This window comes from Stenotrophomonas maltophilia group sp. Smal13, assembly GCF_030236855.1.
Lineage (GTDB): Bacteria > Pseudomonadota > Gammaproteobacteria > Xanthomonadales > Xanthomonadaceae > Stenotrophomonas > Stenotrophomonas maltophilia_A.
In genome coordinates this window covers 1-45,634 of record NZ_JASJSQ010000035.1, presented here as the reverse complement: position 1 = coordinate 45,634, position 45,634 = coordinate 1, and the positions used below count along the sequence as shown (strand labels likewise).

The following is a 45,634-nucleotide window of genomic DNA, read 5'->3' as shown; positions in this document are numbered from 1 at the left end:
AAGGAAATCTTCCTGCGCGAGCTGGTCTCCAACGCCGCCGACGCCGCCGACAAGCTGCGTTTCGAGGCCCTGACCCAGCCGGCCCTGCTGGAAGGCGACAGCGAACTGCGCGTGCGCGTCAGCTTCGACCCCACCGCCCACACCATCACCATCGAAGACAACGGTATCGGCATGAGCCGCGCCGAAGCCATCGCCCACCTCGGCACGATCGCAAAGTCCGGCACCGGCGATTTCCTGCGCCAGCTGTCCGGCGACCAGAAGAAGGATTCGCAGCTGATCGGCCAGTTCGGCGTCGGCTTCTACAGTGCCTTCATCGTCGCCGACGAAGTGGAAGTGACCTCGCGCCGCGCTGGCATGGCTGCAGGCGAAGGCGTGCGCTGGACCTCGCGCGGCGAAGGCGATTTCGAAGTCGCCACGGTCGACAAGGCCGAGCGCGGCACCCGCATCGTGCTGCACCTGAAGGACGGCGAGCACGACTTCGCCGATGGCTGGCGCCTGCGCAGCATTCTCAAGAAGTATTCGGACCACATCGGCCTGCCGATCCAGATGCCCAAGGAGGGCGAAGACGGCGCTGCCGGCGAGTGGGAGACCGTCAACCGCGCCAGCGCGCTGTGGACCCGCCCGCGCACTGAGATCAGCGACGCCGAGTACACCGAGTTCTACAAGCACGTGGCACACGACCACAGCGATCCGCTGGCGTGGAGCCACAACAAGGTCGAGGGCAAGCTGGAGTACACCTCGCTGCTGTATGTGCCCGGCCGCGCACCGTTCGACCTGTATCACCGCGATGCACCCAAGGGCCTGAAGCTGTACGTGCAGCGCGTGTTCGTGATGGACCAGGCCGAGCAGTTCCTGCCGCTGTACCTGCGCTTCATCAAGGGCGTGGTCGATTCCAACGACCTGTCGCTGAACGTCTCGCGCGAGATCCTGCAGTCCGGTCCGGTCATCGATTCGATGAAGGCCGCGCTGACCAAGCGCTCGCTGGACATGCTGGAAAAGCTGGCCGCCGACAAGCCGGAGCAGTACGCCACGTTCTGGAAGGAATTCGGCCAGGTGCTGAAGGAAGGCCCGGCCGAGGACTACAACAACCGCGAGAAGGTGGCCGGCCTGCTGCGCTTCGCTTCCACCCGTGGCGACGGCGATGCGCAGAGCGTGTCGCTGGCCGACTACCTCGGCCGCATGACCGAAGGCCAGGACAAGATCTATTACCTGACCGGCGAGAGCTACAGCCAGGTGCGCAACAGCCCGCACCTGGAAGTGTTCCGCAAGAAGGGCGTGGAAGTGCTGCTGCTGACCGACCGCATCGACGAGTGGCTGATGGGCTACCTGACCGATTTCGACGGCAAGGGCTTCGTCGACATCGCCCGTGGTGACCTCGACCTGGGCGCGCTGGAAACCGAAGCGGACAAGCAGGAACAGGAAGCGGCGGCCAAGGACAAGCAGGGCCTGGTCGAGCGCCTGAAGACGGTGCTGGGTGATGACGTGGCCGAAGTGCGCGTCTCGCACCGCCTGACCGATTCGCCGGCGGTACTGGCCATCGGCGAACAGGACCTCGGCCTGCAGATGCGCCAGATCCTGGAGGCCAGCGGGCAGAAGGTACCGGACAGCAAGCCGGTGCTGGAGATCAACCCGGGCCACCCGCTGATCGCCAAGCTGGATGCGGAAGCCGATGGCGCGCGTTTCGACGACCTCGGCCGGGTGCTGTTCGACCAGGCTGCGTTGGCCGCCGGTGACAGCCTGAAGGATCCGGGTGCCTATGTGGCGCGCCTGAACAAGCTGCTGCTGGAGCTGTCGGTCTGATCGAGGCGGTGGTCGCCGGGCATGGCCCGGCGCTACCGGGTGCTGGTGGATGCCAACCTTGGTTGGCATTCCTGCTCTGGTAGGTGCCAACCTTGGTTGGCACTGTTGCCCTGGTAGAGGCCAACCTTGGTTGGCGCCCCAAAAGCGTGCCAACCAAGGTTGGCACCTACCAGGGCGGGTCGAGCGTGCCAACCAAGGTTGGCACCTACCAGGGCGGGTCGAGCGTGCCGACCAAGGTTGGCACCTACCAGGCTGGGTCGAAGCGTGCCGATCAAGGTTGGCACCCACCAGGGGCGGCGGTTGGCACCTGCCAAAACGGTGTTGCTCAGGCGTCCCGATCCAGCAGTGAGCCCAGCATCTGGTCCTGGCGACGGATCACCGTGGCATTGGCGGCAAAGGCCACGACCTCGGCTTTCGCGGCCAGCAGATCACCCAGCGGCGCGCCGGCATCGGCGCCGATGGACGCCACCGAAGCCTGCACCCCACCCTGCTCGGTGGTAATGCGCTGCAACTGCAGGTGCTGGGCATCCGGGGTCGCCAGGTTGGCCACGTTGTGCGCGGCCACCTGCACGCCCTGCTGGGCCGCACGCATCCCGCTGAGGGCGATTCCCATCACGTTGTCCATGGCGGTCTCCGGGCCGCACCGCGCAGCCCTCCGGACCGGTTAACGGCCGGTGGGCCGCAACCTTGAGTCCACATCGGCCCGACAGGCCCGAGTGGTAGCATATCCCTCTGATTTCAGCGCCTTTTGCCAATGCTCAGTTTTTTCCGCCGCAAGAAGCCCCAGGATGCCCCCGCAACGGAGGCGCCCAAGACCCAGCACTACTCGGCTGAAGAGCTGGCGGCGGCATTCCCGTCGGCCGCGCCCGCCGAGGACAAGGAACCTGCACCGGTAGCAGTACCGGCCGAGCCTGCACCGGTCGAGCCCCCCCCGGTTATTCCGGCCCCAGCCGCACCGGTTCCAGCAGCTCCTGCGCCGACGGCTCAGATCGACGTCGCCCCCATCGCGACCCCGGCCATCGAATCGGCACCCGCACCGGTGCCTGAGCCCACCCCGGCACCGGCACCGGTCACCGACGACCTGCCTGCGGCCGCCTCGATCGACGCCGTTCCGGCGCCGGCTGGCAAGCCCGGCTGGCGCGAGCGCCTGCGCAACAGCGTCATCGCGCGCAGCTTTGGTGGCCTGTTCTCGCGCAACCCCAAGCTTGACGACGACCTGCTGGACGAGCTGGAAACCGCACTGATCACCGCCGACGTCGGCGTGGGTGCCACCACCGACCTGGTCGAGGGCCTGCGCAAGCGCATGAAGTCGCGCGAGTTCGCCGACGCCAATGCGCTGCTGGCCGCGCTGCGCGCCGAGCTGATCGCGATCCTGCAGCCGGTGGCCAAGCCGCTGGTGATCGACCGCAACGCCAAGCCCTTCGTGGTGCTCACCGTCGGCGTCAACGGCGTCGGCAAGACCACCACCATCGGCAAGCTGGCCAAGCGCTTCAAGGACGATGGCCACAGCCTGATGCTGGCCGCCGGTGACACCTTCCGCGCCGCCGCCGTGGCCCAGCTGCAGGCCTGGGGCGAGCGCAACGGCGTGGCCGTGGTCGCGCAGGGTCAGAACGCCGATGCCGCTTCGGTGGCATTCGACGCGCTGCAGGCCGGCAAGGCCCGTGGCACCTCGGTGCTGATCGCCGACACCGCCGGCCGCCTGCATACCCAGTCCGGCCTGATGAACGAACTGGGCAAGATCCGCCGCGTGCTCGGCAAGATCGACCCCACCGCCCCGCACGAAGTGCTGATGGTGATCGACGGCACCACTGGCCAGAACGCGCTGTCGCAGCTGCGCCAGTTCAATGCCGCAGTGAACGTGACCGGCCTGGTGGTGACCAAGCTGGACGGCACCGCCAAGGGCGGCGTGGTGTTCGCGCTGGCCCGCGAGTTCGGCATTCCGATCCGTTTCGCCGGCATCGGCGAGCGCCCGGAAGACCTGCGCGTGTTCGACCCGGAAGCCTTCGTCGACGCCCTGCTGCCCGAAGCGCTGGGCGCCTGATACACCGTGCAGCCACGCATGGCGTGGCTCTACTGCAATCCAGTAGAGCCACCCCACGGGCGGCTCCTCTCTGGAACACCGATGCCCCGCCAGCCGCACGCCAGCGCCGGAACCACGCAGACCGATGGCTTCGTCGCCCACCTGCTGCATTGGTTCGACGACCACGGCCGCCACGACCTGCCCTGGCAGCACCCACGCAGTCCCTACCGGGTCTGGCTGTCGGAAATCATGCTGCAGCAGACCCAGGTGAGTACGGTCATCCCGTATTTCCAGCGGTTCCTGCAGCACTTCCCGACCCTGCCCGACCTTGCCGCAGCCAGCAACGACGCGGTGATGGCGCAGTGGGCCGGGCTCGGCTACTACGCCCGCGCACGCAACCTGCATGCCGCTGCGAAGCGCTGCGTGGAACTGCACGACGGCGACCTGCCGCGTGATTTCGATGCATTGCATGCCCTGCCCGGCATCGGCCGCAGCACCGCCGGTGCGATCCTCAGCCAGGCCTGGAACGACCCGTTCGCGATCCTCGATGGCAACGTCAAGCGGGTGCTCAGCCGTTACCACGGCATCGATGGCTTCCCCGGGCTGCCGGCCATCGAGAAGCAGCTGTGGGCGATCGCCGAGGCGCATGTGGCGCAGGTGCCGGCCGGGCGCATGGCCGACTACACGCAGGCGCAGATGGATCTGGGCGCGACGGTGTGCAGCCGCGCCAAACCGGCCTGCGTGATCTGCCCGCTGCAGGATGACTGCGTGGCAGGGCGCGAAGGCCGCACCGCTGAACTACCCACGCCCAAGCCCAGCAAGACCCTGCCCGAGCGCGAGGCCGTTGCGCTGCTGCTGCGCGACGCCCAGCAGCGTGTGCTGCTGCAGAAGCGGCCGGACACCGGCATCTGGGCGCAGCTGTGGACGCTGCCGCAGGCCGATGCCGGCAGCGTGCTGCAGGACTGGTTCGACGTGCACGTCGACGGCTCGCTGGAAGAGGCCGAAGAGCTGCCAGTGCTGCAGCACACCTTCAGCCACTACAAGCTGCATCTGCAGGTATTGTCGCGGCAGGTACACGGCCTGCGCGTGGAAGAACCCACGCTGCGCTGGGTCGCCAGCGACGAACTGCACGCGCTGGGCCTGCCGGCACCGATCCGCAAACTGCTCGACGGCGCAACGATCAAGACGCCGAAACGAAGTTCCAAGAAACCCCGCAACCACGAGTGAATGCCATGTCCCGAACCGTCTTCTGCCAGTACGAACAACGCGATGCCGAGGGCCTGGACTTCGTGCCCTACCCCGGCGAACTGGGCCAGCGCATCTTCAACAACATCGGCAAGCAGGCCTGGGCTGCGTGGCTGGCGCACCAGACCATGCTGATCAACGAAAACCGCCTGTCGCCGCGCACGCCGGAGCATCGCGCGTTCCTTGAAGGCGAACTGGTCAAGTTCCTGTTCCAGAAGGACGCGGAAAAGCCGGCCGGCTTCACCCCGGAAGCCTGACACACAGGTAGTGCCGGCCGCTGGCCGGCAACCTGGCATCTGCGCGATGCCGGCCAGCGGCCGGCACTACCACGCTATTTCGTGCTTTCCTCGCGCTCCTGCACCTGCGCCTGGCGCAGCTCCTGCTCGGAGGCGCGCAGCGCCTTCACGTCCAGCTTGCGGATGCTGTCGATGAAGCACGGCATGCGCGGGCCACCGGCAGGGTCGCGCACCAGCACCTTGTCGAATCGCGCCGAAACACGGTTCATCTGGCTGGTCAGACCGATGGCGGTGGCATACGGCAGGTCCTGGCAGGGACCCCTCAATTCCAGCAGATAGGCCTCGCTGGGACGCGTCCACACCGCCAACGCGCTGTCACCCAGTTCGGTCCAGCCGTTGAGGCTGCCGAAGAACTGCATGTCGTTCTGCGGCGCGCCGGCGTGGGCACGGTACAGGTCAAGTTTCTCGGCAGAGCTGAGCCGGCCGGTGGTCGCGCAGGCGGCCAGCGCCAGGCAGAGTCCGGCCATCAGGATCGGGGTCTTCATGGCGATCTCCTCGGGGAACTGTCGCCATCATGCGCCTGCGCAGACAACGCCGGCGCGAAAGCCAGCACCCCATTCAGCAGCCGGTCGGCGGTCGCCCCAAGCAGGCCCAAGGCTCCGGATTCCGGTAGTCGCCAACCTTGGTTGGCGCTTGCCCTGCAAGAGCAGCCGACCAAGGTCGGCTTCCACCAAAGCGGGCCCGGCGCCTCAGACGTCGGCGTGGGCCAGTGCGTGCAGGCGCCCTTCGCGCAGCTCCAGCACCCGGTCCAGGCGCCGTGCCAGGCTGCGGTCGTGGGTCACCAGCACCAGGCTGGTATGCCGCGCCCGGTTGAGCTCCAGCATCAGCTCGAACACCGTTGCAGCCGTGCGGTCATCCAGGTTGCCGGTCGGCTCGTCCCCGAGCACGCAGGCCGGATGATTGACCAGCGCACGCGCCACGGCCGCACGCTGGCGTTCGCCGCCGGACAGTTCGCCGGGCTTGTGGTCCAGGCGATGGCCAAGGCCGACCGCTTCCAGCAGCGTGGTGGCCCGGCTGCTCGCCTCGGCCACTGCAGTACCGGCCAGCAGCACCGGCATCATCACGTTTTCCAGCGCGGTGAACTCAGGCAGCAGGTGGTGGAACTGGTAGACGAAGCCCAGCGCCTGGTTGCGCAGCAGGCCGCGCGCGGTATCGGACAGCGCTGACATGCGCTGGCCGGTCACATAGACCTCGCCGGCGGTCGGAATGTCCAGGCCACCCAGCAGGTGCAGCAGCGTGCTCTTGCCGGCGCCGGAGGCACCGATGATCGCGACCGTTTCGCCGGCGGTCACGGTCAGGTCCAGGCCATCGAACACCGGGGTCTGCAAGCGCCCTTCGGCGTAGGTCTTGCCCAGTGCTTCGGCGCGGATCACTTCATCGCCGCGGTTGAAGACCTTATTCATAACGCAGGGCCTCCGCCGGCTGGGTGCGTGCTGCCCGCCAGGCGGGATACAGGGTGGCCAGGAAGCTCATCAGCAGCGCGACCACGGTGATCGCCACCACGTCGCCGGTCTGCATGTCGGTCGGCAGGCCGGTGATGTAGTACACATCCTCCGGCATCAGCTTGACGTTGAACACGCTCTCGATGGCACCGAGGATGCGCTCCAGGTTGAGTGTGAGGGTGATGCCACCGATCAGGCCGGCCAGCGTGCCGAAGATGCCGATCAGCGAACCCTGCACCATGAACACCTGCATCACCCCGCCCGGGGTCAGGCCGAGCGTGCGCAGGATGGCGATGTCGGCCTGCTTGTCGGTCACCAGCATCACCTGCGAGGACACCAGGTTGAAGGCGCCCATGGCGATGATCAGCGACAGCAGGATGCCCATCACCACCTTCTCCATGCGCAGCGAGTGGTAGAGGTTGGCGTTCTGCTGGGTCCAGTCACTCACGCGGTAAGCGCCGCCAAGGCTCTGCGCCAGATCCACGCCCACTTCCAGCGAACGGTCCATGTCGTGCAGTTTCAGCCGCACGCCGGTGGCGCCATCGGAACGCAGCACGCGCTCCAGGTCCTTCATGTTGGCGAAGCCGACGCCGCGGTCGACCTCGTTGTAGCCGGCCTCGAAGATGCCGCTCACGGTAAAGCGTTTCATCCGTGGCACCGCACCGGCAGGCGTGCCCTGCACTTCGGCGAACGTCACCAGCACCTGATCGCCAACGTCCACGCCCAGCCAGATCGCCAGCTCCTTGCCCAGCAGCAGGTTGAAGCTGCCCGGCGTGAGGCTGTCATAGCTGCCCTTGGTGACCTTCTTGTCGATCACCGATACCTTCGGCTCCAGCGCCGGGTCGATGCCCTGGATGATCGCGCCCTGCACGCGCGGGCCGCTGATCATCGACTGGATCTCGATGTACGGCGCAGCACCGGCCACGCGCGGGTCCTTGCGGGCCACGTCGACCACCCGCATCCAGTCCAGCATCGGCTCGCCGTCGCGGCTGATGGTGGTGTGCGCGGTCATCTGCAGCAGGCGGCTGCGGATTTCCTTCTGGAAACCGCTCATCACCGCCAAGGTGGTGATCAGCACCGTGACGCCGAGCGCGATGCCCAGGATCGATGCCATCGAGATGAAGGAGATGAAGCCGTTGCGGCGCTTGGCGCGCAGGTAGCGCAGGCCAATGGCCACGGGAATGGGTTTGAACATGCAGGCACGCCGGTCAATTCAGCTTATGGTGCCATCGACCGGGGCCTACGGGAAACGCCACGTGCGGCCACGGCCAGTCGCAGTTCACGTCGCTGCCCGGAATCGAGCACATCCGGCCAGAACAGCAGGCGCCGGCGGCGGCGATCCTCACGCCAGAGCAACAACAGCCATGGACCACGCACGACCAGCTGGGGTGTATCGGCGTCCTGCCCGGCCACCTGCAGCGGCTCGGGCGGTGCCGGCAGAAGCACCTGCACGCGCGGCCTGCGCTGTCGCCAGGCCAGTTCGGCCAACCCGATGACCCAGGCCAGCACCACCGCGGGCATCAGCAGCCGTGAAGGCAGATCCGATGCACGCAGCAGCCAGGGCGCAGCCAGCAGCACCGCCAACTGGGCGGCAGCCTGCAGCCGCGAGGGGCGCCACTCAAGGCTTGAGGGCGAGGATCTTCTGCATGAGGGGGATCGCGTGCGCATGCGGGCAGGCCTCATAGCCCATGAACCAGCGCCACAACTTATCGTCCTCGCAGTCGAGCAGGAACAGGAAAACCTCGCGCTCTTCGGTCGGCGCAGTGCTCCATTCGTGGTCCAGGTAGCGACCGAACAGCTGGTCCAGCTCACGCATGCCGCGGCGGCAACGCCAGCGCAGCTTCTTCAGCAGAACGTCTTCTTCCATCATGTTTCTCCAGATACAGCAAAGCCACGCATGGCGTGGCTCTACTGGGGTGGCACAGCCACGCGTGGCGTGGCTCTACCGGGTACAGCCAGGCCTGATCAGGCGCGGCGTTCCATCATCAGCTTCTTGATCTCGGCGATCGCCAGCGCCGGGTTCAGGCCCTTCGGGCAGGTCCGGGCGCAGTTCATGATGGTGTGGCAGCGGTACAGCTTGAACGGATCTTCCAGATCGTCCAGGCGCGCACCGGTGTCCTCATCGCGCGAGTCGATGATCCAGCGGTAGGCCTGCAGCAGGATCGCCGGGCCCAGGTAACGCTCGCCGTTCCACCAGTAGCTCGGGCAGCTGGTCGAGCAGCAGGCGCACAGGATGCACTCGTACAGGCCGTCCAGCTTCTTGCGGTCTTCCGGCGACTGCAGGCGCTCACGATCCGGCGGTGCCGGAGTCTGGGTGCGGATCCACGGCTTGATCGAGGCGTACTGCGCGTAGAAGTGGGTCAGGTCCGGAACCAGATCCTTGACCACGTTCATGTGCGGCAGCGGGTAGATCGGCACTTCCTTCTTGCCGCAGTCCGAGATGGCTCGGGTGCAGGCCAGGGTGTTGGTGCCGTCGATGTTCATCGCGCACGAACCACAGATACCTTCGCGGCAGGAGCGGCGGAAGGTCAGGGTCGGGTCGATCTCGTTCTTGATCTTGATCAGGGCGTCCAGGACCATCGGGCCACAGGCGTCCAGATCGACTTCATAGGTATCGGTGCGCGGGTTGCTGTCGTCGTCCGGACTCCAGCGGTAGATCTTGAAGGTGCGCACGTTCTTGCCGCCGTTCTTGACGGGGAAGTGCTTGCCCTTCGTGATCTTGGAATTCTTGGGGAGTGAAAACTCGGCCATGGCTGCTCTCGTTGGCTCAGGCGGCCCGCGCCCGTGGGCGCGGATTGCATGGTAGGCGGGGTCGGATCAGTACACGCGCGGCTTCGGCGGCACCACGGACACGTCGTCGGTCAACGTGTACATGTGCACCGGACGGTAGTCGAAGCTGCACTTGCCCTTCTCGTCGACGCTGACCAGGGTGTGCTTCTGCCAGTTGACGTCGTCGCGGTCCGGATAGTCCTCGTGCGCATGCGCGCCGCGGCTTTCCTTGCGCTGTTCGGCCGAGTTGATCGTCGCCACCGCGTTGAGCAGCAGGTTGTTCAGCTCGTAGGTCTCGATCAGGTCCGAGTTCCAGACCAGCGAACGGTCGGAGACCTTCACGTCCTGGAACGAGTCGAAGATCTTGTCCATCTTCTCGCAGCCTTCCTTCAGCGTCTGGCTGGTGCGGAAGACCGCCGCGTCGGCCTGCATGGTGCGCTGCATGCGATCGCGGATGACCGAGGTCGGGGTATCGCCGTTGGCGTGGCGCAGCTTGTCCAGCAGGCCCAGCGCCTTGTCGCAGGCATCGGCCGGCAGCGGCTTGTGCGACGCGCCCGGCTTGATGGTCTCGGCGCAGCGGTTGGCCACTGCACGACCGAACACCACCAAGTCCAGCAGCGAGTTCGAGCCGAGGCGGTTGGCACCGTGCACCGACACGCAGGCGGCTTCGCCGATCGCGTACAGGCCAGGGATCACCGCATCGGGGTTGTCGCCATCCTTGCGCACGACTTCGCCGTGGTAGTTGGTCGGGATGCCGCCCATGTTGTAGTGCACGGTCGGGATGACCGGGATCGGCTGCTTGTGCACGTCGACGCCGGCGAAGATGCGGGCGCTCTCGGCGATGCCCGGCAGCTTCTCGTCGATCACGCCCGGGCCAAGGTGGGTCAGGTCGAGCAGGATGTGGTCCTTGTGCTCGCCGACGCCGCGGCCTTCGCGGATCTCGATGGTCATCGAACGGCTGACCACGTCGCGCGAGGCCAGATCCTTGTAGTGCGGTGCGTAACGCTCCATGAAGCGCTCGCCGCTGCTGTTGCGCAGGATGCCGCCTTCACCGCGGACACCCTCGGTGATCAGGCAGCCGGCGCCGTAGATGCCGGTCGGGTGGAACTGCACGAACTCCATGTCCTGCATGGCGATGCCGGCACGCATGGCCAGGCCGCCACCGTCGCCGGTGCAGGTGTGCGCCGAGGTGGCGCTGAAGTAGGCACGGCCGTAGCCGCCGGTTGCCAGCACCACGCCCTGGGCGCGGAACAGGTGGAGGGTGCCGTCGGACATGTCCAACGCCAGCACGCCGCGGCAGGCACCTTCGTCATCGAAGATCAGGTCGAGTGCGAAGTACTCGATCATGAAGCGTGCGTCGTGCTTCAGCGACTGCTGGTACAGGGTGTGCAGCATCGCGTGGCCGGTACGGTCGGCCGCCGCGCAGGTACGCTGCGCCGCCGGGCCTTCGCCGTACTTGGTGGTCATGCCACCGAACGGACGCTGGTAGATCTTGCCTTCGGCAGTGCGCGAGAACGGCACGCCGTAGTGTTCGAGCTCGATGATGGCCGGAATGGCCTCACGGCACATGTACTCGATGGCGTCCTGGTCGCCCAGCCAGTCCGAGCCCTTGATGGTGTCGAAGAAGTGGTAACGCCAGTCGTCCTCGCCCATGTTGGCGAGTGCGGCCGAGATACCGCCCTGGGCGGCAACGGTGTGCGAACGGGTCGGGAAGACCTTGGTCAGGCACACGGTCTGCAGGCCCTTGGCGGCCAGGCCGAACGTGGCGCGCAGGCCGGCGCCGCCGGCGCCCACCACGACCATGTCGTACTTGTGTTCGGTGATCTTGTAAGCGGACATCTAATCTGGATTCCTGTGTAGGTGCCTGGGCTCAGGCAACGCCGAGGGCGATGCGGCCCACCGCAAACACACTGACGATCATGCCGAGCACGGCGACGAACTTCACCGCGGTCTGCAGCACCAGGGCCAGCAGCGATTCGTGGATGTAATCTTCCAGCACGACCTGCATGCCGAGCTGCGCGTGCCAGAACATGGCGATCAGCAGGCCGATCAGCGGCACGGCGTTCCACGGCTTGGCCACGGCGGCGGCGGCGGTCGCGTAGTCCGAGCCCAGCAGGCCCAGCACGAAGACCAGGAACCAGATGCCCAGGGCCACCAGGGCGGCGGCGGTCAGGCGCTGGTGCACGAAGTGCTCGGTGCCGGTCTTGGCCGAGCCAAGGCCGCGCACGCTCTTCAACGGGGTACGGAACTTGCTCACGCGGCACCTCCGAACATCACATAGGCCCACACCAGCAGGGTGATCACCAGGCTACCGATGACCGACAGCCAGCTGCTGCGGATGAAGGCGGGGATGCTGAAGCCGATGGCGAAGTCCTGCACCACATGGCGGATGCCATTGCACAGGTGATAGGCGAACGACCATGTCCACGCGAACAGGAACACGCGGCCATACCAGGCCCCGGCGTGGCCGGTGAAGCAGTTCCAGGACTCGGGCCCCATCATCAGGGCCAGCAGGCCGGCGGCGATGATGAGGGCACCAACAGACAGAAAGACGCCAGTGGCTCGATGCAGGATCGAGGTGGCCATCTGAATCTGCCAGCGATACACCTGAAGGTGCGGGGAAAGTGGGCGTTGTCTGGTCGCCATTCGCTGGGCTCGTTGTCTCGGCTGGGCGGCACACGGCCGCGTTGGCTCAATGCTGATCAGAAATCGATGCAGCGTCCGTTTTTCTCCCAATCGCCGTACCGCACCGGATCAAGTCCGCCGCGGCCGCCGAATTCCTCTGCTTTTTCCTGTTCCACGGGCACGGGTGCCGCGGGGACCAGCGGGGCTTCAGATTCGTCGTCGGGAGTGGGGGTTGTTTGGCCTATCATGTTCGGTCTCGCAACGCACAAATTTTAGACCTCGTTCACGTGCCTGACAACCTGCCCCCTGCTTTCGTCGGATATCCGCGCCTGCCCGGCCACCAGCTGCTGAGCCTGCAAGGCCCGGATGCGGCTGTCTTTGCCCACGCCCAGTTCAGCAGCGATGTCACTGCCCTGCCCCTGCTGCACTGGCAGTGGAGCGCCTGGCTGAGCGCCAAGGGCCGCACCCTGGTGGTGTTCCAGCTGCTTCGGCTGGCCGAAGACCATGTGATGCTGGTGCTGGCCGACGGTGATGCCGATGCGATTGCGTCGCAACTGCAGCGCTTCGTGTTCCGCCGCAAGGTGAAGGTGCAGGTGCGCAGCGATCTGGCCGTGGCCGGTGCGTTCACTGCGCCCGAAGCCGCCAGCGGCGCTGCGATTGCGCAGACCGCAGGTGACGGCTGGGAGCTGGACCTGGGCAGCGACGCCCTGCCGCGGACCCTGCGCATTGGCAGCGCCGATGCCTTCGCCGCCGGAAGTGAAGCCGATGAGGCCGCTTTCGCACTGGCCTGGCGCCAGGCCGACCTGCGCTACGGCCTGCCCCGGCTGCAAGAAAGCCAGCGCGAAGTGTGGACCCCGCAGCAGCTGGGGTTGGACCGCCTGAACGGTTACAGCGTGAAGAAGGGCTGCTATCCCGGCCAGGAAATCGTCGCCCGCACCCACTTCCTCGGCAAAGCCAAGCGCGCGGTGCAGCTGCTGCATACCGCGGCACCGGCGCAGGCCGGCGATGGCGTGCAGCAGGATGGCGCAGCGCTGGGCACGATTGCCTGCGTGGCCGGCGACCTGGCACTGGCGGTGCTGCCGCTGGAAGCCAGCGACGCTGATCTGCAGGTGGGTGATGCGATCGCGCAGCGCATGCCGTTGCTGGATGGCCTGGCGCGCTGAGCCCGGTGGATGAAGGAATGGTAGTGCCGGCCGCTGGCCGGCAACCATGCATGGTTGAAGTTGCCGGCCAGCGGCCGGCACTACCCGTTACAGCCGCTCGCCGGATTCCGGGTTGAAGAAGTGCAGGCCCTGCGGGTGGATCGCCACGCGGATCTGCTCGCCCACCGCCGGCAGCGACTGCGGCGCCACGCGCATGGTCAGCGCGTGCTGGCCACTGCTCAGGTTGACGAAGATCTCGTTGCCGACCGGTTCGATGCCTTCAATGCGTGCGGCAAATGCATGCGCATCATCAGCACTGGCCGGCTGCAGGTGTTCCGGACGCACGCCCACCGCGATCGGCTTCTGCAGCCATGCCGGATCGATCGTGGCCTGGCCCAGCGGTGCGCGCCATTCGCCGTCGACCACGGTCACGCCGCCGGCATCGCCCTGCAGCGTGCCACGCAGCACGTTCATCGCCGGGCTGCCGAGGAAACCGGCCACGAACAGGTTGGCCGGGCGGTCGTACAGCGCCATCGGCGTATCGATCTGCTGGATGATGCCGTCCTTCAACACCACGATGCGCTGGCCCAGGGTCATTGCTTCGACCTGGTCGTGCGTCACGTAGATCATGGTGGTGCCCAGCTTGCGGTGCAGCTGCGCGATCTCGGTGCGCACGCTGTGGCGCAGCTTGGCATCGAGGTTGGACAGCGGCTCGTCCAGCAGGAACACCGCCGGCTCGCGCACCAGTGCGCGACCCAGCGCAACACGCTGGCGCTGGCCACCGGACATCGCCTTGGGCAGCTTGTCCATCATCTCGGTCAGGCCCAGGGTCTGCGCTGCTTCGGCGATGCGCTTGTCGATGGTCGCCTTGTCATGCCCGCGCAGCTTCAGGCCGAAGGCCAGGTTCTCGGCCACGGTCATGTGCGGGTACAGCGCGTAGCTCTGGAACACCATGGCGATGTCGCGGTCCTTCGGCGCCACGTCGTTGACCACGCGATCACCGATGGTCAGCGTGCCGCCGCTGATCTCCTCCAGGCCAGCCACCATCCGCAGCAGGGTCGACTTGCCACAGCCGGACGGACCGACCAGCACCATCAGCTCGCCATCGGCGACCTCGAAGCTGGCGTCCTTCACCGCGACCTGGCCGTTGTCATAGACCTTGCGCACACCCTGCAACTGCACTTTTGCCATATCACCTATCCGGTCCGCCCGAAGCCGGGCTGTCTTTTGGGACTGCCTCGGCCCTCCCGATGGCAGTGATGATTGCGCGCCTGCCGCATGACGGCGAGCACTGCAATCGAATACAGTTGCCCATTCTGCCATGTAAACGTTTTCACGTGGCACTATCCGATGATCGGTGCGCACCGATCTGCGTCGGCGGTTGAACGAAGGTTCCGCCGAGGCAGTGGTTTCGAATGGAACGGTCTTCCGCTACCCCGGAGATCGCCCCTGACGAACCTCGGACAGGCAGTTGCGCGGATGTCCCCCGAACCCAGCCATGAAGCGATTGACAACGATGTCACCCGGATCTGAAACTCGAGCGATGCACGACACCCTCTTCCTGTTCGGTGCCACAGGTGATCTGGCCCAGCGCTACCTGTTCCCTTCGCTGCTTCGCCTGCTTGGCGACGGCCTGCTGCCGGAGGACTTCCGCATCCGTGCGCTGGCCCTGTCCGGGCATGACACCGAAGCCTTCCATGACATCCTGCGGCCGCGCCTGCAGCAGGCCATGCCGATGGCCACGCAGGACGACATCAGCGCCCTGCTGCGCCGCATCGACTATCGTTCGGTGGACCTGCGCGACGTCGACTCGGTTGCCGCCGCGGTCTCCGACCTGGTGCACCGCAAGTGCGTCAGCTACCTGGCCATTCCGCCGGGCCTGTACATCTCCACCTGCGAAGGCCTGGCCAAGGGTGGCGCCCTCGCCGCACCGGCACGCCTGATGCTGGAGAAGCCGATCGGCAGCGACAGCGAGAGCGCCGAGGAAATCATCAGCACCATCGGCCAGTGGATCGACGAGGACCGCGTGTTCCGCCTCGACCACTACCTGGGCAAGGCCGCAGTGCAGAACCTGATCGCGCTGCGCTTCGGCAACACGCTGCTGGAAGCGGTGTGGAACCGCAACTACATCGAATCGGTGCACATCCTTGTGGCCGAGAGCGAAGGCGTGGATGGCCGCGACGCCTACTACGCCCGCTCCGGCGCGCTGCGCGACATGGTGCAGAGCCACATCCTGCAGCTGCTGTGCATGGTGGCGATGGAGCCGCCGGCCTCGCTGGAAGCCGACCGCATCCGCGACGAGAAGGTCAAGGTGCTGCGCGCCCTGCGCCCGCTCGATGCCAAGCACGCCGCGCGTGACAGCATCCGTGGCCGCTACACCGCCGGTACCATCAACGGCCAGCCGGCCCAGGCCTACCAGCCGCCGGAAGGCAGCGACGTGGAGACCTTCGCCGGGGTCACCGCGCATATCGACAACTGGCGCTGGAGCGGCGTGCCGTTCCACCTGGTCACCGGCAAGCGCCTGCCCGAACGCACCACCCGCGTGGTGGTCACGCTGAAGCCGGTCACCCACTGGCTGTTCGAGCGCCCGCAGCGCGCGCAGGCCGCACCGAACCGCCTGGTGTTCCAGCTGCAGCCGCAGGAAAACATCGAACTGGGCCTGATGAGCAGCCTGGCCGGCCCGGAATGGGGCGCGCTGGAGCTGCATCCGCTGGAACTGGAACTGTCGGTGCCGACTGGCCTGCACCGCCGCATCGCCTACGAACGCCTGTTCCTGGATGCCTTCAACGGCAACCACACGCTGTTCGTGCGCGATGACGAAGTGCGCGCCGCCTGGGCGTGGATCGACAGCGTCGCCGACGCCTGGAAGGATGCCAAGCTGCCGCTGGAACCCTACCCCGCCGGCCAGTGGGGCCCGGCCAACGCGGGCGAGTTCCTGCCGCAGGGCGTGGACGCGCCGGACAGCGGAGCGTCGGCATGAGTGCCAGCTCGCAGCCGGTGCTGGTCGCCGACATCGGCGGTACCAACGCCCGCTTCGCCCTGGCCGACACCTCGCAGGACGCACCGCTGCAGAAGGACAGCATCCGCGAATACGCGGTGGCGGAGTTCCCGTCGCTGGGTGATGCCGCGCGCCACCATCTGGAACAGATCGGCGCCACGGCCAGCCGCGGCGTGTTCGCGGTGGCCGGTCGCGTCGACGGTGACGAAGCGCGCATCACCAACCACCCGTGGGTGATCTCGCGCAGCCGCACCGCCGCCATGCTCGGCTTCAACGAACTGCACCTGATCAACGACTTCGCCGCACAGGCGATGGCGATTTCGCTGCTGCAGCCCGATGACGTGGTCCAGGTCGGCGGTGCCGCCTGGGTGCCGGGCAAACCCGGCCAGCCGCGCAACTACGCGGTGATCGGGCCGGGTACGGGCCTGGGTGTCGGTGGCCTGATCCTGCGCCACGGCCGCTGCTACCCGCTGGAAACCGAAGGCGGCCATGTCAGCTTCCCGCCGGGAACGCCGGAGGAGATCCGCATCCTGGAGATCCTGTCCGAACAGTTCGGCCGCGTCTCCAACGAGCGCCTGATCTGCGGCCCTGGCCTGGTCAACATCCATCGCGCCGTATGCGAGATGGCCGGCATCGATCCGGGCCAACTGCAGCCGGTGGACGTGACCGCCCGCGCCCTGCATGGTGACCCGCAGGCGATGCGCACCGTCGATGTGTTCTGCGCCGTGTTCGGCGCCATCGCAGGCGACCTGGTGCTGACCCAGGGCGCGTGGGACGGCGTGTTCCTGACCGGCGGGCTGACCCCGAAGATGCTCGATTCGCTGCAGCACTCCGGGTTCCGCCAGCGCTTCGAACACAAGGGCCGCTTCTCCTCGATCATGGCGCGGGTGCCCTCGTTGGCCGTGATGCACCCCCACGCCGGACTACTGGGCGCCGCCGCCTATGCCGCCGACGCCGAACGTGACGCACCTGGAGTTGCCGCATGAGCCCCACCACCTTCCACGACGACCGCATCGAGTTCATCCAGCACGGCGATGCCGATGGCTGGATCGAGGCGGTGGCCGCCGAGATGGCGCAGACCCTCAACCACGACATCAACGAAGTGGGCCGCGCCCGCATCCTGTTGTCCGGCGGCACCACGCCGGCACCGGTGTACCAGGCGCTGGCCGAACTGGACGTGCACTGGGACCGCGTGGAAGTGAGCCTGGCCGATGAGCGCTGGCTGTCGCCGCAGGATCGCGACAGCAATGCCTGGCTGGTGCGCGAGAATCTGCTCAAGCGCGCCGAAGGTGCGCATTTCGATCCGCTGGTGCGCATCGGCAAGCCGCTTCCGGAATGCGTGTACACCGCCAACCTGCAGGCGCAGCACAGCCAACCGCCGAGCCTGGTGGCGCTGGGCATGGGCAACGACGGCCACACCGCCTCGCTGTTCCCGGGCTCGAAGGACCTGGCCCGCGCACTGGAAAGCACCCTGCCCTACGCGGCGCTGGATGCCACCGGCTGCCCGGGCGCGAACCAGTGGCCGCTGCGCATCACGCTGACCCCGCACGGCCTGCGCCAGTGCCGCCAGCGTCTGCTGCTGCTGCGCGGCAAGCAGAAGCTGCAGGTACTGCGCCAGGCGCTGGACAGCAATGACGTCCAGCAGTACCCCATCCTCAATGCGATCAACCTGGACGGCGCGCGCCTGCGCGTCCACTGGGCTGATTGATGTTGGCGGCGGCGCCGTGCCGCCGCTTGCCTCTCGCCACCACGAACGCCGGTAGCCAATGAGCCTCCATCCGCAACTGCAAGCCATCACTGAGCGTGTCATCCGCCGCAGCGCCGCCTCGCGCGCCGCCTACCTGGCCGCGATCGACGCCTCCCTGCGTGAAGGCCCGTTCCGCAGCCGCCTGAGCTGCGGCAACCTCGCCCACGGGTTCGCCGCCTGCGGCGGCACCGACAAGAGCCGCCTGCGCGGCGGCGTGACGCCGAACCTCGGCATCATCACCGCCTACAACGACATGCTGTCGGCGCACCAGCCGTTCGAGACCTATCCCGAGCAGATCCGCGAGATCGCCCGCGAGCTGGGCGCCACCGCACAGGTGGCCGGCGGCGTGCCGGCGATGTGCGACGGCGTCACCCAGGGCCGCGGCGGCATGGAACTGTCACTGTTCTCGCGCGATGTGATCGCGCAGGCCACCGCGATCGGGCTCAGCCACGATATGTTCGACACCACCGTCTACCTCGGTGTGTGCGACAAGATCGTGCCGGGCCTGCTGATCGGTGCGCTGGCCTTCGGCCATCTGCCGGCGGTGTTCGTGCCGGCCGGCCCGATGACCCCGGGCATCCCGAACAAGCAGAAGGCCGAAGTGCGCGAGCGCTATGCCGCTGGCGAAGCCACCCGCGAAGAACTGCTGGAAGCGGAATCGGCCTCTTACCACGGTGCGGGCACCTGCACCTTCTACGGCACCGCCAACTCCAACCAGGTGCTGCTGGAAGCGATGGGCGTGCAGCTGCCGGGCGCATCGTTCGTCAATCCAGGCACGCCGTTGCGCGACGCCCTCACCCGTGAAGCCACCGAGCGCGCGCTCGACATCACGGCACTCGGCGACGACTTCCGCCCGTTGGGCCGGATCATCGACGAACGCGCGATCATCAACGCGGTCATTGCGCTGATGGCGACCGGCGGTTCGACCAACCACACCATCCACTGGATCGCGGTGGCGCGTGCGGCCGGCATCGTGCTGACCTGGGACGACTTCGACGAGCTGTCACAGCTGATTCCGCTGCTGGCCCGCGTCTACCCGAACGGCGAAGCCGATGTAAACCGCTTCGCCGCAGCAGGCGGCCCGGCCTTCGTGTTCGGCGAACTGATCAAGGCCGGCCTGATGCACGGCGACCTGGTCAGCGTGGCGCGTGGCGGCATGACCGACTATGCGCGCGAGCCGCAGCTGCGCGACGGCAAGCTGGTCTACCTGCCGGGCCTGGAACGCAGCGCCGATGACGAAGTGGTGCGTGGCGTCGACAATCCGTTCGAGCACCAGGGTGGCCTGCGCCTGCTGCGTGGCAACCTGGGCAAATCGCTGATCAAGTTGTCGGCGGTGAAGCCGCAGTACCGCACGATCGAAGCACCGGCCGTAGTGGTGGATGCACCACAGGTGTTGAACAAGCTGCATGCCGGTGGCCTGCTGCCCGAGCATTTCGTGGCGGTGGTGCGTTACCAGGGCCCGCGAGCGAACGGCATGCCGGAACTGCATTCGCTGGCGCCGCTGCTGGGTCTGCTGCAGAACCAGGGCCGGCGCGTGGCGCTGGTCACCGACGGCCGCCTGTCCGGCGCCTCGGGCAAGATTCCGGCAGCGATCCACGTGACGCCGGAAGCGGCGCGGGGTGGTCCGCTGGCCAAGGTCCGCGAGGGCGACATGATCCGCCTGGATGGCGAGGCCGGCACGCTGGAAGTGCTGGTGGACGCAGCCGAATGGGCTGCACGTCCGCTGGCGCCGAACACCGCGCCTGCCGCGCATGATCTGGGCCGCAACCTGTTCGCGATCAACCGTCGCGTGGTGGGGCCGGCCGACCAGGGTGCGATTTCGATTTCGTGCGGGCCGGCGGCGGCTGATGGTGGGCCGTGGGACTACGACGCGGAGTATGAGCTGGGGCACGATGCCGCGGCGGCGGCGGCGCCGCATGAGGCGAAAGACGCCTGAAGCGAAAAGCCGCGGCAGGCTTCCCGGCTTGGGCAGTAGAGCGCCCTGGCCGGGACACGCCGTAAACCCATCCATGGGGGCTCGATCGCGGCATCCATGCCGCTCACGGTCCCGGCCAGGGCGCTCTACTGCCCTTGGACAATTCCCGGCGCGTCATTTGCGCTGCGGCCACTGAATCAAGAAGAGCAAAGGCAAGGGCAAAAGCATGGGTATCGAACAACATCAGGTGAAGGCGGCGGAGCTGTTGCGTGCGGCGGGCATCCTGCCGGTGGTGACGATTCATACGCTGGACCAGGCGCGTGCGGTCAGCGCGGCGCTGCTGGAAGGTGGTTTGCCGGCGATCGAGCTGACGCTGCGCACGCCGGTGGCGATGGAAGCGCTGGCGATGCTCAAGCGCGAGCTGCCGGACGTGGTGGTGGGTGCCGGTACGGTGCTGACCGTGGAGCAGATGCAGCAGTCCATCGATGCGGGTGCGGATTTCCTGGTGACCCCGGGTACGCCGCCGGCGCTGGCTGATGCACTGGCCGCTGCGCCGCTGCCGGTGGTGCCGGGTGCGGCAACCCCGACCGAGCTGCTGTCGCTGTACGCGCGCGACTTCCGCGTGTGCAAGCTGTTCCCGGCCACGGCCGTGGGCGGGCTGGCGATGATCAAGGGCCTGGCCGGCCCGGTTGCCGACCTCAAGCTGTGCCCGACCGGCGGCATCACCGAAAACACCGCCGCCGAGTACCTCGAGCAGAAGAACGTGGTCTGCATCGGCGGTTCGTGGATGGTGCCGGGCAACTGGATCGCCAACGGCGAATGGGACAAGGTGCGCGCCAGCGCCGCCGACGCCGCGAAGATCATCAAGCGCGTGCGCGGCCACTGAGCCCGACAAAGGTGTAGAGCCGCGCCCACGCTCGGCTCCGGCATCATCAAGGGTCAGAGCCCTTTCCCACCGGGAAAGGGATCCGACCCCGGGCGACGAGCGCGCACAGCGCGCGACCCGCTCCTGCTCTTCCTTCTTCATTCCGCGGTGGACGCGCACGGAACCTGTCCGTGGCCCTGCGGAGGGGTTGCGCAGGGGCGTAAGCGCCATGGATGGCGCGCCCGAGCCTCCAGGGATGGATTCACGGCGTCCCCTGCGCAATCCCTCCGCAGGGCCAACCCCACGAATCCTGCCGCACACCGCGAGGGGCTCAGCCGTTGGCCGAAACCCTTACAGCGGCCGTGCCGGATCCACCAGCCCGTACTGGCTGGCCATCCGCGCCAACGCGATGTTGTCGTGGATCCCCATCTTCTCGAACAACCGCGCCTTGTGCGTGTTCACCGTCTTCGCACTCAGGCTCAACCGCCGTGCGATGTCTTCCTGGCGCAGGCCCTGAGTCAGCAGCAACGCCACTTCCAGCTCGCGCGGGGACAGGCTGTCGAACGGCGAACCGTTGCCTTCCACCGTCGACAGCGCCAGATTCTGCGCGATGCTGGTGCCCAGGTAACGGCGGCCACCGGCCACGTCACGCACCGCGCGCAACAGCTCCTGCGCATCGCAGCCCTTGCCGATGTAACCGGCGGCGCCAGCCTCGAGCAGCCGCTTCGGCAGCGGGCCATCTTCCAGCACCGACACGATCACCACGCGGGTATTGCGGTGGCTGCGCACGATGCGCTCGGTCACTTCCATGCCGCTCACACCCGGCAGGTGCAGGTCACACAGCACCACATCGGGCAGCAGCTGGCGGACTTCACGCAGCGCGTCTTCGCCGGTCTCGGCTTCGCCCACCACCTCGATGTCGGTTTCCCCCGACAGAATCATCTTCATCCCGGTGCGGACCAGCGCGTGGTCATCCACCAGGTAGACTCGAATCGTCATTCACGTACCTCTTCGAATGCGGCCATTGCAGGTCAAGCTAGGCAGGGTGCCGATACCCCTGCAAGCGCGTTCGGAATGCGACCCCGGCAATCTGCCTTGCGCATCACACTACCGCGCGTTGTGCTTGCCCCCTGTCTTGCAGAACCTGCTGCAACGAAACAACTGATCTATCACGTAGACGTCCCTCAAGGGCCATCCACGTCAATCCCCCTGTGATGATGCTTCGCTGGCCTTCGCTGGCGGCGAGCCGTGACGTCGCCATGGGTGCCGGCGACTGAACATGACCAGATAGCACCCTACCACCCAAACCAGCGCGGCACACCATCCGGCCAGGATATCGGAGGGGTAATGCACCCCCAGGTAGACCCGGGACACGCTGACCAGCAGGCTGAATGCCGGTGCCAGCAGCAGCACCGGCCAGCGCCAGCGGGTGTTCCAGGCCAGCAGTACCAGGGTCACTGCCAGGGTCATCGAGCCCATCGCATGGCCGCTGGGGAAGCTGAACGTCGATTCCGGCGCGATCGATTCCCACAGGCTGGGGCGCTGGCGCTGGAAGAAGTGCTTGCTGCCCATATTCAGCAGCGCCGAGCCGACGAAGCTGACCGCCACGAAGGTCGCCTCGCGCCAACGCCGGTAGCCCAGCAGCACGCCGATGATCAGCACGTCGGCCGGGATCAGGAACCATTCGTAGCCCAGTCTGGAAATGAGCACGAAGAAGCGGTCCAGCAGCGGCGAATGCAGGCCATGCATCTGCCACAGCAGCGGCGCATCGAAATGGAACGATTCAAACTCGTGCACCTCGTCAGCCAGGGCGACGAAGCCGGCCAGCGGCAGCAGCACGCCACCGAACAGCAGGACCAGGCGCCAGGCATTGCGCGCCATCCAGTGGCGGAAGCCGGAGGCGGACTCCGGTGCAGCGAGGATCGCAGGCTTATCCGGCGCTTCGGACATACTTGTGTTCGACGTAATCGTCGATCAGGGCGACGAATTCCTGGGCGATGTTCTCACCACGCAGGGTCACCTTCTTTTCGCCATCGACGAACACCGGCGCTGCAGGCGTTTCACCCGTGCCGGGCAGCGAGATGCCGATATTGGCATGGCGCGACTCACCCGGTCCGTTGACGATGCAGCCCATCACCGCCAGGGTCATGTTCTCCGCACCCGGGTGGTGGATCTTCCACAGCGGCATCTTCTCGCGCACGTGGTTTTGTACCACCTTGGCCAGCTCCTGGAAGAACTCGGAGGTGGTGCGGCCGCAGCCCGGGCAGGCCGTGACCAGCGGCGTGAAGGCGCGCTGGCCGGTGGTCTGCAACAGTTCCTGGGCGACGATCACTTCCTGCGTACGCGACTGGCCCGGTTCCGGGGTCAGCGAGATGCGGATGGTGTCACCGATGCCCTCCTGCAGCAGCACGCTCAGCGCCGCGGACGAGGCGACGATGCCCTTGCTGCCAATTCCGGCCTCGGTCAGGCCCAGGTGCAGGGCGAAATCCGAGCGCTGGGCCAGGTCGCGGTACACCGCGATCAGCTCCTGCACGCCACTGACCTTGGCCGACAGCACGATGCGGTCGCGCGGCAGGCCGAGCTCCACCGCCTGCTCTGCCGAATCCAGCGCCGAGCGGATCAGCGCCTCGCGCAGCACGCGGCCGGCGTCCCAGGGCTGCTCACGCAGGTTGTTCTCGTCCATCAGCTTTGCCGCCAGGGCTTGGTCCAGCGAGCCCCAGTTGGCACCGATGCGCACCGGCTTGTTGTAGCGGATCGCAAACTCGATCAGCTGGGCGAACTGCAGGTCCTTCTTCTTGCCGAAGCCGACATTGCCCGGGTTGATGCGGTACTTGGCCAGCGCTTCGGCACAGGCCGGTTCGGCGGTCAGCAGCTGATGGCCGTTGTAATGGAAGTCACCGATCAGCGGCACGTCGATGCCCATCATCGCCAGCTTGTCGACAATGCGCGGGATCGCCGCAGCCGCTTCCACGGTATTGACGGTCAGCCGCACCATTTCCGAACCCGCACGCCACAACTCGGCCACCTGCTTCACGCTGGAGGCCACGTCGGAGGTATCGGTGTTGGTCATCGACTGCACCACGACCGGCTTGCCTCCGCCTACGGTGACCCCGCCGATCTGGACGGCATGGGTCTGGCGGCGGGGCCAGGCAGTGGCATCGGAAGGGGGCGTCGGGCGGGTAACGGCGTCGTGCATGGGCGCATTCTACCGCCCGCCTCCGCATTCCGGGTGACTCGCATTCAGCCGGCGGCACGGCTGCGGCCGATTGTCGCAGGCACGGTCACGCGTGAACGCATACGATGAGCGTGAATGACCGGTCCCGACGCCCCGTTTCTCCGAACCCTGTGCAGCCTGCGCTGGCTTGCCGTAGGCGGCCAGGCCGCCACCATCCTGGTTGCCACCTGGGTGCTGGGCCTGCCGTTGCCGCAGCTGCCATTGTGGGCGGGCGTGGCCGTGCTGACCCTGTTCAACATCTACACCCAGCTGCGCCCGGAGGCGGCCGACACCGCGCCACTGACCGCATTCGGCCACATTCTGGTGGACGTGATCATCCTGACCTGGATGGTGGGCTGGAGTGGCGGCATGGCCAACCCGTTCAGTTCGCTGTTCCTGATCCTGATCGCGCTCGCCGCGTTCGCCCTGCCCCTGCGCTGGGCACTGGCGGTGGCGCTGGCCTGCCTGCTCGGCTACGCCGCCAGCGGCATCTTCGGCCAGTCGCTGCCGGATGGCTATTTCCGCGCGCAGGACCTCAACCGCTGGGGCGTGGTCGCCAATTTCCTGATTTCCGCAGCGGTCGTGCTGACCTTTTCCACCCGCCTGGCACTGGCGCTGCGCCAGCGCGAACTGGAACTGTCGGCCCTGCGCGAACGCTTCGCCCGCAACGAGGGCATCGTCGCCCTGGCCACCCATGCCGCCTCGGTGGCGCATGAACTGAACACGCCGCTGGCGACCATGACCCTGCTCGCCGATGACGTCGCCGAGCGCAGCGAAGAGCCCGAAGTACGCGAAGACATGGAAACCCTGCGCGAGCTGCTGGTGCAGTGCCGCGAGCGCGTGCTGGCGCTGGCCGCACCGGCCTCGGCCGATGCACCGGGTCGCAGCCACTCCAGCGCCCAGCAGGTACTGGAACAGTGGCGCCTGGTGCGGCCGACCATCGACCTGCATCGCAATGACGATGCGCCGCTGCGGCTGCCACTCGACCCGGGCGTGGGCCATCTGCTGATGGTCCTGCTCAACAATGCCGCCGATGCCGGCGAGCAGGCCGGCCGGCCGCGCGTGGACCTGGACCTGCGCATCGAAGGCGACGACCTGATCGGCGAAGTCCGCGACTACGGCCACGGCTTCGACGCCCGTGCCGCGGTGCTGCCGGGCAAGCTGTTCGGCAGCAGCAAAAGCGAGGGCATGGGCGTCGGCCTGGCCCTGTCCCATGCCACCATCGAACGCCTCGACGGCGAGATGTGGATGCGCCCGGCCCAGGGGGCCGGCAGCCGCGTCGGCTTCCGCCTGCCGCTGACCCCACGTGAGGACACCCCATGAGCCTTCATCACTCCACCCTGGGCCTGCTGGTCGACGACGACGAGCTGTACCTGCGCACCCTGCAGCGCAGCCTGGCCCGCAAGGGGCTTGAAACGCAGACCGCGCAGGACGCCGCCAGTGCACTGGCACTGGCCCGCCAGCATCCGCCGGCGTTCGCGCTGATCGACCTGAAGCTGGGCAGCGATTCCGGCCTGGCCCTGATCCAGCCGCTGCGCGCGCTGCGCGCGGACATGCGGATCCTGCTGGTGACCGGCTACGCCAGCATCGCCACCGCCGTGGAGGCGATCAAGCTCGGCGCCGACGACTACCTGCCGAAGCCGGCCACGGTGCCGATGATCCTGCGCGCCCTCGGCGAGGAAGACGATGGCCCGGCCGACGATGGCGAAATGGAAGTGCCGGACGCGATGACGCCGATCAGCCGCCTGCAGTGGGAACACATCCAGCAGGCGATGCACGAGACCGGCGGCAACGTGTCCGCGGCCGCCCGCCTGCTCGGCATGCACCGTCGTTCGCTGCAGCGCAAGCTGGCAAAGCGGCCAAGCCCGGAACGCGATCCCAGCCGTTGATTGCCGAACCCGTCCGGCTCAGACCTCGGCCAGCGCCGGTCGGTCCTGCGCGGCACTGGAACGCGATGCCGGGGCATCGACCCGCGCCGCCGCCGTCTCCTGCAGCAACGGCGACGGCAGCGCGCAGGCCGGATGCATGCGCAGGAAGCCATAGATCGCACCTGCCAGGCCGATCATCAGGCCCGGAGTAAAGGCCGCGCGGGTCAGTCCGCCGACCATGCCCTGGTGCTCCTCGATCGAAGAAACGATCTCGATGGCGGCCTCATCCTGCGGATAGGGACATCCCTCCGGATCCAGCGCAGCCGCCAGCACCAGCAGCTCCCGGGTGGACACATCGCCATGGCACAGGGTGTGGCTGAACCCCCATTTGCCGCGCGCGTCGGCCACAGCCCGCCGCATGTCACGCAACTGCGCGGGATCGCCGGTGCGGGCGTACAGATCCGCCGCCGCCAGACCGATGCCAACACTGCCATGGCACCAGGTCGGGAAATTCTTCTGCCCGTCCTCCAGGTGGATATCGCGCCAGCGCCCGGTATGCGTCTCGAACAGCGCCGCCTGGAACGCAAAGGCTCCTTCGGCCAGCTGCCGCCAGGCGGCCCGCTCAGGCACGCTGCCGGCATCCGAACGCGCCAGCCGTGCCAGCGCCCAGCCCATGCCCATCGCGCCGTGGCCAAAGCCACCGATCGGCTCGCGGAACTGTGGCGTCGGCCAGCGTGCGCCGTCGGCATCGACGATCGCTGCTTCCTGCATGCGGCGCCCGGCTGCAGCCGCCAACTCCAGCCAGCGCGATCTGCCGGTGGCCTCGGCCAGCGCCAGCAACGGCAGGATCATGCCGGACACGCCATCAATCAGTTCGAACTTCGTCGCCTCCTGGAATCCGCGACGCTCTGCGGCTTCTGCGCAGCGCTCCGCCAGCGCCAGCAGTGCCGGTCGCTGCAACAGGTCGTTCAATGCCAGCAATGTCCAGATCTGCGAACCGGTTCCGACGAATCCACCATCGATCTCGGCGGGATGCCGCTCACACATGGTCTGGAACACCGCGAGGGCGCCATCGATGGCTGGGGCCAGCCCCACTACCGGGTCGGCACGCCCCTGCTCCACTTCCCGGCGGTAGGCCGCCAGTGCGAACGCAATACCTCCCAGCCCGAAATACAGGTCGGGCTGCACCGGCTGGACGGTCCACCCGGTACGCGTCACCTCGGGTGTGATCCAGGTCATCGAACCGTCTTCGCCGTGCACCGCCAGCCGCAGCAGGCTCTCCACCGCGCGCGCGGCCAGCGTGCGACGGCGTGCATCCAGGTCGTCCGCACGCGGATGCTGTGCTGCATAGCTGTGGCCGGATCTGGCCTCGGCGCGGGCCAGCGCATGCTGGTTCAGGTCGGTGGCTACCAGCGTGCTGCGGATGGTCACGTCTTCCAGGTCGATGCGCATCGCACGCCAGTTGTCGGTGATGGAGCGGATGCGGGCCGCGTCCAGCTGCGATGCGAAGATCGGAATGTCACCGTGGCGCAGGTCGTCCACTTCGCCGCGCACGGTCTCCAGGTCCGATGGCGCGGCCGGTGACACCGCCGCATTGCGCACCAGCAGGTCGATCGCGCGTTCAACCGCCTGGGCTTCGTTGTGCAGCGATGCCGGATGCCAGAGCATTCGCCCGAGCTCGGCGTAGGCCATGGTCGGCCGCCGCACATCGCGCACCTGGCAGCCCTCGAAAGCCGCCAGGAGCGGCATCAGTTCACCCTTCGCATCGAGCGCGCGCAGGCGCCCACTGGCGTCGATGAAGCCCTCGCTGATGTGATCCCAGTACAACGACACATCGGGCTGCGCGCTGGGATGATTCTGCGCAACGGAGACCTCGGCCTCAACCATGCCCAAGCGGGCCGGTTCCGTCCCATCCTCGACAATCACCGGCACCTGTACCCGCGGCTGCTCGCCCGGCAGTGCGCCGGCTGCGGACAGATCCACGCCTTCCATGCCCAGGCCGGCAGTACGGAACGGCACGATTCCGGTACGCAGCACTGAATTACGCATCAGCTTGACGGCGGTGTCGTACGCATCGCCAAGCCCTGATGGCTCGATGTCGATTACCCGGGAGAACACGCTTTCGGCGTCGACCACGACAGGAACCGGCCCGACCGCGATCAGATTCTCCAGATGGATGTCGGTGCCACCGACCAGGCGCAGGATTGCCAACCAATGGCCAAGACCGCGGTAGTAGGCACGCAGTTCAAGGTCATCGGCACAGTAGCGGTGCGCGGCGAAGGCGGCCCAGCCGTGGCTGCCACGATCAATCACCTTCGGCACGCATACGCGGTCAAGGCCGTCACCGAAGACCGTGGACAACAGGTCATCAAGCGTCGCATCGATGCGCAATGAGCGTGGCTTGTACATCACCGTGCCGCCATCGAACTGCAGCCGTGCCACAGTCCGGCCGCCACCATGCAGGTCACCGCGTCCCAATGCAACGGCATGCAGCGTGCCCGCCGGCGCACCCAGCAACTCTGCCAGCGCCGCACGATCGCTGCCGATGCGAACAGCGAGCTCCACCACAGCCGCACATTGTCCTTCGAGCATGCGCGTCAGGCGCGGCAGCAGCACCGGATAGCGTCGCTGCAGATGCGTGCGGAAGCCCTCGCTGGTGGCCAGGGCAACGAACTCGTCCAGCACCCCAGCGCTGTCAAGCGGGCCGATGTCACCGCTGCGCGCAGCGGCGTGCAGTTCCAGCAGCAGCACGCGGTTGAGCTTGAGCTGGGCATGCTCACGCAGTGCCGCATCGCCCCGTGCATGCAGCAGATCGCGCTCGCCAGGCTGCAGAGCAATGGCGGGATCATGCAGGCCGGCAACCAGCGCAGCGCGCGCCTGGGCAAGGAAATGTTCGGTGATGCACGCAAACGCGGCCGCAGCCGGAGAAGCGGTCATTACGCCCCCTGCGAGATATCGAGAGTCTGTTCCAGTCGCCGGCACGCAGCTGCATGCCTCTGCGTGCCGGCTCGGGTTACATCAGCAACACAGGCAGTGGTTGATCACCGATACCGTGGTGGTGCACTCGTTGGTGCCCCCGGTGATCATGGTGTCCGAAGCTCCGGTGAGGGCCGCTTCGGTGGCTGCCGCACCGTAGATGAACAGCGAACCCGCAGGGTTGGCACACCCATCCACATCGTCCGAGCCATTGAGCCAGCCGGACACAACATCGTCGTTCAGATCCATTCGCAATCTCCTGTCATTCACAACATGAGGCGTTGAGGACATGGATCGATTCCACGTCCCTTCGGATACGGCCAGTCCCTGGCATCAACATCATGCTGCGAGCGATACTGGATGACAGGTACAGCCGCCCGTGCACACTGCATCCGCGTGTGAAGTGCGTCAAGCTGCGCTGCGGCAGGGCGCACGAATACGCTGCACGTGCGGTACGGAAGTGACGTGGAATGAGTGGCCGCGCTGCCATTCCTGCGCGACCGGATCGAAGGCAACCGCAGAGGCATCGGATGGCCGGCCGGCGCCGGCACATCCGGAGGCCGGGTCAGCCCTTCAGCTGCGCCAGGATCTCGCGGGTCATCGGATCGGCAATCGCCACATCCTCACCCTGCAGCGCCGGCAACAGGCCACTGGCCAACTGCTTGCCAAGCTCGACACCGAACTGGTCGAACGCGTTGATGTTCCAGATCACCGACTGCACATACACGGCGTGTTCGTACATGGCGATCAGCGCACCCAGCGCCTGCGGGGTCAGCGCGTCGAGCAGGATCAGCGTGCTCGGGCGGCCGCCCGGGTAATCACGGTGCGGGTCGTCGCTGCCCTGGCCATTGGCCAGTGCTTCGGTCTGCGCCAGCAGATTGGCCAGCAGGGCCTGATGATTGATCGTGTAGGGATCGTCGTTGTGCACGCAGCCGATGAAGTCGGCCGGAACGATGCTGGTGCCCTGGTGCAGTGCCTGGAAGAAGCTGTGCTGCACATCGGTGCCCGCCCCGCCCCACCACACCGGCACGGTATCGGTGGTGACCGGCTGGCCATCACGCTGCACACGCTTGCCCAGGCTTTCCATCACCAGCTGCTGCAGGTAGGCCGGCAACAGCGCCAGGCGCTGGTCGTAGGTCATCACCGCATGCGTGGCATGGCCCAGCAGGTTGCGGTTCCAGATGTCGGTCAGGCCGTGCAGCACCGGCAGGTTGCGCTCCAGCGGTGCATCCAGCGCATGCGCATCCATCTGCGCAGCACCTTCCAGCAGCTGTTCAAAGCGATCGAAGCCGATCGCCAGCGCGATCGGGAAACCGACCGCAGACCACAGCGAATAGCGGCCGCCGACCCAATCCCACATCGGCAGCACACGATCGGCGGCGATGGCAAAGGCCTTGGCGGCACGTTCCGGATTGGCACTGACCGCGTACAGGCGATCGCTGCCCCCCAGCCAGTCGTGCAGGATCTGGCCGTTGAGCAGGGTTTCCTGGGTGCCGAAGGTCTTGGAGATCAGGATGCCGGCGGTCTTGACCGGATCCAGCGTGGCCAGCGTACGCTGCATGGCCGCGCCGTCCACATTCGATACGAAATGCACGCGCAGGCGCGCACCGCTGACCGGACGCAGCGCGTCGGCGACCAGGCGCGGGCCAAGGTCGGAACCACCGATGCCGACGCTGACTACATCGGTCACGCCACTGTCTTCCAGCGCGCGCACCAGCACGCCCATGCGCTGGCGGATCTCGCGCGCGGTGGCATAGGCCTCGGCCGCCACCGGCGCATCGACCACGTCGCCGCGCAGCGCGGTATGCAGCGCGGCGCGACCTTCGGTCAGGTTGACCTGCTCGCCACGGAACAAGCGGGTGATGGCACCACCGACATCACGGTCGGCGGCCAACGTGAGCAGGGCCTGCAACGCCGCGGCATCGTATTTCTGCCGCGCGAAATTGACATACAACGGACCGACCCGCAGCGCCAGGTCCTGCACGCGGCCGGGTTCGGCGGCGAGCAGGCTGGGAATGCTTGCGCCCTTCAGGCGCTGGGCGTGGGAATGCAGCGAGTCGAATCCGTTGTTCGTTGTCATGCGGCCTGGGTCGGGATCGTGTCGTTGGTGTGGGAGATCTGGTTCTTGCCATCAACGTACACCAGCTTCGGCTTGAAGCTGTCAGCTTCCTGCTCGGTCATGCTGGCGAACGCGGCGATGATGATGATGTCACCGACCTGCACGTGGCGCGCGGCACCACCGTTGAGCGAGACAACGCCGCTGCCGGCTTCGGCACGGATGGCATAGGTCGAGAAGCGCGCACCGTTGGTCACGTCCCAGATGTGCACCTGCTCGAACTCGCGGATGCCGGTGGCAGCCAGCAGGTTGTCATCGATGGCGATCGAGCCTTCGTAGTTCAGCTCGGAATGGGTGACGGTGGCGCGGTGGATCTTGGTCTTGAGCAGGGACAGGTGCATGGGGGCGCTGCAACGGCAAAGGAAAGAGCGGATTCTAGCACCCGCTTGGCCATCGTCAGGGGGCCGCAGCAGGACGCTGAGGGCTGTTCAGGCCCCCTCCCCCGGCGGCGGCGGCGCGGCATGCCCGGAACGGCCCTCCAGAGACAGCCGGAACACCGTATGGAAGGCCAGCCCGGCGACCAGGCCGAAGCCACCTGCGGCCAGCACCTGCAAGGCATAGCTGATCACGTCGAAGGTGTCGACATAGCGCAGGCGCTGCAGCAGCGGACCACTGTCCGCGCCCGGCCAGGTGCAGGTGGCCATGGCCAGCGCGCCCAGCCCGAAGCCGACCAGCACGAATCCGGTCCGGCGCAGCCGCTGTTGAGACTGCAGGATCAGCGCCATCGGCAGCAACACCGCGATCGCATTGCACACGGCCAACACGAACATCAGCCCACCGCCGGTGAGCGCAGGCATCGGCGTGCGCCTGAATTCAAGCGCGAACAACAGCCCGCCAAACAGCTGGGCCGGCAGCATGCCGGCGGCCAGCACCGCCAGGATCGAGGCCTGGGCAAGACGGCCGGTATCGGTGCTGGGGGTCTTCATTTCCGGTCTCCCGTCCGTGGGAAGTCGAGAGGCGCCCGTTGCGGGCGCCCCGGAGCCGCATGCTGCTCAGAACTCCAGGTTGTCGATCAGGCGGGTGGTGCCCAGCCGCGCGGCAATCAGCGCCACGCGGCCACCGCCGTCGAAGGTCGGCTCGGCCAGTTCCGGAGTGCGCAACACGGCGTAGTCGACCTGGAAACCGGCGGCCTGCAGCGCAGCGGTGGCATCGGCCTCGATGCGCTCGCGTGCCTGCCCGGCGACATAACCCTCGCGCATGCCCAGCAGGGTGCGGTGGATGGTGGTCGCAAGCGGGCGCTGTTCGGCGCTCAGGTACTGGTTGCGCGAACTCTTGGCCAGGCCATCCTCGTCACGCACGATGTCCGCACCGACGATCTGGATCGGGAACGACAGTTCGGCCACCATCTGCTTGATGACGGCCAGCTGCTGGTAGTCCTTGCGGCCAAACACGGCCACATCCGGCTGCACCTGCAGGAACAGGCGCGCCACCACCGTGCACACGCCATCGAAGTGCCCCGGACGGCTGGCGCCTTCCAGCACTTCACTCACGCCCGGCGCGTGCATGCGCGTGGTCTTGTCCACCCCCAGCGGGTACATCACCTCGACGCTGGGCAGCCACACCGCATCGCAGCCGGCCTGCTCCAGCCCGGCCACGTCGGCCTCGGGCGTGCGCGGGTAGCGGCTGAAATCCTCGTTCGGCCCGAACTGGGTCGGGTTGACGAAGATGCTCGCCACCACCTTGTCGGCGTACTGGCGGGCCAGGGTCACCAGCGAATGGTGACCTCCATGCAGGTTGCCCATGGTCGGCACCAGCGCCACCCGCAGGCCCTCGCGCTTCCACTGGGCGATCTGCCCGCGCAGTGCGCCGAGCTCGTTGAAGGTCTGGATCATTGGGCGTAGGCGTGCTGTTCGTCGGGGAAGCTGCCGTCGCGCACCGCGTCGGCATAGGCGCGGGTGGCACCGGCCACCGAACCGCCTTCGGCAAGGAAATCCTTGACGAACTTGGGACGGCGATGACCACTGTCCAGGCCGAGGAAATCATGCAGCACCAGCACCTGGCCATCGCACTGCGGGCCTGCGCCAATGCCGATGGTCGGCACATCCACCGCAGCGGTCACTTCGGCGGCGACCGGAGTCGGCACGCATTCGAGCACCATGATGCTGGCGCCGGCAGCGGCCACAGCCTTGGCATCTTCCACCAGCTGGCGCGCGGCATCGCCACGACCCTGGATCTTGAAGCCGCCCAGTCGCAGCACCGACTGCGGGGTCAGGCCCAGATGCGCGCAGACCGGAATCTCGCGCTCCACCAGGTAGCGGATGATGTCGACCTTGAAGCCGGCACCTTCGATCTTGACCATCTCGGCGCCCGCCTGCAGCAGCTGCAACGAGGCATCCAGCGCGCGCTCCGGGGTGGCATCGGCGCCGAACGGCAGGTCGGCCACCAGCAACGCACGCTGCAGCACGCGGGCCACGGCGCGGGTGTGGTAGACCATGTCGGCCACGGTCACCGGCAAGGTCGAATCATGGCCCTGCACGACCATGCCCAGCGAATCGCCGATCAGGATCAGGTCGACGCCGTTGGCATCGAAAGTGCGGGCGAAGCCGGCGTCGTAGGCGGTCAACATGACCAGCTTCTGGCCATTGCGCTTGGCCTCGGCCAGGGCGGGAACGGTCCAGGGCTTGCTGTCTGCGTGGGTGCTCATGTGCTGATAACCGGGGGAGATAACCCGGGCATTATCACCCTATCGGCGCAATCCCGCAGGCATCCACCCGCATCACTGCATCCCGCACGCGGCCATGGCCGGGAATGGCCAGATCCGGCGCGATTTCGGCCAGCGGCACCAACACGAAGGCACGCTCGTGCAGGTAAGGATGCGGCACCTGCAGACCAGGCTGGTCGAGCACCTGCGCGCCATACAGCAGCAGGTCCAGGTCCAGCGCGCGCGGGCCCCAGTGCACCGCCGGATCGCGTACGCGACCAAAACGCTGCTCCAGCGCCAGCATCGCCTGCAGTAGCGTATCGGCGGGCAGCGTGGTCTCGACCGCAGCCACCGCGTTGACGAACGGCGGCTGGTCTTCATTGCCCCAGGCCGGCGTGGCGTACAGCCTTGAGGCTTGGCGCAGGCGGGTATCGGGCAGGCCGTCGAGCGCGGCAATCGCCGCGCCGACGGTGACGGCCGCGTCGCCAAGGTTGGCGCCGAGGCCGATCCAGGCAAGGGTCATCGTTTACTCGCCAGCCGCACCGGCCGGGGCACCCGGACGACGGCGGCGACGGCGGCGCTTGCGCGGTGCCCCGCTCTCGTCATCCCCCTCTTCGCTGTGCATCACGTCCAGCGACGATTCCAGCTCGCGACCGGACTGCGCCTGCGCCTCACGCCAGAACTCGACATCGGCGGCGTGCTCGGCCGAGGCCACCTGGCGCAGGCTGAGGAAGTCGAACGCAGCGCGGAAGCGCGGATGGGTCAGGGTACGGAACACGCGCTTGCGCTGGCGCGAGCTGAAGCGCGACTGCAGCAGCCAGATTTCCTGCATCGGCAGCGAGAAGCGGCGCGGCAGCGCGATGGTGCTCAGCTGCTGCACCGTGACGCGATCGGCGGCACGGCGCTGTGCCTCTTCCGGTGCCACGCCCTGCTTGAGCAGGGTTGCCTGGGCGCGGCAGAACGCCGGCCACAGCAGCAGCGCAAACAGGAACGCGGGCGAGACTGGTTCATCGTTGGCCACGCGGGCATCGGTGTTGGCCAGGCCCTCCACCAGCATGCGGCGCAGCGCGCCGGTGCGGTTGGACTTCAGCGCCTTGGCGCTCTCCGGGAACAGCACGTCCAGCAGGCCGTAACGTTCGAGGCCTTCGAAGCTGGCCACGCCGCGCCCGGACAGGAACAGTTTGAGCACTTCTTCGAACAGGCGCGCCGGTGCGGCTTCGTTGAGCAGGCCCGCCAGGTGCGGGATCGGCGCGGCGGTGCCCTCTTCGATCTGGAAGCCGAGTTTGGCCGCCAGGCGCACCGCACGCAGCATGCGCACCGGATCTTCGCGATAACGCTGCTCGGGGTCGCCGATCAGCTTCATCAGGCGCGCCTGGACGTCTTCGAAGCCGCCGGTGTAATCGCGCACCGAGAAGTCCTCGATGGCGTAGTACAGGGCGTTGCAGGTGAAGTCGCGGCGGATGGCGTCGTCTTCGATGGTGCCGTACACGTTGTCGCGCACGAGCATGCCGTTTTCCATCTCGCGGTCGCCGCTGCCGTCATCGCTGTTGGCACGGAAGGTGGCGACTTCGATGATCTCGCGGCCGAACACGACGTGGGCGAGGCGGAACCGGCGACCGATCAGGCGGCAGTTGCGGAACAGCTGCTTGACCTGTTCGGGCGTGGCGTCGGTGGCCACGTCGAAATCCTTGGGTTGGCCATTGACCAGCAGATCGCGCACCGCGCCGCCGACAAGGTAGGCGCCGAAGCCGGCATCGCGCAGGCGATAAAGCACGCGCAGGGCGTTCGGGCTGATGTCCTTGCGGGAGATCGTGTGCTGGTCGCGCGGGATGACGCGCAGGCTGAACGGTGATGTAGCAGAGGAAATGATGTTGGCGCTTCCGGTTGAAGTTTCGGGATTGCCCAATGGCATCGAGGTGCATATACTAGCGCTCCTGCCTCGGCAGCGACACAGTTACGCTCCCTTCGTCTAGTGGTTAGGACGTGGCCCTCTCAAGGCTAAAACAGGGGTTCGAGTCCCCTAGGGAGCGCCAGTCGCCGCAGCAGGAACCGAAAAAGCCCGCCTTTGTGCGGGCTTTTCTGTTTTCCGGGGATTGCATTGGCATCGGTCGGCCTGGTCGCAGTAGCGCCTTCCTGTTCCTGCGCGGGAGGGGGCGGGCCACCCCCTCCAGACGATTTCCCGCGACGGCGGCACGAACAGCCTCGCTCCTCCGCAGCCAATTCAATCCCGACGCGCAGACCTGCGTCCGCCACCCGCAATGTGTCGAGAGGCTGCAGGCCAGCCGATCCAGGACCGTTGGCGCCATGGATGGCGCCATCGAGCCCCCATGGATGGGTTTACGGCGTGTCCTGGATCGGCTGGCCTGCAGCCTCCCCACGGAGAAAGGAGGCGCTGAAACACAGGCCGGCCGTCAGCCTTCCATCTGCTCCAGCTCCTTGCCCTTGGTCTCGCGCACGTAGCGGACCACGAAGAAGATCGAGAGGATCGCGGCGACCGCGTAGATGCCATAGGCTCCAGCCAGGCCGATACCAGTCAACAGCATCGGGAAGGTCACGGTGATCGCGAAGTTCGAGGTCCATTGCGCGGCACCCGCCACCGCCAGCGCCGGGCCGCGGATCTGGTTCGGGAACATCTCGCCCAGCATCACCCACATCACCGGGCCCCAGGACATGTTGAAGAACACCACGTAGACGTTGGCCGCAACCAGCGCCAGCCGGCCCATGCCATCGGACAGCTGCAGGCGACCATCGGCCAGGCTGCCGCTGGCAAACGCCACCACCATCAGCACCAGCGCCACCGACATGCCAACCGAGCCGATCCACAGCAGCGGCTTGCGCCCGATGCGGTCGATCAACAGCACCGTCAGCAGGCAGGCGCCGATGCTCAGCGCGCCGGACAGCACGTTGATCAGCAGCGCGTCGCTTTCCGAGAAGCCCACCGCCTGCCACAGCACCGCGCCGTAATAGAACACCACGTTGATGCCGACCAGCTGCTGGAACATGGCCAGGCCAATGCCTACCCAGAGGATCGGGCGCAGCTTGCCGGTGGCCTTGCTGCGCAGGTCGCTGAAGCGCGGCTTGTGCTGATCCTGGGCCAGGCTGGCTTCGATCTCGGCCTGCTTGGTCGCCGCTGCCGCCTCGCCGTACAGCCGCGACAGTACCGCCCTCGCCTGCTGCTGACGCCCCTTCAGGACCAGGAAGCGCGGGCTTTCCGGAATCACCAGCAACAACAGCAGGAACAGCCCGGACGGCAGCGCCTGCATCCAGAACATCCAGCGCCAGGCCTCATGGCCCAGCCATAGCGGCTCGGTTGACGCCCCAGCAGCTCGGGCCAGCAGGTAATTGCTGAGGAAGGCGGCGAACAGGCCGCAGATGATCGCCATCTGCTGCACCGTGGCCAAACGCCCGCGATAGCGCGCCGAGGCCACCTCGGCAATGTAGGCCGGCGACATCACGCTGGCCGCGCCCACCGCGAAGCCGCCGAGCACGCGTGCGGCGATGAACAGCCAGGAAGCGTGAGCGGCACCGGCGCCCAGCGCCGAGACCAGGAACATCAGTGCCGAGGCGATCAGCACGCCACGACGGCCCAGGCGATCCCCCAGCCAGCCGGCCAGGAAGGCACCGATCGCGCAGCCCAGCAGCATCGAGGCCACTTCGAAACCGAGCGCCGCCTCGCTGGAGTTGAAGGCCTGGCGCAGGCCGTCGACCGTGCCATTGATGACACCACTGTCGAAGCCGAACAGGAATCCACCCAGCGTGGCCACGCAGCTGATCAGGACGATGAATGCAGTGTTCTCACCACCATGGGAGGCGATGTTGGGCTGGGCTGGGGACATGAACGATCCTGCTGGGAAGGGGTCCGGCCATCCAACGCAGCCGGCTGACCCGCAGCGTCGCACAGGCCTCACCCTGCCGCCAACGACCACCACGGCCGCGCCTGCCAGACGCCCGATTTCCGCCCCGCGCCGACACCGGGGGCCAACCTGTTCTAGAATTGGCGGGTTCAGGAATCGATCCACCCCCAGCCCATGCCCTTTGTCGTCACCGAAAACTGCATCAAGTGCAAACACACCGATTGCGTGGAAGTATGCCCCGTGGATTGCTTCCACGAAGGCCCGAACTTCCTGGTGATCGACCCGGATGAGTGCATCGACTGCACCCTCTGCGAACCGGAATGCCCGGTCAACGCGATCTTCCCGGAGGACGATGTTCCTGCCGGCCAGGAGAGCTTCGTCGCCCTCAACGCCGAGCTGGCGAAGGAGTGGCCGGTACTGACCGTGCGCAAGGACCCGCCCGCCGACGCCGGCGAATGGGACGGCAAGCCGGACAAGCTGAAGCTGCTGGAGCGCTGAGAAGCGCCTCTTGCGGCAACGAAAAGGGCGCCTATGGCGCCCTTTTTCGTTGCTCGGCAGATACCAACCGCGCGATCCGGTAGGTGCCAACCGCAGGATCCGGTAGGTGCCAACCTTGGTTGGCACAGAAGCGCCGACCAAGGTCGGCCTCTACCCGGGCACGTGCGGACCTGGGCCCGCACCCACCCGACCGGCCCTTACTGGGCCAGCTTTGCCTTGAGCGCGGCGATCAGCTTCACCGGCGCTTCTGCAGTGGCCGGCAGGCCACGCGGGTCGACCGCGGAGATGTAGGCGCCGGCATCGACGGCGACCACGCGGACCAGGAAGTTGCTGCCTTCGTAGGCCACGTCATACGAGCCCAGCAGCTGCGCGCGGCTGGCGATGGTCACGCCTTCCACGCCTTCCAGCGCGGTGCCGACCTTGGCGAAAGCCTCGTCCTTGCCGCCGGCGATGGTGAAACCGGTGTTGCCCACGGCCGGGGCCGCAGCCACCGGGGCCGCCGGCTTGGTCGCCGAGGCAAGGGTCGGCACCTTGTTGTCACTGGTGGCGTTGGGCAGGTTCAGGTCCGGCGGCACTTCCAGCGGACGCATTTCCGGGGCCAGGGCGTAGTCGCCCTTGACGCCACGCTTGAAGCAGCCGGTGGTGCCGGCGGCAACGGCCACCGCAAGCAGGGCGTAGGACAGCACGCGGACGGTGGATACGGATTGACGCATGTGAATCTCCTGGGTCAGACCAAGACGGAAGGTCAGTGGCTGGAAAGGGCTTCGAGGGCGGCGATGTCGCCGGCAAGATGATCGGCCGCCGGATGGTGCGCCGCCGACAGCGGCAGCAGCGGCAGGCGCAGGTCGTGACCGATGCCGATACGGCGCAGCAGCGCCTTGACCGGAATCGGGTTCGGCTCAACGCCGCAGAAATCATGGAACGGCTGCAGGCGCGCATCCCAGGACCCGGTGGCTTCGTGGTCGTGGGCGGCAGCCAGCTCGCACATCCGGCGGTAGGCGCCGGGCAGCACGTTGGAGCCGACCGAGATCAGGCCATCGATACCGGCCTGGATCGAGCGCGCCGCCGTACCGTCGTCGCCACTGAACACGGCAAACTGCGGGCTGCGCAGGGCGAGCAGCGCCTGCACCCGGCCGGTGTCACCCACCGCCTCCTTGATGCCGACGATGTTGGGATGGCTGGCCAGTTCGGCCACGGTATCCGGCTGCATGTCGCACCCGGTACGGCCGGGCACGTTGTACAGCACGACCGGCAGCCCGCCCTGGTCGGCAACCGCGCGGTAGTGGGCGATCAGGCCAGCCTGGGTCGGCCGCACGTACGGCGGGGTGACCACCAGCGCGTGGCTGGCGCCAAGCGCGGCGGCACGGCGGGTCTGTTCGATGGTCTTGGCGGTGCCCGACAGGCCGGTACCGGCCATGACCGGGATGCGGCCGCCGATGCGCTCGACCGCGCTGGCCAGCAGCAGGTCGTACTCGGCATCGGTGAGGGTCGCTGCTTCACCGGTCGAGCCGGCTACGACAACGCCATGGACGCCACCTTCCAGTTGCAGGTGCAGCAGGCGCTGCCAACCGTCGGGATCGAGGGCGCCGTCGGCCCGGAACGGGGTCGCCAGCGCGGTGATGAGGCCGGAAAGGGACAAGGACGTGCTGCTCTTGGCTGGAAAGGGAAAACGCCCGCCACGAAAGGCCGGGGGCGACCTGAATGTTACTTGCGGCGCGAAAGCACGGGCAAGTATGCTGGACACCGGTGGATCCCCGCCTCTGGCGGGCATTCAGACTAACGCATGCATTACCCGGAATCGCCTTGACCGACACCACCCCGCGCCCCGCGCCGAGCGAAAACCACCTCCTGATCAACGCCTACACGACGCATCCGGAGTCCCCCCTGCTGTCCGTCACCCGCCGCATTGCCGACAGCGGCTGCAATCTGGTGGACGCACGCCTGGCCACGGTCGGCCGCGATGTCTCGGTCACCGCCCTGGCCACCGGCTCCTGGGACTCGGTGGCCAAGCTGGAAGCGATGCTGACCCGGCTGGAGCGCGAAGAGGGCCTGAAGCTGGTCTGGTACCGCACTGCCGCCAAGCAGGCGCAGTCCAACCTGCTGCCGTACATCGTCGAAGTGATCGCCGCCGACAAGCCGGGCATCCTGTTCCAGCTGGCCGATTTCTTCGACCGCCAGGGCATCACCATCGAGAACCTGCAGAGCACGCGCTACCGCGCCATGCAGACCGGTGCGGAGATGTTCAGCGCGCAGGTCACCATCGGCGTGCCGGCCAACATGCACATCGCCGCGCTGCGCGACGACTTCCTTGAATTCTGCGACCACCTGAACCTGGACGCGATCATGGACCCGATGAAATTCTGATTCTTCGCGCGCCTCTCACGGGCGCGTGGCGTTTCATGCAATTGTCGTAGAAAGAACCCAGGCTCGACAGAAGGACCTCATGAACAACGGCGATACCCTGGACAGCACCACCCTCTCCCTGCCGCTGGCGCTGTCCGGTGGCGAACAGGCCACTCTCGGCGACTACGCCGGCCACTGGCTGGTGCTGTACTTCTATCCCAAGGACAGCACCCCCGGCTGCACCACCGAAGGCATCGACTTCAACGCACTGCTGCCGAAATTCAAGAAGGCAGGCGCGGTGGTACTCGGTGTCTCACGCGACTCGGTGAAGTCGCACGACAACTTCTGTGCCAAGCAGGGCTTCAACTTCCCGTTGGTCAGCGATGGCGACGAAGCGCTGTGCAGCGCCTTCGACGTGATCAAGATGAAGAACATGTACGGCAAGCAGGTACGTGGCATCGAACGCAGCACCTTCCTGATTTCCCCCGACAGCCGCATCGTGCAGTCCTGGCGCAAGGTCAAGGTTGCCGGCCATGCCGATGCCGTTCTCGCCGAACTGAAGGCCTCCCAGTCCAAGTGAGTCCCACTGCCTACTGTGTCTGCCATCACCCTGCCCCGCAGCAGGCCGTGGTGGTTTTTCCCTGTCCGTAACCAGGAATCGACGATGACCCGAGGCAAGCGCATCTACGTGCTGGATACCAACGTGCTGATGCACGATCCCACCGCGCTGTTCAAATTCGAGGAGCACGACGTCTACCTGCCCATGCAGGTGATCGAGGAGCTGGACAACGGCAAGAAGGGCACCTCCGAAGCGAGCCGCAACGCCCGCCAGGTGAGCCGCTTCCTCAACGAGCTGGTGCAGGAATCCGGCCTGGACAACCTGGCCGACGGCATTCCGCTGCAGCGACCCAATGGCCTGCAGCTGCGCGGCAAGCAGAGCGCCGGCAAGCTGCGCTTCCAGACCAGCCATTTCGACGCCGGCAAGAGCTTCGGCAAGGTCATCCCGGACAACGCCATCCTCGGCGCGATCCTGGCACTGAAGGAAGAAACCCCGGACCTGCCGGTGGTGTTCGTTTCCAAGGACATCAACCTGCGGATCAAGGCCGCGATCGCCGGCATCGTGTCCGAGGACTACGAGAACGACCGCGCGCTGGACGATTTCAGCCTGCTCTACACCGGCGCCACCGAGCTGCCGGAAGACTTCTGGAAGCGCCACGGCGATGACCTGCGCAGCTGGAGCGACAAGGGCCGCACGCATTACGAAATCCTGGCGCAGGATGGCGAGGAGTGGTACCCGAACCAGTACGTCTACCTGCCTGGCGAAGATGAAGTCGAGCTGCGCGTCAGCCGCGTGGTCGGCGACGGCAAGGTGGTGCTGTCGCTGGTCGATGATTTCCGCCACGGCAGCCACGCCGTGTGGGGAATCAGTGCACGCAACCGCGAGCAGAACTTCGCGCTCAACGCACTGATGGATCCGGAGATCGACTTCGTCACGCTGCTGGGTACCGCCGGCACCGGCAAGACCCTGCTGGCGCTGGCCGCCGGCCTGGCGCAGACGATGGACCAGCAGCGCTACCGCGAGATCATCATGACCCGCGCCACGGTCAGCGTCGGCGAGGACATCGGCTTCCTGCCCGGCACCGAGGAAGAGAAGATGACGCCGTGGATGGGTGCACTGACCGACAACCTGGAAGTGCTCACGCACAACCAGGAAGGCGGCACCTGGGGACGCCAGGCGACCAACGACCTGCTCGCCAGCCGCATCAAGATCCGCTCGATGAACTTCATGCGCGGCCGCACATTCCTGTCGCGCTACCTGATCCTGGACGAGGCGCAGAACCTCACCCCCAAGCAGATGAAGACGCTGATCACCCGTGCCGGCCCCGGCACCAAGATCGTCTGCCTGGGCAACGTCGAGCAGATCGACACCCCGTACCTGACCGAGACCACCTCGGGCCTGACCTACGCGGTGGATCGCTTCAAAAACTGGCCGCATAGTGCGCACATCACCCTGCGCCGAGGCGAACGCTCGCGCCTGGCCGATTACGCTTCGGAGGTGTTGTGAACCGCTGCACCCGCCTGCTGCTGCCCACGGCTGCGATCGCCCTCGCAGCCGCCCTGGGTGCCTGCACCACCACGCTCGGCCCGGCCAGCGTGCCGACCGCCGAGCGTACCGGCCAATCCTGGGTGGTCACCCGCCCGATCATCGCCGCGCAGGTGCTCGATACCTGCTCGCGCCCCAGTCCCGGCCGCGAGGCCGGGCGGGTCAGTGGTTACTGGGCGCCCAGCCGGCAGCAGATCGACCAGCTGGAAGCGCAGCTGTCGTCGCTGGAATCACAGGTACCGAAGGTGCTGGACTTCGACCGCCAGTACGTCGGCATCGAAAGCGCCGGCAAGCGTCTGATCTACATCAACGCCTTCCATCTGCCCGACGACAGCGGCATCAACCCGGCACGGGAAGCGATCCGCGTCTGTGACGGCGGCACGCAGTTCTGGGGCGCGGTATTCGACCCGGCCAGCAACACCTTCAGCGAGCTGCAGTTCAACGGCGGCTTCGGCGGGCCCTGAGGGGCCCCGCCGATGGGAATACGCCTGCCCACCTGGGTCTGGATCGGCGCGGTCGCGCTCTCGTGCGTTGCCGGCATGGTCAACGTGGTCGGCTTCCTCGGTTTCGAGCACCAGGCGGTCAGCCACATGACCGGCAGCACCAGCCAGCTGGGCATGGCGCTGGCCCAGGGTGACTGGCGCGCGGTCGGCCACCTGTGGGGATTGCTGATCGCGTTTTCGCTGGGCGCGATGCTCAGCGGCCTGCTGATCCAGGACAGCGCATTGCAGCTGGGCCGCCGCTACGGTGTCGCGCTGGCGCTGGAATCGGCACTGCTGCTGGTGGCCATTCCGCTGTTCGAACAGCATCAGATCTGGGGTGCACTGGCCGCCGCCATGGCCTGCGGCCTGCAGAATGCGATGGCGACCACCTTCAGTGGCGCGGTGGTGCGCACCACCCACCTCAGCGGCATGTTCACCGACCTCGGCATCGGCCTGGGCCACCTGCTGCGCGGACTGCCGCTGCAGGTACGGCGGCTGACCCTCAGCGGCCTGATCATCAGCGGCTTCCTCGCCGGCGGCATCCTCGGCGCCTGGTTGTTCATGCGCTGGCAATACGACGCCCTGCTCGCCCCCGCCCTGCTGACCGGCCTGACCGGGCTGGGTTATGTGGTGTACCAGCAGTGGGCGCGTTGGCGGCATTGAATCAAGGACATCCACGCATGGCGTGGATCTACCTTCCCCTGCGGGACCACGGCACAATCAACTGATGAGCCCGACCACTCCCGTTTCCGCCCTCACCATCGCCGGCTCCGACTCCGGCGGTGGCGCCGGTGTCCCTGCCGATCTCAAGGCCTTCGCCGCGCACCGCGTGCATGGCCTGGCCGTGTTCGCCGCGCTGACTGCACAGAACACCCGTGGCGTCACCGCCGTGCATGTGCCACCGATCGCATTCCTGCAGGCGCAGATCGAAGCCTGCTTCGATGACTTCGATATCCATGCCGTGAAACTCGGCATGCTGGCCAACGCCGAGGTGATCCATGCCGTCGCCGACGCACTGGAAAAGCATCGCCCGCCGCACGTGGTGCTGGACCCGGTGATGGTCGCCACCAGCGGCGCGCGCCTGCTGGAGGAAAGTGCGCTCAAGGCCATGCGCGAACGCCTGCTGCCGTTGGCGACGCTGGTTACGCCCAATACCCCGGAAGCAGAACTCCTGATCGGCCGGAAGATCGCCAACGGCGATGACGCCGAACAGGCTGCCTCTGCCCTGCTCGAGCTCGGTGCCGGTGCGGTGCTGCTGAAAGGCGGCCACCTGCAGGAAGGCAACCGCGTGATCGATCGCTACTTCGACGGCGTCAGCAGCGAAGAATTCATCCACGCCCGCCTGCCGCTGGACGCACATGGCACAGGCTGCACGCTCGCCTCGGCCATCGCCGCGCAGCTGTGCAATGGCCTGAGCCTGGCCAATGCCTGCGAAGCCGGCATCGACTACGTTGCGCGCGGCCTGCAGCAGGGCTACGCGCCTGGCCGCAGCGAGGTGCTGGTACTCGATCACTTCGGCGCGGCACCGCACGCATGAGTCTCGCACCGGACGTCGTTGCCGTGCAGTGCACTGATGGCCATCGCTACGAAGTGATCGCCTGCGTGCCTGCACAGTCCATCGCGCGCCTGCTGTGGCTGCCAGCGCTGGGCGTGGCCGCGCGTCACTACCTGCCACTGGCATTGGCGCTGGCGGCGAAGGGCGTGGCGGTCTACCTGCATGAGTGGCGCGGCAACGGCAGCAGCTCACTGCGCCCCTCGCGCACGCAGGACTGGGGCTATCGCGAAGTACTCGAACAGGATCTGCCGGCCAGCCAGGCCGTCCTGGCCGCAGCCGATGACGCCACCGACGCCCTGCCCTGGATCATCGGTGGACACAGTCTGGGCGGGCAGCTGGCCTGCGTGCATGCCGGCCGCAACCCGCAGCACTTCAACCGGCTGTGGCTGGCCGCCAGCGGCTCACCGTTCTGGCGCGGCTTCCCGCCACCGCGTGGCTGGCTGCTGCCACTGGTCTATCGTTTCCTGCCGTGGATCGCGCAACGCCAGGGCGTGCTGCATGGTCGGCGCCTCGGCTTTGGTGGCACCGAAGCGCGCGGGCTGATCGCCGACTGGGCACGCGTTGGCCTGAACAACCACTACGCCGCGGCCGGCATGAACGAAGACCTCGATGCGCAGATGGCGCGCGTGCATGGCAGCGCACAGGCCGTATTGATGGAGCACGACTGGTTGGCACCGACCGGATCGATGCAGACGCTGCTGGCGAAGCTGCCGAATGTGGACGCGCAGCTGCGCGTGCTGTCCGCGCACGAACTGGGCACGCGCGCCGATCATTTCGCGTGGCTGAAGGCGCCGGAGGCCGTAGCTGACAGCTTTTTCATTCAGTTGGATGAAAATTTTCACAAAACTGTTGACGGTACGCGCCGACATCCGCATAATTCCGCTCCTGTCGCAGGGCGCCCGTAGCTCAGTTGGATAGAGTACCTGGCTACGAACCAGGCGGTCGGGAGTTCGAATCTCTCCGGGCGCACCACTCGACAGGTTTTCAGCATCCGCCGCTGGAAATGCAGTAAAATTTAGCAGTAAGTTGATTGTGTACCGCGCGCCCGTAGCTCAGTTGGATAGAGTACCTGGCTACGAACCAGGCGGTCGGGAGTTCGAATCTCTCCGGGCGCACCAT

General features: G+C 66.9%; 47 protein-coding genes and 3 tRNA genes. 23 read left to right on the top strand and 27 right to left on the bottom strand.

Annotated features, from left to right (window positions below; genetic code table 11):
- Positions 1-1,800, top strand: a 1,800-nt coding sequence (gene htpG, locus QRO95_RS13295; protein WP_285302760.1) for a molecular chaperone HtpG, incomplete at its 5' end; no start/stop codon positions are given.
- A 325-nt stretch (positions 1,801-2,125) separates the two neighbouring features.
- On the opposite strand, the gene QRO95_RS13290 is transcribed toward htpG, so the two are convergent.
- A complete protein-coding gene (locus QRO95_RS13290) occupies positions 2,126-2,425 on the bottom strand; it encodes a hypothetical protein (RefSeq protein ID WP_032128872.1) in 300 nt (99 codons plus the stop codon).
- Between the two features lie 129 nt (positions 2,426-2,554).
- On the opposite strand from QRO95_RS13290, the gene ftsY reads away from it, so the two are divergent.
- From ftsY to QRO95_RS13275, 3 genes are all read left to right on the top strand, one after another.
- On the top strand, positions 2,555-3,841 hold the full coding sequence (gene ftsY, locus QRO95_RS13285) for a signal recognition particle-docking protein FtsY (RefSeq protein ID WP_285302759.1): 1,287 nt from the start codon (positions 2,555-2,557) through the stop codon (positions 3,839-3,841).
- A gap of 81 nt (positions 3,842-3,922) precedes the next feature.
- Positions 3,923-5,047 (top strand): A/G-specific adenine glycosylase, encoded by a 1,125-nt coding sequence (gene mutY / locus QRO95_RS13280; RefSeq protein WP_285302758.1) that lies wholly within the window; start codon positions 3,923-3,925, stop codon positions 5,045-5,047.
- Between the two features lie 5 nt (positions 5,048-5,052).
- Complete coding sequence (locus QRO95_RS13275; protein WP_032128874.1) at positions 5,053-5,322, top strand: oxidative damage protection protein; 270 nt, start codon at positions 5,053-5,055, stop codon at positions 5,320-5,322.
- Positions 5,323-5,396: 74 nt separating this feature from the next.
- On the opposite strand, the gene QRO95_RS13270 is transcribed toward QRO95_RS13275, so the two are convergent.
- From QRO95_RS13270 to QRO95_RS13225, 10 genes are all read right to left on the bottom strand, one after another.
- Entirely contained in the window at positions 5,397-5,846 is a 450-nt protein-coding gene (locus tag QRO95_RS13270; RefSeq protein ID WP_049460626.1) for a DUF6491 family protein, read from the bottom strand.
- Positions 5,847-6,050: 204 nt separating this feature from the next.
- Positions 6,051-6,764, bottom strand: a complete 714-nt coding sequence (gene lolD / locus QRO95_RS13265) for a lipoprotein-releasing ABC transporter ATP-binding protein LolD (RefSeq protein ID WP_285302757.1) — start codon at positions 6,762-6,764, stop codon at positions 6,051-6,053.
- Positions 6,757-7,998, bottom strand: coding sequence for a lipoprotein-releasing ABC transporter permease subunit (locus QRO95_RS13260; RefSeq protein ID WP_285302756.1), 1,242 nt, complete (start codon positions 7,996-7,998; stop codon positions 6,757-6,759). Before QRO95_RS13260 ends, lolD begins: the two co-directional genes overlap by 8 nt.
- A gap of 23 nt (positions 7,999-8,021) precedes the next feature.
- A complete protein-coding gene (locus QRO95_RS13255; RefSeq protein WP_071229280.1) occupies positions 8,022-8,471 on the bottom strand; it encodes a hypothetical protein in 450 nt (149 codons plus the stop codon).
- Complete coding sequence (locus tag QRO95_RS13250) at positions 8,422-8,670, bottom strand: succinate dehydrogenase assembly factor 2 (protein ID WP_005409080.1); 249 nt, start codon at positions 8,668-8,670, stop codon at positions 8,422-8,424. The genes QRO95_RS13255 and QRO95_RS13250 overlap by 50 nt, the downstream gene beginning before the upstream one ends.
- Positions 8,671-8,768: 98 nt before the next feature.
- Entirely contained in the window at positions 8,769-9,554 is a 786-nt protein-coding gene (locus QRO95_RS13245) for a succinate dehydrogenase iron-sulfur subunit (RefSeq protein WP_005409079.1), read from the bottom strand.
- A gap of 66 nt (positions 9,555-9,620) precedes the next feature.
- Entirely contained in the window at positions 9,621-11,411 is a 1,791-nt protein-coding gene (sdhA, locus tag QRO95_RS13240; protein ID WP_134951043.1) for a succinate dehydrogenase flavoprotein subunit, read from the bottom strand.
- A gap of 31 nt (positions 11,412-11,442) precedes the next feature.
- A complete protein-coding gene (gene sdhD, locus QRO95_RS13235; protein ID WP_032128865.1) occupies positions 11,443-11,829 on the bottom strand; it encodes a succinate dehydrogenase, hydrophobic membrane anchor protein in 387 nt (128 codons plus the stop codon).
- Complete coding sequence (gene sdhC, locus QRO95_RS13230; RefSeq protein ID WP_024958620.1) at positions 11,826-12,218, bottom strand: succinate dehydrogenase, cytochrome b556 subunit; 393 nt, start codon at positions 12,216-12,218, stop codon at positions 11,826-11,828. The genes sdhD and sdhC overlap by 4 nt, the downstream gene beginning before the upstream one ends.
- Positions 12,219-12,274: 56 nt before the next feature.
- Positions 12,275-12,445 carry a DUF1674 domain-containing protein gene (locus QRO95_RS13225; protein ID WP_005409075.1) on the bottom strand — a complete coding sequence of 57 codons (171 nt, stop codon included), beginning with the start codon at positions 12,443-12,445 and terminating at the stop codon, positions 12,275-12,277.
- A gap of 39 nt (positions 12,446-12,484) precedes the next feature.
- Here QRO95_RS13225 and QRO95_RS13220 point away from each other — a divergent pair, with 39 nt between their 5' ends.
- Positions 12,485-13,360, top strand: coding sequence for a folate-binding protein YgfZ (locus tag QRO95_RS13220; RefSeq protein WP_285302755.1), 876 nt, complete (start codon positions 12,485-12,487; stop codon positions 13,358-13,360).
- A gap of 87 nt (positions 13,361-13,447) precedes the next feature.
- Here QRO95_RS13220 and QRO95_RS13215 read toward each other — a convergent pair whose 3' ends face one another.
- The gene (locus QRO95_RS13215) at positions 13,448-14,530 is read right to left on the bottom strand and encodes an ABC transporter ATP-binding protein (protein ID WP_071229277.1); all 1,083 of its coding nucleotides are present in this window, start codon (positions 14,528-14,530) and stop codon (positions 13,448-13,450) included.
- Between the two features lie 352 nt (positions 14,531-14,882).
- On the opposite strand from QRO95_RS13215, the gene zwf reads away from it, so the two are divergent.
- From zwf to eda, 5 genes are all read left to right on the top strand, one after another.
- Positions 14,883-16,319 (top strand): glucose-6-phosphate dehydrogenase, encoded by a 1,437-nt coding sequence (zwf, locus tag QRO95_RS13210; RefSeq protein WP_049400949.1) that lies wholly within the window; start codon positions 14,883-14,885, stop codon positions 16,317-16,319.
- A complete protein-coding gene (glk, locus tag QRO95_RS13205; RefSeq protein ID WP_049400948.1) occupies positions 16,316-17,323 on the top strand; it encodes a glucokinase in 1,008 nt (335 codons plus the stop codon). The genes zwf and glk overlap by 4 nt, the downstream gene beginning before the upstream one ends.
- Positions 17,320-18,045 (top strand): 6-phosphogluconolactonase, encoded by a 726-nt coding sequence (gene pgl / locus QRO95_RS13200; protein ID WP_182267599.1) that lies wholly within the window; start codon positions 17,320-17,322, stop codon positions 18,043-18,045. Before glk ends, pgl begins: the two co-directional genes overlap by 4 nt.
- A gap of 58 nt (positions 18,046-18,103) precedes the next feature.
- Positions 18,104-20,020, top strand: coding sequence for a phosphogluconate dehydratase (gene edd, locus QRO95_RS13195; RefSeq protein ID WP_285302754.1), 1,917 nt, complete (start codon positions 18,104-18,106; stop codon positions 20,018-20,020).
- 205 nt (positions 20,021-20,225) lie between these two features.
- Positions 20,226-20,885: a bifunctional 4-hydroxy-2-oxoglutarate aldolase/2-dehydro-3-deoxy-phosphogluconate aldolase gene (gene eda / locus QRO95_RS13190; RefSeq protein ID WP_285302753.1), complete on the top strand. Its 660-nt coding sequence runs from the start codon at positions 20,226-20,228 to the stop codon at positions 20,883-20,885.
- Between the two features lie 330 nt (positions 20,886-21,215).
- Here eda and QRO95_RS13185 read toward each other — a convergent pair whose 3' ends face one another.
- The 3 genes from QRO95_RS13185 to ispG form a co-directional block, all read right to left on the bottom strand.
- The gene (locus tag QRO95_RS13185; RefSeq protein WP_004153112.1) at positions 21,216-21,863 is read right to left on the bottom strand and encodes a response regulator; all 648 of its coding nucleotides are present in this window, start codon (positions 21,861-21,863) and stop codon (positions 21,216-21,218) included.
- A 201-nt stretch (positions 21,864-22,064) separates the two neighbouring features.
- Positions 22,065-22,814 carry a phosphatase PAP2 family protein gene (locus QRO95_RS13180; protein ID WP_032128858.1) on the bottom strand — a complete coding sequence of 250 codons (750 nt, stop codon included), beginning with the start codon at positions 22,812-22,814 and terminating at the stop codon, positions 22,065-22,067.
- Complete coding sequence (gene ispG / locus QRO95_RS13175; RefSeq protein ID WP_032128857.1) at positions 22,795-24,060, bottom strand: flavodoxin-dependent (E)-4-hydroxy-3-methylbut-2-enyl-diphosphate synthase; 1,266 nt, start codon at positions 24,058-24,060, stop codon at positions 22,795-22,797. Before ispG ends, QRO95_RS13180 begins: the two co-directional genes overlap by 20 nt.
- A gap of 114 nt (positions 24,061-24,174) precedes the next feature.
- On the opposite strand from ispG, the gene QRO95_RS13170 reads away from it, so the two are divergent.
- Positions 24,175-25,401 (top strand): ATP-binding protein, encoded by a 1,227-nt coding sequence (locus tag QRO95_RS13170; RefSeq protein ID WP_032128856.1) that lies wholly within the window; start codon positions 24,175-24,177, stop codon positions 25,399-25,401.
- Positions 25,398-25,967, top strand: a complete 570-nt coding sequence (locus QRO95_RS13165) for a response regulator transcription factor (RefSeq protein WP_012510702.1) — start codon at positions 25,398-25,400, stop codon at positions 25,965-25,967. The genes QRO95_RS13170 and QRO95_RS13165 overlap by 4 nt, the downstream gene beginning before the upstream one ends.
- A gap of 18 nt (positions 25,968-25,985) precedes the next feature.
- On the opposite strand, the gene QRO95_RS13160 is transcribed toward QRO95_RS13165, so the two are convergent.
- The 9 genes from QRO95_RS13160 to pcnB form a co-directional block, all read right to left on the bottom strand.
- Positions 25,986-28,883, bottom strand: a complete 2,898-nt coding sequence (locus QRO95_RS13160; protein ID WP_285302752.1) for a type 2 lanthipeptide synthetase LanM family protein — start codon at positions 28,881-28,883, stop codon at positions 25,986-25,988.
- Between the two features lie 81 nt (positions 28,884-28,964).
- Entirely contained in the window at positions 28,965-29,171 is a 207-nt protein-coding gene (locus QRO95_RS13155) for a DUF6229 family protein (RefSeq protein ID WP_010484314.1), read from the bottom strand.
- A 316-nt stretch (positions 29,172-29,487) separates the two neighbouring features.
- Entirely contained in the window at positions 29,488-31,002 is a 1,515-nt protein-coding gene (gene pgi / locus QRO95_RS13150) for a glucose-6-phosphate isomerase (RefSeq protein WP_285302751.1), read from the bottom strand.
- Positions 30,999-31,379 (bottom strand): aspartate 1-decarboxylase, encoded by a 381-nt coding sequence (gene panD / locus QRO95_RS13145; protein WP_032128853.1) that lies wholly within the window; start codon positions 31,377-31,379, stop codon positions 30,999-31,001. Before panD ends, pgi begins: the two co-directional genes overlap by 4 nt.
- 87 nt (positions 31,380-31,466) lie before the next feature.
- The gene (locus QRO95_RS13140) at positions 31,467-31,964 is read right to left on the bottom strand and encodes a hypothetical protein (RefSeq protein ID WP_285302750.1); all 498 of its coding nucleotides are present in this window, start codon (positions 31,962-31,964) and stop codon (positions 31,467-31,469) included.
- Positions 31,965-32,030: 66 nt separating this feature from the next.
- Complete coding sequence (gene panC / locus QRO95_RS13135; protein WP_285302749.1) at positions 32,031-32,870, bottom strand: pantoate--beta-alanine ligase; 840 nt, start codon at positions 32,868-32,870, stop codon at positions 32,031-32,033.
- Entirely contained in the window at positions 32,867-33,682 is an 816-nt protein-coding gene (panB, locus tag QRO95_RS13130) for a 3-methyl-2-oxobutanoate hydroxymethyltransferase (protein ID WP_005416119.1), read from the bottom strand. Before panB ends, panC begins: the two co-directional genes overlap by 4 nt.
- Positions 33,683-33,716: 34 nt before the next feature.
- On the bottom strand, positions 33,717-34,202 hold the full coding sequence (folK, locus tag QRO95_RS13125) for a 2-amino-4-hydroxy-6-hydroxymethyldihydropteridine diphosphokinase (RefSeq protein WP_032128850.1): 486 nt from the start codon (positions 34,200-34,202) through the stop codon (positions 33,717-33,719).
- A gap of 3 nt (positions 34,203-34,205) precedes the next feature.
- Complete coding sequence (pcnB, locus tag QRO95_RS13120) at positions 34,206-35,585, bottom strand: polynucleotide adenylyltransferase PcnB (RefSeq protein ID WP_285302761.1); 1,380 nt, start codon at positions 35,583-35,585, stop codon at positions 34,206-34,208.
- A 52-nt stretch (positions 35,586-35,637) separates the two neighbouring features.
- Here pcnB and QRO95_RS13115 point away from each other — a divergent pair.
- Positions 35,638-35,712, top strand: a tRNA-Glu gene (locus QRO95_RS13115).
- 378 nt (positions 35,713-36,090) lie between these two features.
- Here the strand turns inward: QRO95_RS13115 and QRO95_RS13110 are convergent.
- The gene (locus QRO95_RS13110) at positions 36,091-37,515 is read right to left on the bottom strand and encodes a sugar porter family MFS transporter (RefSeq protein ID WP_285302748.1); all 1,425 of its coding nucleotides are present in this window, start codon (positions 37,513-37,515) and stop codon (positions 36,091-36,093) included.
- 192 nt (positions 37,516-37,707) lie between these two features.
- Between QRO95_RS13110 and fdxA the strand changes: the two genes are divergently transcribed.
- The gene (gene fdxA / locus QRO95_RS13105) at positions 37,708-38,031 is read left to right on the top strand and encodes a ferredoxin FdxA (RefSeq protein ID WP_004153066.1); all 324 of its coding nucleotides are present in this window, start codon (positions 37,708-37,710) and stop codon (positions 38,029-38,031) included.
- 197 nt (positions 38,032-38,228) lie between these two features.
- Here the strand turns inward: fdxA and QRO95_RS13100 are convergent, their stop codons facing one another.
- Both QRO95_RS13100 and dapA read right to left on the bottom strand, forming a co-directional pair.
- Positions 38,229-38,744: a hypothetical protein gene (locus tag QRO95_RS13100; RefSeq protein WP_006432432.1), complete on the bottom strand. Its 516-nt coding sequence runs from the start codon at positions 38,742-38,744 to the stop codon at positions 38,229-38,231.
- Between the two features lie 32 nt (positions 38,745-38,776).
- Positions 38,777-39,670, bottom strand: a complete 894-nt coding sequence (gene dapA / locus QRO95_RS13095) for a 4-hydroxy-tetrahydrodipicolinate synthase (RefSeq protein ID WP_285302747.1) — start codon at positions 39,668-39,670, stop codon at positions 38,777-38,779.
- A 164-nt stretch (positions 39,671-39,834) separates the two neighbouring features.
- Here dapA and QRO95_RS13090 point away from each other — a divergent pair, with 164 nt between their 5' ends.
- The 9 genes from QRO95_RS13090 (at position 39,835) to QRO95_RS13050 (ending at position 45,633) form a co-directional block, all read left to right on the top strand.
- The gene (locus tag QRO95_RS13090; protein WP_005409051.1) at positions 39,835-40,395 is read left to right on the top strand and encodes a glycine cleavage system protein R; all 561 of its coding nucleotides are present in this window, start codon (positions 39,835-39,837) and stop codon (positions 40,393-40,395) included.
- 79 nt (positions 40,396-40,474) lie between these two features.
- A complete protein-coding gene (locus tag QRO95_RS13085; protein WP_049445310.1) occupies positions 40,475-40,954 on the top strand; it encodes a peroxiredoxin in 480 nt (159 codons plus the stop codon).
- A gap of 84 nt (positions 40,955-41,038) precedes the next feature.
- On the top strand, positions 41,039-42,439 hold the full coding sequence (locus tag QRO95_RS13080) for a PhoH family protein (RefSeq protein WP_010484287.1): 1,401 nt from the start codon (positions 41,039-41,041) through the stop codon (positions 42,437-42,439).
- On the top strand, positions 42,436-42,942 hold the full coding sequence (locus QRO95_RS13075; RefSeq protein ID WP_285302746.1) for a hypothetical protein: 507 nt from the start codon (positions 42,436-42,438) through the stop codon (positions 42,940-42,942). Before QRO95_RS13080 ends, QRO95_RS13075 begins: the two co-directional genes overlap by 4 nt.
- A gap of 12 nt (positions 42,943-42,954) precedes the next feature.
- On the top strand, positions 42,955-43,623 hold the full coding sequence (locus tag QRO95_RS13070; protein ID WP_049463692.1) for a YoaK family protein: 669 nt from the start codon (positions 42,955-42,957) through the stop codon (positions 43,621-43,623).
- Between the two features lie 64 nt (positions 43,624-43,687).
- Positions 43,688-44,497 carry a bifunctional hydroxymethylpyrimidine kinase/phosphomethylpyrimidine kinase gene (gene thiD / locus QRO95_RS13065; RefSeq protein WP_285302745.1) on the top strand — a complete coding sequence of 270 codons (810 nt, stop codon included), beginning with the start codon at positions 43,688-43,690 and terminating at the stop codon, positions 44,495-44,497.
- Complete coding sequence (locus QRO95_RS13060; protein ID WP_121503734.1) at positions 44,494-45,420, top strand: alpha/beta fold hydrolase; 927 nt, start codon at positions 44,494-44,496, stop codon at positions 45,418-45,420. The genes thiD and QRO95_RS13060 overlap by 4 nt, the downstream gene beginning before the upstream one ends.
- A tRNA-Arg gene (locus tag QRO95_RS13055) sits at positions 45,411-45,487 on the top strand. Before QRO95_RS13060 ends, QRO95_RS13055 begins: the two co-directional genes overlap by 10 nt.
- A gap of 69 nt (positions 45,488-45,556) precedes the next feature.
- Positions 45,557-45,633, top strand: a tRNA-Arg gene (locus QRO95_RS13050).
- The last annotated feature ends 1 nt before the right edge of the window (position 45,634 follow it).

Excerpts from the sequence above, each read along its gene's own strand:
- QRO95_RS13290 (WP_032128872.1), bottom strand. The coding sequence starts at position 2,425 with ATGGACAACGTGATGGGAATCGCCCTCAGCGGGATGCGTGCGGCCCAG.
- ftsY (WP_285302759.1), top strand. The coding sequence starts at position 2,555 with ATGCTCAGTTTTTTCCGCCGCAAGAAGCCCCAGGATGCCCCCGCAACG.
- mutY (WP_285302758.1), top strand. The coding sequence starts at position 3,923 with ATGCCCCGCCAGCCGCACGCCAGCGCCGGAACCACGCAGACCGATGGC.
- QRO95_RS13275 (WP_032128874.1), top strand. The coding sequence starts at position 5,053 with ATGTCCCGAACCGTCTTCTGCCAGTACGAACAACGCGATGCCGAGGGC.
- QRO95_RS13270 (WP_049460626.1), bottom strand. The coding sequence starts at position 5,846 with ATGAAGACCCCGATCCTGATGGCCGGACTCTGCCTGGCGCTGGCCGCC.
- lolD (WP_285302757.1), bottom strand. The coding sequence starts at position 6,764 with ATGAATAAGGTCTTCAACCGCGGCGATGAAGTGATCCGCGCCGAAGCA.
- QRO95_RS13260 (WP_285302756.1), bottom strand. The coding sequence starts at position 7,998 with ATGTTCAAACCCATTCCCGTGGCCATTGGCCTGCGCTACCTGCGCGCC.
- QRO95_RS13255 (WP_071229280.1), bottom strand. The coding sequence starts at position 8,471 with ATGCGCACGCGATCCCCCTCATGCAGAAGATCCTCGCCCTCAAGCCTT.
- QRO95_RS13250 (WP_005409080.1), bottom strand. The coding sequence starts at position 8,670 with ATGGAAGAAGACGTTCTGCTGAAGAAGCTGCGCTGGCGTTGCCGCCGC.
- QRO95_RS13245 (WP_005409079.1), bottom strand. The coding sequence starts at position 9,554 with ATGGCCGAGTTTTCACTCCCCAAGAATTCCAAGATCACGAAGGGCAAG.
- sdhA (WP_134951043.1), bottom strand. The coding sequence starts at position 11,411 with ATGTCCGCTTACAAGATCACCGAACACAAGTACGACATGGTCGTGGTG.
- sdhC (WP_024958620.1), bottom strand. The coding sequence starts at position 12,218 with ATGGCGACCAGACAACGCCCACTTTCCCCGCACCTTCAGGTGTATCGC.
- QRO95_RS13225 (WP_005409075.1), bottom strand. The coding sequence starts at position 12,445 with ATGATAGGCCAAACAACCCCCACTCCCGACGACGAATCTGAAGCCCCG.
- QRO95_RS13215 (WP_071229277.1), bottom strand. The coding sequence starts at position 14,530 with ATGGCAAAAGTGCAGTTGCAGGGTGTGCGCAAGGTCTATGACAACGGC.
- zwf (WP_049400949.1), top strand. The coding sequence starts at position 14,883 with ATGCACGACACCCTCTTCCTGTTCGGTGCCACAGGTGATCTGGCCCAG.
- glk (WP_049400948.1), top strand. The coding sequence starts at position 16,316 with ATGAGTGCCAGCTCGCAGCCGGTGCTGGTCGCCGACATCGGCGGTACC.
- pgl (WP_182267599.1), top strand. The coding sequence starts at position 17,320 with ATGAGCCCCACCACCTTCCACGACGACCGCATCGAGTTCATCCAGCAC.
- edd (WP_285302754.1), top strand. The coding sequence starts at position 18,104 with ATGAGCCTCCATCCGCAACTGCAAGCCATCACTGAGCGTGTCATCCGC.
- eda (WP_285302753.1), top strand. The coding sequence starts at position 20,226 with ATGGGTATCGAACAACATCAGGTGAAGGCGGCGGAGCTGTTGCGTGCG.
- QRO95_RS13185 (WP_004153112.1), bottom strand. The coding sequence starts at position 21,863 with ATGACGATTCGAGTCTACCTGGTGGATGACCACGCGCTGGTCCGCACC.
- QRO95_RS13180 (WP_032128858.1), bottom strand. The coding sequence starts at position 22,814 with ATGTCCGAAGCGCCGGATAAGCCTGCGATCCTCGCTGCACCGGAGTCC.
- ispG (WP_032128857.1), bottom strand. The coding sequence starts at position 24,060 with ATGCACGACGCCGTTACCCGCCCGACGCCCCCTTCCGATGCCACTGCC.
- QRO95_RS13170 (WP_032128856.1), top strand. The coding sequence starts at position 24,175 with ATGACCGGTCCCGACGCCCCGTTTCTCCGAACCCTGTGCAGCCTGCGC.
- QRO95_RS13165 (WP_012510702.1), top strand. The coding sequence starts at position 25,398 with ATGAGCCTTCATCACTCCACCCTGGGCCTGCTGGTCGACGACGACGAG.
- QRO95_RS13160 (WP_285302752.1), bottom strand. The coding sequence starts at position 28,883 with ATGACCGCTTCTCCGGCTGCGGCCGCGTTTGCGTGCATCACCGAACAT.
- QRO95_RS13155 (WP_010484314.1), bottom strand. The coding sequence starts at position 29,171 with ATGGATCTGAACGACGATGTTGTGTCCGGCTGGCTCAATGGCTCGGAC.
- pgi (WP_285302751.1), bottom strand. The coding sequence starts at position 31,002 with ATGACAACGAACAACGGATTCGACTCGCTGCATTCCCACGCCCAGCGC.
- panD (WP_032128853.1), bottom strand. The coding sequence starts at position 31,379 with ATGCACCTGTCCCTGCTCAAGACCAAGATCCACCGCGCCACCGTCACC.
- QRO95_RS13140 (WP_285302750.1), bottom strand. The coding sequence starts at position 31,964 with ATGAAGACCCCCAGCACCGATACCGGCCGTCTTGCCCAGGCCTCGATC.
- panC (WP_285302749.1), bottom strand. The coding sequence starts at position 32,870 with ATGATCCAGACCTTCAACGAGCTCGGCGCACTGCGCGGGCAGATCGCC.
- panB (WP_005416119.1), bottom strand. The coding sequence starts at position 33,682 with ATGAGCACCCACGCAGACAGCAAGCCCTGGACCGTTCCCGCCCTGGCC.
- folK (WP_032128850.1), bottom strand. The coding sequence starts at position 34,202 with ATGACCCTTGCCTGGATCGGCCTCGGCGCCAACCTTGGCGACGCGGCC.
- QRO95_RS13110 (WP_285302748.1), bottom strand. The coding sequence starts at position 37,515 with ATGTCCCCAGCCCAGCCCAACATCGCCTCCCATGGTGGTGAGAACACT.
- fdxA (WP_004153066.1), top strand. The coding sequence starts at position 37,708 with ATGCCCTTTGTCGTCACCGAAAACTGCATCAAGTGCAAACACACCGAT.
- QRO95_RS13100 (WP_006432432.1), bottom strand. The coding sequence starts at position 38,744 with ATGCGTCAATCCGTATCCACCGTCCGCGTGCTGTCCTACGCCCTGCTT.
- QRO95_RS13085 (WP_049445310.1), top strand. The coding sequence starts at position 40,475 with ATGAACAACGGCGATACCCTGGACAGCACCACCCTCTCCCTGCCGCTG.
- QRO95_RS13080 (WP_010484287.1), top strand. The coding sequence starts at position 41,039 with ATGACCCGAGGCAAGCGCATCTACGTGCTGGATACCAACGTGCTGATG.
- QRO95_RS13070 (WP_049463692.1), top strand. The coding sequence starts at position 42,955 with ATGGGAATACGCCTGCCCACCTGGGTCTGGATCGGCGCGGTCGCGCTC.
- thiD (WP_285302745.1), top strand. The coding sequence starts at position 43,688 with ATGAGCCCGACCACTCCCGTTTCCGCCCTCACCATCGCCGGCTCCGAC.
- QRO95_RS13060 (WP_121503734.1), top strand. The coding sequence starts at position 44,494 with ATGAGTCTCGCACCGGACGTCGTTGCCGTGCAGTGCACTGATGGCCAT.